The organism is Microbispora sp. H11081 (assembly GCF_012999535.1).
Lineage (GTDB): Bacteria > Actinomycetota > Actinomycetes > Streptosporangiales > Streptosporangiaceae > Microbispora.
In genome coordinates, this window is sequence record NZ_JABBWV010000022.1 from 1 (window position 1) to 56,280 (window position 56,280).

The 56,280-nt window shown below is 71.1% G+C and carries 55 protein-coding genes and 1 pseudogene (1 of these 56 only partly in view); 28 read left to right on the forward strand and 28 right to left on the reverse strand.

What is annotated here, in order from left to right; translation table 11 throughout:
* Window positions 1-163: ATP-binding cassette domain-containing protein (locus HHX31_RS32155; RefSeq protein ID WP_169953332.1), on the reverse strand; the 163-nt coding region annotated here is incomplete at its 3' end.
* A gap of 17 nt (window positions 164-180) precedes the next feature.
* Entirely contained in the window at window positions 181-1,383 is a 1,203-nt protein-coding gene (locus HHX31_RS32160; protein ID WP_169953334.1) for an ROK family protein, read from the reverse strand.
* A gap of 153 nt (window positions 1,384-1,536) precedes the next feature.
* Between HHX31_RS32160 and HHX31_RS32165 the strand changes: the two genes are divergently transcribed.
* Together HHX31_RS32165 and HHX31_RS32170 are read left to right on the forward strand one after the other, a co-directional pair.
* On the forward strand, window positions 1,537-2,280 hold the full coding sequence (locus HHX31_RS32165) for a beta-phosphoglucomutase family hydrolase (protein WP_169953335.1): 744 nt from the start codon (window positions 1,537-1,539) through the stop codon (window positions 2,278-2,280).
* Window positions 2,277-4,679, forward strand: a complete 2,403-nt coding sequence (locus HHX31_RS32170; RefSeq protein WP_169953337.1) for a glycoside hydrolase family 65 protein — start codon at window positions 2,277-2,279, stop codon at window positions 4,677-4,679. Before HHX31_RS32165 ends, HHX31_RS32170 begins: the two co-directional genes overlap by 4 nt.
* Window positions 4,680-4,801: 122 nt before the next feature.
* On the opposite strand, the pseudogene HHX31_RS34850 reads toward HHX31_RS32170, so the two are convergent.
* From HHX31_RS34850 to HHX31_RS32190, 4 genes and pseudogenes are all read right to left on the reverse strand, one after another.
* Window positions 4,802-5,014: pseudogene (locus HHX31_RS34850) on the reverse strand (short-chain dehydrogenase); the annotation flags it as partial.
* Between the two features lie 102 nt (window positions 5,015-5,116).
* Window positions 5,117-6,181 (reverse strand): MBL fold metallo-hydrolase, encoded by a 1,065-nt coding sequence (locus tag HHX31_RS32180; RefSeq protein ID WP_249347262.1) that lies wholly within the window; start codon window positions 6,179-6,181, stop codon window positions 5,117-5,119.
* A 62-nt stretch (window positions 6,182-6,243) separates the two neighbouring features.
* The gene (locus HHX31_RS32185) at window positions 6,244-7,500 is read right to left on the reverse strand and encodes an MFS transporter (protein WP_169953342.1); all 1,257 of its coding nucleotides are present in this window, start codon (window positions 7,498-7,500) and stop codon (window positions 6,244-6,246) included.
* A complete protein-coding gene (locus HHX31_RS32190) occupies window positions 7,493-8,077 on the reverse strand; it encodes a helix-turn-helix transcriptional regulator (protein WP_169953343.1) in 585 nt (194 codons plus the stop codon). Before HHX31_RS32190 ends, HHX31_RS32185 begins: the two co-directional genes overlap by 8 nt.
* A 195-nt stretch (window positions 8,078-8,272) precedes the next feature.
* Here HHX31_RS32190 and HHX31_RS32195 point away from each other — a divergent pair, with 195 nt between their 5' ends.
* Window positions 8,273-10,813, forward strand: a complete 2,541-nt coding sequence (locus HHX31_RS32195) for a glycoside hydrolase family 9 protein (protein ID WP_311932456.1) — start codon at window positions 8,273-8,275, stop codon at window positions 10,811-10,813.
* 112 nt (window positions 10,814-10,925) lie between these two features.
* Here the strand turns inward: HHX31_RS32195 and HHX31_RS32200 are convergent, their stop codons facing one another.
* The 3 genes from HHX31_RS32200 to HHX31_RS32210 are packed head-to-tail and all read right to left on the reverse strand — an operon-like array spanning window position 10,926 to window position 12,572.
* Window positions 10,926-11,222: a DUF2283 domain-containing protein gene (locus HHX31_RS32200; RefSeq protein ID WP_169953346.1), complete on the reverse strand. Its 297-nt coding sequence runs from the start codon at window positions 11,220-11,222 to the stop codon at window positions 10,926-10,928.
* A gap of 26 nt (window positions 11,223-11,248) precedes the next feature.
* Entirely contained in the window at window positions 11,249-12,232 is a 984-nt protein-coding gene (locus HHX31_RS33915) for a DUF4258 domain-containing protein (protein ID WP_211590626.1), read from the reverse strand.
* A 13-nt stretch (window positions 12,233-12,245) separates the two neighbouring features.
* Window positions 12,246-12,572: a hypothetical protein gene (locus tag HHX31_RS32210; RefSeq protein ID WP_169953348.1), complete on the reverse strand. Its 327-nt coding sequence runs from the start codon at window positions 12,570-12,572 to the stop codon at window positions 12,246-12,248.
* Between the two features lie 81 nt (window positions 12,573-12,653).
* Between HHX31_RS32210 and HHX31_RS32215 the strand changes: the two genes are divergently transcribed.
* Entirely contained in the window at window positions 12,654-13,043 is a 390-nt protein-coding gene (locus tag HHX31_RS32215) for a YbaB/EbfC family nucleoid-associated protein (protein ID WP_169953350.1), read from the forward strand.
* Window positions 13,044-13,108: 65 nt separating this feature from the next.
* Window positions 13,109-13,489 carry a YbaB/EbfC family nucleoid-associated protein gene (locus HHX31_RS32220; RefSeq protein WP_169953351.1) on the forward strand — a complete coding sequence of 127 codons (381 nt, stop codon included), beginning with the start codon at window positions 13,109-13,111 and terminating at the stop codon, window positions 13,487-13,489.
* A gap of 13 nt (window positions 13,490-13,502) precedes the next feature.
* Here HHX31_RS32220 and HHX31_RS32225 read toward each other — a convergent pair whose 3' ends face one another.
* Window positions 13,503-14,261 carry an SDR family oxidoreductase gene (locus tag HHX31_RS32225; protein WP_169953353.1) on the reverse strand — a complete coding sequence of 253 codons (759 nt, stop codon included), beginning with the start codon at window positions 14,259-14,261 and terminating at the stop codon, window positions 13,503-13,505.
* 67 nt (window positions 14,262-14,328) lie between these two features.
* Between HHX31_RS32225 and HHX31_RS32230 the strand changes: the two genes are divergently transcribed.
* The 7 genes from HHX31_RS32230 (at window position 14,329) to HHX31_RS32260 (ending at window position 21,595) form a co-directional block, all read left to right on the forward strand.
* Entirely contained in the window at window positions 14,329-14,904 is a 576-nt protein-coding gene (locus HHX31_RS32230; protein WP_169953354.1) for a TetR/AcrR family transcriptional regulator, read from the forward strand.
* Window positions 14,905-14,914: 10 nt separating this feature from the next.
* Window positions 14,915-15,556 carry a B3/4 domain-containing protein gene (locus HHX31_RS32235; protein ID WP_169953356.1) on the forward strand — a complete coding sequence of 214 codons (642 nt, stop codon included), beginning with the start codon at window positions 14,915-14,917 and terminating at the stop codon, window positions 15,554-15,556.
* A gap of 197 nt (window positions 15,557-15,753) precedes the next feature.
* Window positions 15,754-19,440: a multifunctional oxoglutarate decarboxylase/oxoglutarate dehydrogenase thiamine pyrophosphate-binding subunit/dihydrolipoyllysine-residue succinyltransferase subunit gene (locus HHX31_RS32240; protein ID WP_169953358.1), complete on the forward strand. Its 3,687-nt coding sequence runs from the start codon at window positions 15,754-15,756 to the stop codon at window positions 19,438-19,440.
* An 84-nt stretch (window positions 19,441-19,524) separates the two neighbouring features.
* Window positions 19,525-19,701: a DUF6104 family protein gene (locus tag HHX31_RS32245; RefSeq protein WP_169953360.1), complete on the forward strand. Its 177-nt coding sequence runs from the start codon at window positions 19,525-19,527 to the stop codon at window positions 19,699-19,701.
* A 216-nt stretch (window positions 19,702-19,917) separates the two neighbouring features.
* Window positions 19,918-20,739, forward strand: a complete 822-nt coding sequence (locus HHX31_RS32250; RefSeq protein ID WP_169953362.1) for a DUF4097 family beta strand repeat-containing protein — start codon at window positions 19,918-19,920, stop codon at window positions 20,737-20,739.
* Entirely contained in the window at window positions 20,736-20,876 is a 141-nt protein-coding gene (locus HHX31_RS32255) for a hypothetical protein (RefSeq protein ID WP_169953325.1), read from the forward strand. Before HHX31_RS32250 ends, HHX31_RS32255 begins: the two co-directional genes overlap by 4 nt.
* Window positions 20,873-21,595, forward strand: coding sequence for a PadR family transcriptional regulator (locus tag HHX31_RS32260; protein WP_169953364.1), 723 nt, complete (start codon window positions 20,873-20,875; stop codon window positions 21,593-21,595). The genes HHX31_RS32255 and HHX31_RS32260 overlap by 4 nt, the downstream gene beginning before the upstream one ends.
* 136 nt (window positions 21,596-21,731) lie before the next feature.
* Here the strand turns inward: HHX31_RS32260 and HHX31_RS32265 are convergent, their stop codons facing one another.
* A complete protein-coding gene (locus HHX31_RS32265) occupies window positions 21,732-22,694 on the reverse strand; it encodes a zinc-binding dehydrogenase (protein ID WP_169953366.1) in 963 nt (320 codons plus the stop codon).
* Window positions 22,695-23,044: 350 nt separating this feature from the next.
* Here HHX31_RS32265 and HHX31_RS32270 point away from each other — a divergent pair, with 350 nt between their 5' ends.
* Entirely contained in the window at window positions 23,045-24,229 is a 1,185-nt protein-coding gene (locus HHX31_RS32270) for a serine protease (protein WP_169953368.1), read from the forward strand.
* Between the two features lie 117 nt (window positions 24,230-24,346).
* Here HHX31_RS32270 and HHX31_RS32275 read toward each other — a convergent pair whose 3' ends face one another.
* A complete protein-coding gene (locus HHX31_RS32275; protein WP_169953370.1) occupies window positions 24,347-24,883 on the reverse strand; it encodes an SSI family serine proteinase inhibitor in 537 nt (178 codons plus the stop codon).
* A gap of 211 nt (window positions 24,884-25,094) precedes the next feature.
* Here HHX31_RS32275 and HHX31_RS32280 point away from each other — a divergent pair, with 211 nt between their 5' ends.
* The 4 genes from HHX31_RS32280 (at window position 25,095) to HHX31_RS32295 (ending at window position 29,311) form a co-directional block, all read left to right on the forward strand.
* On the forward strand, window positions 25,095-26,222 hold the full coding sequence (locus HHX31_RS32280; RefSeq protein ID WP_169953372.1) for a trypsin-like serine protease: 1,128 nt from the start codon (window positions 25,095-25,097) through the stop codon (window positions 26,220-26,222).
* 289 nt (window positions 26,223-26,511) lie between these two features.
* On the forward strand, window positions 26,512-27,693 hold the full coding sequence (locus tag HHX31_RS32285; protein WP_169953374.1) for a serine protease: 1,182 nt from the start codon (window positions 26,512-26,514) through the stop codon (window positions 27,691-27,693).
* A 70-nt stretch (window positions 27,694-27,763) separates the two neighbouring features.
* A complete protein-coding gene (locus tag HHX31_RS32290; protein WP_169953376.1) occupies window positions 27,764-28,048 on the forward strand; it encodes a hypothetical protein in 285 nt (94 codons plus the stop codon).
* Window positions 28,049-28,213: 165 nt separating this feature from the next.
* A complete protein-coding gene (locus HHX31_RS32295) occupies window positions 28,214-29,311 on the forward strand; it encodes a serine protease (protein ID WP_249347266.1) in 1,098 nt (365 codons plus the stop codon).
* Between the two features lie 25 nt (window positions 29,312-29,336).
* Here HHX31_RS32295 and HHX31_RS32300 read toward each other — a convergent pair whose 3' ends face one another.
* Window positions 29,337-30,728, reverse strand: a complete 1,392-nt coding sequence (locus tag HHX31_RS32300; protein WP_169953378.1) for a hypothetical protein — start codon at window positions 30,726-30,728, stop codon at window positions 29,337-29,339.
* A gap of 178 nt (window positions 30,729-30,906) precedes the next feature.
* Window positions 30,907-32,070, reverse strand: a complete 1,164-nt coding sequence (locus HHX31_RS32305) for an NADP-dependent malic enzyme (protein WP_211590627.1) — start codon at window positions 32,068-32,070, stop codon at window positions 30,907-30,909.
* A gap of 300 nt (window positions 32,071-32,370) precedes the next feature.
* Here HHX31_RS32305 and HHX31_RS32310 point away from each other — a divergent pair, with 300 nt between their 5' ends.
* Window positions 32,371-32,898 carry a CGNR zinc finger domain-containing protein gene (locus HHX31_RS32310; protein WP_169953381.1) on the forward strand — a complete coding sequence of 176 codons (528 nt, stop codon included), beginning with the start codon at window positions 32,371-32,373 and terminating at the stop codon, window positions 32,896-32,898.
* A gap of 43 nt (window positions 32,899-32,941) precedes the next feature.
* Here the strand turns inward: HHX31_RS32310 and HHX31_RS32315 are convergent, their stop codons facing one another.
* Window positions 32,942-33,256, reverse strand: coding sequence for a S24 family peptidase (locus tag HHX31_RS32315; protein ID WP_311932462.1), 315 nt, complete (start codon window positions 33,254-33,256; stop codon window positions 32,942-32,944).
* Window positions 33,257-33,340: 84 nt separating this feature from the next.
* On the opposite strand from HHX31_RS32315, the gene sodN reads away from it, so the two are divergent.
* The 3 genes from sodN (at window position 33,341) to HHX31_RS32330 (ending at window position 35,181) form a co-directional block, all read left to right on the forward strand.
* Window positions 33,341-33,742: a superoxide dismutase, Ni gene (sodN, locus tag HHX31_RS32320; protein WP_169953384.1), complete on the forward strand. Its 402-nt coding sequence runs from the start codon at window positions 33,341-33,343 to the stop codon at window positions 33,740-33,742.
* 213 nt (window positions 33,743-33,955) lie between these two features.
* Entirely contained in the window at window positions 33,956-34,381 is a 426-nt protein-coding gene (locus tag HHX31_RS32325; protein WP_169953386.1) for an ATP-binding protein, read from the forward strand.
* On the forward strand, window positions 34,381-35,181 hold the full coding sequence (locus HHX31_RS32330) for an RNA polymerase sigma factor SigF (protein ID WP_169953388.1): 801 nt from the start codon (window positions 34,381-34,383) through the stop codon (window positions 35,179-35,181). Before HHX31_RS32325 ends, HHX31_RS32330 begins: the two co-directional genes overlap by 1 nt.
* Window positions 35,182-35,341: 160 nt before the next feature.
* Here the strand turns inward: HHX31_RS32330 and HHX31_RS32335 are convergent, their stop codons facing one another.
* On the reverse strand, window positions 35,342-35,752 hold the full coding sequence (locus HHX31_RS32335) for a hypothetical protein (RefSeq protein WP_311932463.1): 411 nt from the start codon (window positions 35,750-35,752) through the stop codon (window positions 35,342-35,344).
* Between the two features lie 87 nt (window positions 35,753-35,839).
* Between HHX31_RS32335 and HHX31_RS32340 the strand changes: the two genes are divergently transcribed.
* Both HHX31_RS32340 and HHX31_RS32345 read left to right on the forward strand, forming a co-directional pair.
* Window positions 35,840-36,832: a diacylglycerol kinase family protein gene (locus HHX31_RS32340; protein WP_169953390.1), complete on the forward strand. Its 993-nt coding sequence runs from the start codon at window positions 35,840-35,842 to the stop codon at window positions 36,830-36,832.
* A 281-nt stretch (window positions 36,833-37,113) separates the two neighbouring features.
* Window positions 37,114-37,368: a WhiB family transcriptional regulator gene (locus HHX31_RS32345; protein WP_169953392.1), complete on the forward strand. Its 255-nt coding sequence runs from the start codon at window positions 37,114-37,116 to the stop codon at window positions 37,366-37,368.
* Window positions 37,369-37,604: 236 nt separating this feature from the next.
* On the opposite strand, the gene HHX31_RS32350 is transcribed toward HHX31_RS32345, so the two are convergent.
* Complete coding sequence (locus HHX31_RS32350; protein WP_169953394.1) at window positions 37,605-39,068, reverse strand: PAS domain-containing sensor histidine kinase; 1,464 nt, start codon at window positions 39,066-39,068, stop codon at window positions 37,605-37,607.
* 589 nt (window positions 39,069-39,657) lie between these two features.
* On the opposite strand from HHX31_RS32350, the gene HHX31_RS32355 reads away from it, so the two are divergent.
* Window positions 39,658-40,386: a GntR family transcriptional regulator gene (locus tag HHX31_RS32355; RefSeq protein WP_169953396.1), complete on the forward strand. Its 729-nt coding sequence runs from the start codon at window positions 39,658-39,660 to the stop codon at window positions 40,384-40,386.
* 394 nt (window positions 40,387-40,780) lie between these two features.
* Window positions 40,781-42,427 (forward strand): acetolactate synthase, encoded by a 1,647-nt coding sequence (locus HHX31_RS32360; protein WP_169953398.1) that lies wholly within the window; start codon window positions 40,781-40,783, stop codon window positions 42,425-42,427.
* Window positions 42,428-42,470: 43 nt separating this feature from the next.
* On the opposite strand, the gene HHX31_RS32365 is transcribed toward HHX31_RS32360, so the two are convergent.
* Entirely contained in the window at window positions 42,471-44,225 is a 1,755-nt protein-coding gene (locus tag HHX31_RS32365; RefSeq protein WP_169953400.1) for a serine/threonine-protein kinase, read from the reverse strand.
* A gap of 472 nt (window positions 44,226-44,697) precedes the next feature.
* Between HHX31_RS32365 and HHX31_RS32370 the strand changes: the two genes are divergently transcribed.
* Window positions 44,698-45,075 carry a thioesterase family protein gene (locus HHX31_RS32370; RefSeq protein ID WP_169953402.1) on the forward strand — a complete coding sequence of 126 codons (378 nt, stop codon included), beginning with the start codon at window positions 44,698-44,700 and terminating at the stop codon, window positions 45,073-45,075.
* Between the two features lie 11 nt (window positions 45,076-45,086).
* Here the strand turns inward: HHX31_RS32370 and HHX31_RS32375 are convergent, their stop codons facing one another.
* The 8 genes from HHX31_RS32375 to HHX31_RS32410 form a co-directional block, all read right to left on the reverse strand.
* The gene (locus HHX31_RS32375) at window positions 45,087-45,299 is read right to left on the reverse strand and encodes a biotin/lipoyl-binding carrier protein (protein ID WP_169953405.1); all 213 of its coding nucleotides are present in this window, start codon (window positions 45,297-45,299) and stop codon (window positions 45,087-45,089) included.
* A 29-nt stretch (window positions 45,300-45,328) separates the two neighbouring features.
* Window positions 45,329-46,663, reverse strand: a complete 1,335-nt coding sequence (locus HHX31_RS32380) for an acetyl/propionyl/methylcrotonyl-CoA carboxylase subunit alpha (RefSeq protein ID WP_169953407.1) — start codon at window positions 46,661-46,663, stop codon at window positions 45,329-45,331.
* Window positions 46,664-46,796: 133 nt separating this feature from the next.
* Complete coding sequence (locus tag HHX31_RS32385) at window positions 46,797-48,086, reverse strand: HD domain-containing phosphohydrolase (RefSeq protein ID WP_311932465.1); 1,290 nt, start codon at window positions 48,084-48,086, stop codon at window positions 46,797-46,799.
* The gene (locus HHX31_RS32390) at window positions 48,083-49,438 is read right to left on the reverse strand and encodes an HD-GYP domain-containing protein (RefSeq protein WP_169953409.1); all 1,356 of its coding nucleotides are present in this window, start codon (window positions 49,436-49,438) and stop codon (window positions 48,083-48,085) included. The genes HHX31_RS32385 and HHX31_RS32390 overlap by 4 nt, the downstream gene beginning before the upstream one ends.
* A 309-nt stretch (window positions 49,439-49,747) precedes the next feature.
* Window positions 49,748-50,680: a hypothetical protein gene (locus tag HHX31_RS32395; RefSeq protein ID WP_169953411.1), complete on the reverse strand. Its 933-nt coding sequence runs from the start codon at window positions 50,678-50,680 to the stop codon at window positions 49,748-49,750.
* 39 nt (window positions 50,681-50,719) lie between these two features.
* Window positions 50,720-51,637, reverse strand: a complete 918-nt coding sequence (locus tag HHX31_RS32400) for an NAD-dependent epimerase/dehydratase family protein (protein ID WP_169953414.1) — start codon at window positions 51,635-51,637, stop codon at window positions 50,720-50,722.
* Window positions 51,638-51,722: 85 nt separating this feature from the next.
* Entirely contained in the window at window positions 51,723-51,989 is a 267-nt protein-coding gene (gene rsrA / locus HHX31_RS32405; protein WP_169953416.1) for a mycothiol system anti-sigma-R factor, read from the reverse strand.
* Window positions 51,986-52,627 carry a sigma-70 family RNA polymerase sigma factor gene (locus HHX31_RS32410; RefSeq protein ID WP_169953418.1) on the reverse strand — a complete coding sequence of 214 codons (642 nt, stop codon included), beginning with the start codon at window positions 52,625-52,627 and terminating at the stop codon, window positions 51,986-51,988. Before HHX31_RS32410 ends, rsrA begins: the two co-directional genes overlap by 4 nt.
* Window positions 52,628-52,876: 249 nt before the next feature.
* On the opposite strand from HHX31_RS32410, the gene HHX31_RS32415 reads away from it, so the two are divergent.
* Window positions 52,877-53,617, forward strand: coding sequence for a methyltransferase domain-containing protein (locus HHX31_RS32415; RefSeq protein ID WP_169953420.1), 741 nt, complete (start codon window positions 52,877-52,879; stop codon window positions 53,615-53,617).
* A gap of 40 nt (window positions 53,618-53,657) precedes the next feature.
* Here the strand turns inward: HHX31_RS32415 and HHX31_RS32420 are convergent, their stop codons facing one another.
* Together HHX31_RS32420 and HHX31_RS32425 are read right to left on the reverse strand one after the other, a co-directional pair.
* A complete protein-coding gene (locus tag HHX31_RS32420; protein WP_169953422.1) occupies window positions 53,658-53,990 on the reverse strand; it encodes a TraR/DksA family transcriptional regulator in 333 nt (110 codons plus the stop codon).
* A gap of 215 nt (window positions 53,991-54,205) precedes the next feature.
* Window positions 54,206-54,955 carry an SOS response-associated peptidase gene (locus HHX31_RS32425; protein ID WP_169953424.1) on the reverse strand — a complete coding sequence of 250 codons (750 nt, stop codon included), beginning with the start codon at window positions 54,953-54,955 and terminating at the stop codon, window positions 54,206-54,208.
* A gap of 82 nt (window positions 54,956-55,037) precedes the next feature.
* On the opposite strand from HHX31_RS32425, the gene aroA reads away from it, so the two are divergent.
* A protein-coding gene (gene aroA / locus HHX31_RS32430) for a 3-phosphoshikimate 1-carboxyvinyltransferase (protein ID WP_169953426.1) crosses the window boundary here: on the forward strand, window positions 55,038-56,280 show its 5' portion. It continues 128 nt past the right edge of the window; the window shows 1,243 of its 1,371 coding nt (coding positions 1-1,243); it begins with the start codon at window positions 55,038-55,040; the stop codon falls past the right edge of the window.

A 56,280-nucleotide genomic window follows, 5' to 3' on the forward strand; every position in this document is an offset into this window, starting at 1 on the left:
CCGACAAGATCTTGATCAGCGTCGACTTCCCGGCACCGTTCTGGCCGAGCAGACAATGCACTTCCCCGGCCCTGACCTCAAGGTCCACACCATCCAGCGCACGCACGCCGGGGAACTGCTTGACGATCCCCCTCATCTGAAGCAAAGGGTGTTCGTCTGCCATGGGGTCTCCCAACGATGTCAGATGCCGGAATAGACGTGGTCGGAGTAGACGTGGTCGCTGATCAGGCGGGCGGCGCCGACGACACCCGCGGTGTCGCCCAGCTCCGACAGCACGATCGGCAGGTTTCCGGTGGCGAGCGGAAGCGACCTGCGGTAGACGACGCTTCTGATCTCCGCGAGCAGCACGTGGCCGAGCTTGGCCACGCCACCCGCGATGATCACGAGTCCGGGGTTGAAGAAGCTCACCAGGCTGGCCAGGACCTGTCCCACCCGGCGTCCGCCGTCGCGGATCAGCCCGATCGCGCCGGCGTCGCCCTGCGCCGCGGCGGCGGCGACGTCCTCCGCCGTCAGCGTGCCCGCGACCGCGAGCCGCTCCGCCAGGTACGGCGAGCCGCCCGAGCGCGCCACCGCGAGGGCCTCCCGCGCGAGCGCGGCGCCGCCGAAGTACGCCTCGAGGCACCCGGAGTTGCCGCAGGAGCAGGTCGGCCCGAGGTCGTCCACCCGGATGTGGCCGATGTCGCCGGCGCTGCCGGACACACCGCGGTAGATCTTGCCGTCCACCACGATGCCGCAGCCGATGCCGGTGCCGATCTTGACGAGCAGGAAGTCGTCGACCTGCCGCGCGAGGCCCGCGTGCAGCTCGCCGAGGGCCATGATGTTGACGTCGTTGTCGACCACCGTGGGGCAGCACAGTGCCTGCCCGACCGTCTCCCTGACCGGGTAGCGGTCCCAGCCCGGCATGATCGGCGGCACGACGGGGACGCCTTCCGCGAAGCTCACCGGCCCGGGGACGCCGATGCCGGCGCCGCTGAGATCGGTGAACAGCCCGTCGTCGCTCAGCTTGCCGAGCAGCTCGATGGCCCTGCCCAGCACGACGCCGGGGCCCTCTTTGATGTCACAGGGTTCGTTCAGGTGGCCGAGCACCTCGAGTTCACCGTTGGTGACCGCGATATCGATCGAGGTGGCGCCGATGTCGATCCCGGCGAACCGGATGTCACGCGCGATGCGCACCCGTCCCGAGCGCCTGCCGCCGCGTGAGGCGGCCAGCCCGTCGGGCTCGGCGAGCCCGAGCTCGACCAGCCGGTCCAGCTCGACGTTGAGCTTCGACCTGGACAGGTCGACCACGTCGCCGAGTTCCGCGCGGGAGCTCCCGCCGTCCCTCAGCAGACGCAGGAGCGCGGCCTGATGCGCGTTCTCCGGCCTGATGGTCGTCCTCTTCACCTACGCCTCCGCGTCCCGTGATTGGTCGGAAACGTACCCCTTTTCCGCTGGCCTGGGAAGACCTTTTATCGATCTGATGCAACCTTTCGCTGGATTCAGCAAAAGTCACCCTCTGTCTACTGGGTAGGAGTGCGGGAGACGGGGGGAGGACGCATGCTGGGATTGCCGGACGAGGTGCGCGGCTGCCTGTTCGACCTGGACGGGGTGCTCACGCGCACGGCGAGGGTCCACGCGGCGGCGTGGAAGGAGATGTTCGACGAGTTCCTGCGCGAGCGGGCGTCCGCCACCGGCACGCCGTTCGTGCCCTTCGACGAGACCGGAGACTACGAGCGGTACGTCGACGGCAGGAAACGCCTGGACGGCACCCGGGGGTTCCTGCTGTCCAGAGGCATCGACCTGCCCGAGGGCACGCCGGACGACCCGCCGGGCACACCCACGGTCAACGGCCTGGGCAACCGCAAGAACGCGCTGTTCCAGGCGGTCCTCGACCGGCAGGGCGTGGAGGTCTTCGAGGGATCGGTGCGCTACCTGCGGGCCGTACGCGACGCCGGGTTGCGCCGCGCGGTCGTCTCCAGCAGCGCCAACACCGCGCGGGTGCTCGCCGCGGCCGGGCTGGACGACATGTTCGAGGCGCGGGTCGACGGCGTGGTGGCCAGGGAGCGCGGCCTGGCCGGCAAGCCCGCCCCCGACATGTTCCTCGCCGCCGCCGCGGCTCTCGGGCTCGCCCCCGCCGAGGCCGCCGTTTTCGAGGACGCGCTGGCCGGGGTCGCCGCCGGGCGCGCGGGCGGCTTCGCCCTCGTGGTGGGCGTGGACCGCGGGCACCAGGCCGCCGCCCTGCGGGACAGCGGCGCCGACGTGGTGGTCAGGGACCTCTCCGACCTGCTGGACGAGACATGATCAGACATCCCGCCTTCGAGGTGGAGCCGTGGGCGGTGCGCGAATGCCACCTGCACGCCGACGTGCTCGCCCAGACCGAATCGGTCTTCGCCCTGTCCAACGGGCTCATCGGGCTGCGCGGCAACCTCGACGAGGGCGAGCCGTACGGGCTGCCCGGCACCTATCTCAACTCCTTCTACGAGCTGCGCCCGCTGCCGTACGCCGAGGCGGGCTACGGCTATCCCGAGTCAGGGCAGACGGTCGTCAACGTCACCAACGGCAAGCTCATCCGGCTGCTGGTGGACGACGAGCCGTTCGACGTCAGATACGGCACGCTGCATTCACACGAACGGGTCCTCGACCTGCGGGCGGGGACACTGACCCGGATGGTGCACTGGAGCTCCCCGACCGGAGCCACGGTGCGGGTCACCTCGACCCGGCTCGTGTCCTTCACCCACCGGGCCGTCGCCGCCGTCCGCTACGAGGTGGAAGCGGTGGACCAGCCGCTCAGCGTGGTCGTCCAGTCGGAACTGGTGGCCAACGAGACCGTGCCGCCGGTGGCCGACCCCCGCGCAGCCGCCGCGCTGGAGGCGCCGCTCGTCCTGGAGGAGAACGTCGCCGCGCGCGACTGCGCGTGCGTCATGGTCCATTCGACCAGGGCCAGCCGGCTGCGGGTCGCCGCCGGGATGCGCCACGAGATCGACGGCCCGGACGGCACCCACGTCGAGTGCGACGGCCAGGGCGACGTCAGCCGGGTGACGGTCGCCACCCGGCTGAAGCCCGGCGAGCGGCTGCGGCTGGACAAGTTCTTCGCCTACGGCTGGTCGGCCAAGCGGTCCAGGCCCGCGATGCACGACCAGGTCGTGGCGGCGCTGGCCGCGGCCAGGCTCACCGGATGGGAAGGCCTGCGCGACGAGCAGCGCGCCTTCCTCGACGACTACTGGGCGGGGGCGGACGTCGAGGTGGAGGGCGACTCCGAGGTGCAGCAGGCGGTGCGCTTCGGGCTGTTCCACCTGCTCCAGGCCGGTGCCCGGCTGGAGCGGCAGCCCATCCCGAGCAAGGGGCTGACCGGCTCGGGCTACGACGGGCACGCGTTCTGGGACACCGAGAGCTTCGTGCTGCCCGTGGCCATCTACACCTATCCCCGGGCCGCCGCCGACGCCCTGAGGTGGCGGCTGTCGATCCTCCCCCTCGCGCAGGCGCGGGCGGAACAGCTCGGGCTGCGCGGGGCCGCCTTCCCCTGGCGGACGATCAACGGGGAGGAGTGCTCGGGCTACTGGCCTGCGGGCACGGCGGCCTTCCACGTCAACGCCGACATCGCCGCCGCGGTCACGCGGTACGTCGACGCGACCGAGGACACCGGCTTCGAGCGGGAGGTCGGCCTGCCGCTGCTCGTCGCGACCGCCCGCCTGTGGAGCGCGCTCGGCCACCACGACGCCGAGGGCCGCTACCGCATCGACGGCGTGACGGGCCCCGACGAGTACAGCGCCGTCGCGGACAACAACGTCTACACCAACCTCATGGCGCAGCGGAACCTGCACGCCGCCGCCACCGTGGCCGTACGCCACTTCGACCAGGCGCAGGAGCTCGGCGTCACGCTGGAGGAGACGGCGACGTGGCGGGACGCCGCCGCGGCCATGCACCTGCCGTACGACGAGCGGCTGGGGGTCCACGAGCAGAGCGAGGGGTTCACCGGGCACGCGCGGTGGGACTTCGCGGCCACCCGTCCCGATCAGTATCCGCTGCTGCTCCACTTCCCCTACTTCGACCTGTACCGCAAGCAGGTCGTCAAGCAGGCCGACCTCGTGCTGGCCATGCACCTGTGCGGCGAGTCGTTCACGCCCGAGCAGAAGGCGCGCAACTTCGCCTACTACGAGGCGCTGACCGTCAGGGACTCCTCGCTGTCGGCCGCCACCCAGGCCCTGCTCGCCGCCGAGGTGGGGCAGCTCGACCTCGCCTACGCCTATCTCGGCGAGGCCGCGCTGGTGGACCTGCGCGACCTGAACCGCAACACCCGCGACGGCGTCCACATGGCCTCGCTCGCCGGGGCGTGGATCGCGCTGGTGGGGGGCTTCGGCGGCATGCGGGCCCGCGAGGGGCGCGTCCGTTTCGCCCCCCGCCTGCCCTCCGGCATCACCCGGCTCACGTTCCGCGTCCGCTATCGGGGCCGGCTGTTGCGGGTCGACATCGCCCAGGACGGCACGACGTACCGGCTGCTGCACGGCGACCCCATCACGGTGACGCACCACGGCGAGGAGCTCAGCCTCAGCGAGCGGCCGCAGACCCGGCGCAACCCGCCGCCGCCGTTCCCCGATCTGACGGTCAGGCAGCCGCCGGGCCGCGCGCCCGTGCCGCGGCGGCCCGGCGACCTGTCCACCGACGTCGCCTGCCCGCCGGAACACCCGGACGGCGAGCCCTGAGGTCAGAGCATGGCCTGCAGGGAGGCGCCGGCCTGCTCGCCGAGCCTGGTCGGCAGATGGGGCTCCTCGGCCATGACGGCCTCCCAGTTGTCGCGGATCGCCTCGACGGTGAGGTCGTCGGTCCACGACCCGCGCGCGTGCACGGCGAGCACGGCGTCGAAGTCCTCGACCGTCATCTTCCCGAACGACCGGTCGCGCAGGATGCCCGCGTTGTTGACGACGACCTTCGCCCCGCGCCGGCCGAGCAGCAGCGCGTGGGACCTGCCGAGCCCGTGCCCGGCTCCGGTGACGATCGTTACTCTCCCGTCGAACCTCAGCTCGGATCCCTCGGACATGGCGCCACCCTTTCCTCACGGGACCAGAAGAGAACATCGTTCTAGTTCTTTCCGCACGGTATCCCGTGCCGATCGGCCGGGAAAGCCCACGTGAGGGGACCGTCAGGCGGAGGGGCCGTACCAGAGGTCCGGCTTGCCGGGCACGCGGGTGACCATGTCCTGTCGCTCCAGCCACACGAGGTGGGCGAGCGTCTCGTTGTTGGCCGCCCGCCGCATGTGCGCGGGGATCTCCTCCCAGCCGCGCGACCACGTGAGCCGGGTGGCGATGTCCCAGCAGGTGGAGCCGTCGCCCTCGGTCACGACGCCGCGCACCTCCGCCAGTCGCTCCTCGTGGTGCGCGATCACGTAGTTCACCCGGTCCGAGAGTTCGAGGAAGCGGTACTCGTGGGCGGGCAGCACCTCCTCGACGTCGAGTCCGCCCACCGCCCGCAGCGCGTCGAGATAGTCGGCCAGCGGGTTGTCCGCCGACTGCGGGTGCACGGCGACCATCGGCGTGATCCTGGCGAGCACGTGGTCGCCGGAGAACAGCAGCCTGCGCTCCGGCTCCGCGAAGCACAGGTGGCCGGGCGAGTGGCCAGGGGTCCACACCGCCCGCAGGTCCCAGCCCGGCAGGTCGAGCCGGTCGCCGTCCTCGATGAGCCGGTCGGGCGTCGCCATCGTGACGAACTGCCGCAGCATGAGCGACGCCCCGGCCAGTTCCTCCGCCGTCATGTCCGGCACGCCGCACCGCACCAGCAGGTCGCGTTCCCGCTGGACGAGCGCGTCGATCGCCGAATCCTCGTACCGGTCGTGCACGATGCGGGCGTCGGCCGGGTGCAGCCCGATCCAGGCGCCGGAGACCTCGCGGATCCGGCCGGCCAGACCGTAGTGGTCCGGGTGGATGTGCGTCACCAGCACGGCCCGCACGTCGGTGATCTCGTACCCTGCCGTGGCGAGCCCCGCGACGAGCGCGCCGTACGCCTCCTCGGTGTTCCACCCGGCGTCGATGACGACCACCCCGTCGGGGATCTCCAGCGCGTAGACCAGCACGTAGCGCAGCGGGTTGATCGGGATCGGGACGGGGATCGACCACAGCCCCGGCCGCACCCGCTCCACCTCGGGCAGTCCCCCGCCCAGCCACGCCGCGCGCTGCGCCTCGTTCGCCGCGGTCACGCTCACCTTGTTCATCGACATCCCGTCCCTTTCGCAACCCTGCCCGCTTGATTCTGCCCCCCATACCGAATTTGGTTCTACCGGAGGTGCCTCACGGTGGGAGCGGCTGGGAGGCGTACGTACAGGAGGGCGGAGGCGAGGACGACCACGGCGGTGACGGCCCAGACAGGACCGACGCCGACGATCCCCGCCAGCGGCACCAGGCAGAGCGAGGAGAGCATGCCGCCGAACTGGAGTTGCAGGGAGTCCACCGACATCACGGTCGCCCGGCGGTCCGCGGCCACCCGCCGGTGGACCAGTTCCGTCCTGAGCAGGGAGGCGACCGCGAGCGCGGTGAACAGCACGACGTAGGCGGCCGCGGCGGCGGCGATCGCGGCCCAGCCGCGCAGCACCACCGAGGCGGCCAGCGCGGCGACCGCCGCCGAGACCACGGCGGTGGCGAGCACCGCCGCCCGTACGGAGCCGCGGGCCAGCCGGGCCGCCACCGGCGCGAGCGAACTGCCGAGCGCGTTGGCGGCGAACCCGGCGAAGGTCACGAAGGCGTAGGCGGCGCCGCCCGTCTCGGCCCGCCCGGTGACCTCCGCGAGCCGGCCGGGGGTCAGCATCTCGATCGTGTTGAGCATCACGCCGCCCGCCGCGGCCATCAGCAGCAGCCGGCCGAGACCGCGGTCGGTCAGCCCCATCCGCACTCCGCCCGCGATCGTGACCGGCACGTCGCGGACCGCCGCGGTCAGCCGGGCCGCCCGGCCAGGCCCCCGCGCCGTACGGCTCGGCTCCCGCATCAGCACGAGCACGGCCACGAGGAGGACGACCGAGGCCCCCGCCGCCGCCCAGACAGGCGCGGCCAGCGGATCCCGGCGTACGGCCAGCGGGAGCAGGCCCCCGGCGAGGGTGCCGAGCGCCAGGGCGGACGAGCCCGCGATGTTGCCCGCCGCCAGCCCGGGCTTGAGGTCGGCGTCCGGGCCGTGCCGCTCGTGCAGCGTGTCGACGTACCACGCCTGCGCCGGCCCGCTGGACAACGCGCGGGAGACGCCCTTGAGCACGGACGCGACCAGGAACGCCCAGGCGGAGTGCGCCAGCGCCATCACGACCAGCGCCGCCACGCCGACGACGGCCGAGGCGGCGAGCACCGCCCGCCTGCCGAGCACGTCGGCGAGCCCGCCGGTCGGCAACTCCAGGACGACGACGGTGACCGAGTAGGCCGCGGTGACGAGGCCGATCTCGGCGATGTCCAGCCCGCGCCCGGCCATCAGCAACACCATCGGCGCCAGCATCAGGCCGGTCGGCAGCCAGGTGAGGAACTCGATCGCGGCGTACCGCCCGTGCTCACGCATGTCCGGCGGCCGGGTCGTCGCGGCGCGGATGGGCCGCCAGCAGCACCGAGACCTGGCGCGCGTCAGGGTCGTCCCTGTCCCGCTCCCCGGCCTCGATGAACAGGGCCGAGACCCGCTCGTACAGGTCCGCCACCGTCGCGGGCGAGAGCCGCACCACGAGGTCGGACATGCCGGCGGCCTCCACCCACTCCTCGCTCCACAGGTCGCGCTCGCGCTCGAAGTTCTCCACGTCGGCGGCCAGCTTCTCCAGTTGCCGCCGCCGCAGGAACGCCGCGGCCTCCCTGCCCTCCGCGGTCGCGGCCATCTCCACGTCGCTCCAGGAGGTGAAGCGGTGGATCGCCCGCCACCGGCGCTCACGCCGGTCGCGCCGGTCGGGGTCCTGCTCCAGGAAGCCGTATCTGGCGAGTTGCCGCAGGTGATAGCTGGTGGAGCCGGAGCTCTCGCCGAGGCGCGCGGCCAGCTCCGTCGCGGTGGCGGAGCCGTTGGCGCGCAGTTCCCCGAGCAGCCGCACCCGCAGCGGGTGGGCGACCGCCTTCAGGGTGCGGGAATCGCGGACGTGGAAGACCTCCTGATCCATGCCTCGGACACTAACTCGCAAAGGTTCTTTTGCAAAGATTTCTCTGCGGAAATGAAATTTTCAGGCACGCGGCCCGGCAATGCCCGGTCAACGGCCTCACCCCGACCGGCTCGTTGACGTTCGGCGAAACCCAAAGGAAACATGCGATTCGCTCACCGCTTTGGGAGCGCTCCCACACCACCCCCGAGGACGACTGTGCTCAGACGAATCGGCATCCTCGCAGTGGCGGCACTGGCCACCGCATGCCTGACCGGCACGCCTCCCGCCACAGCGGAAGAGGGCCCTGAACAGATCCCCAACGGCACATTCGACAGCACCACGGACCCGTGGTGGCACACCGCGAACCTGAACTTCGAGCTGACCGACGGCCGGCTCTGCTCCGACATCCCCGGCGGGACGACCAACCCCTGGGACGCCATCATCGGCGTCAACGACATCCCGCTCGTGCAGGACGAGACCTACGCGTTCAGCTTCTTCGCCACCGCGTCGCCCGGGAAGGTCGCCAGGGCGTACGTCCAGCTCCCGACCGACCCCTACACGCAGTACGTGGCGGCCGCCCCCGAGCTGAGCGTCTCCGGCAACACCTACAGCTACACGTTCACCTCGCCCGTCGACCTGCCCAACGCGCAGGTGGTCTTCCAGCTCGGCGGCAGCGCGACGGCGTGGCGCTTCTGCGTGGACAACGTCTCGCTCAAGGGCGGGGCGCCGCCGGACATCTACACGCCCGACACCGGCCCCCGGGTCCGCGTGAACCAGGTGGCCTACCTGCCCAAGGGCCCCAAGAACGCCACCGTCGTCACCGACGCCACCGAGGCGCTCCCCTGGCAGCTCAAGAACTCCGCGGGCACCGTGGTCGCGAACGGCACCACCACCCCGCGCGGCGTCGACTCGAGCTCCGCGCAGAACGTCCACTCCATCGACTTCGGCTCGTACACGAAGGCAGGGACCGGCTACACGCTGACCGCCGACGGCGAGACCAGCCGGCCGTTCGACATCAAGCCCGACTCGTACGCCGACCTCAAGCTCGACGCGCTGAAGTTCTTCTACACCCAGCGCAGCGGCATCGCGATCGACGACGCCCTGCGTCCCGGGTACGGCCGGCCCGCCGGTCACGTGGACGTCGCCCCCAACCAGGGCGACAAGAACGTGCCCTGCCAGCCGGGCGTCTGCGACTACACCCTCGACGTGTCCGGCGGCTGGTACGACGCGGGCGACCACGGCAAGTACGTCGTCAACGGCGGCATCTCGGTCGCCCAGCTCATGAGCGAGTTCGAGCGCACCAAGAACGCCGCGACCGCCAAGCCGGTCGGGAGCCTGAACATCCCCGAGAGCGGCGACGACGTCCCCGACATCCTCGACGAGGCCCGCTGGGAGCAGGAGTTCCTGCTGAAGATGCAGCGGCCGGACGGCATGGCCCACCACAAGATCCATGACGAGAACTGGACCGGCCTCCCGCTGCTGCCGCACCTCGACCCGCAGAAGCGCGAGCTGCACCCGGTCTCCACGGCGGCCACGCTGAACCTCGCCGCGACGGCCGCCCAGGCGGCCCGGGTCTTCGCGCCGTACGACGCGGCCTTCTCGGCCAAGAACCTCGCGGCGGCGAAGAAGGCGTGGGCGGCGGCCAAGGCGCACCCGAACCTGCTCGCATCCCCCTCGGACGGCGTCGGCGGCGGCACCTACGACGACGCCAACGTCAGCGACGAGTTCTACTGGGCGGCGGCCGAGCTCTACATCACCACGGGCGAGCAGGAGTTCAAGGACTACGTCCTCGCCTCGCCGCTGCACACGGCCGACATCTGGAACACCGGCGCCATGGACTGGGGCAACGTCGCGGCGCTCGGCCGCCTCGACCTGGCGACCGTGCCCAACGCCCTGCCCGGCCGCGACGACGTGCGCGCCTCGGTGGTGGCCGGCGCGGACAAGTACCTCGGCATCCTGAAGGCCCACCCCTACGGCCTGCCGTACAACGCGGCGTCCTACGACTGGGGATCAAACAGCATCGTCGTCAACAACATGGTGGTCATGGCCACGGCCTACGACATCACCGGCGACGTGAAGTACCGCGACGGCGTGCTGCAGGGCATCGACTACATCTTCGGCCGCAACGCGCTCAACCAGTCGTATGTGACCGGCTACGGCGAGGTGGCGTCGAAGAACCAGCACAGCAGGTGGTACGCCCACTCGCTGGACACCTCGCTGCCCAACCCGCCGCGCGGCACGCTCTCGGGCGGTCCCAACTCCAGCATCCAGGACCCGGTGGCCCAGGCGAAGCTGACGGGCTGCGTGGCGCAGTTCTGCTACATCGACGACATCGGCTCGTGGGCGACCAACGAGCTGACGATCAACTGGAACGCCCCGATGTCGTGGATCGCGGCGTTCATCGCCGACCAGGGCGACGGCACCGTCAAGGCGCCGGCCTCCTGCGCGGTCACCTACACCACGCACGGCAGCTGGCCGCAGGGCTTCACCACCCAGGTCACCCTCAAGAACACCGGCACGAAGGCGATCGACGGCTGGTCGCTGAAGTGGTCTTTCCTGGGCGGGCAGAAGGTCGAGCACAGCTGGAGCGCGAAGTTCTCCCAGCAGGGTGCGACCGTCACCGCGGCGAACGAGACGTACAACAAGAAGATCCAGCCGGGCCAGTCGGTCACGTTCGGCTTCAACGGCCAGGGCGCGCCGCAGGCCAACCCGGCACCCGACCTGTTCACGCTGAACGGCGCCGCCTGCTCCGGCTGAGCGGACGCCTCCTCTGAAGACCCCGGCCGCCGCCTCTGCAGAGGCGGCGGCCGGTTCCATGTCGCCGGTTCGGCGTTCTCGCAGTGCCGGTGCGGCTCAGCGCAGGTGCGGCTCAGCGCAGGTGCGGCTCGTAGGGCGGCAGGCTGATGCCGCCGCCCTGCCCGCCCGCGTCGCCGTCATCGTCATCGCCGTCGTCGTCGGCCTGGGCGAGGACCTCGGGCCGCAGGATGCGCGACGCGCCGAGCACCTCGATGCCCAGGAGGCGCCCCTCCCGGTCCAGGTCGAGCACGATCTCCCCGCGCAGTTCGTCGTCCTCGACCTCGATCTGGGTGACCGCCTCTCCCTCGCCGATCTCGTCGACCAGGTAGATGTAGGCGACGTTGTTCTCACTGTCGTGATCGATGCGCACGCAGACCTCTCACCCTCGCCCGGCGGCTAGTTCCTTCGCTTCGTCTTGCGGATGACCGTGATGACGGTATCGGTCCTGTCGTTCACGACGACCTTCAACTTGTCCGTCTCGTAGACGGAGGTGCCGGGATCGTGGCCACGGCTCCGCCGGCCGTTCGCCTTGACGTCCTCGATCATGTCGTCGCTGAAGCCACGCTGGCTCTGGCGTTGCTCACTGTGGGCGGTCCGGCCGTCGGCGCCGGAACGGCTACCGCCACCTCCACCGCTACCGCCGCCACCACGGCGCCCGCCCCCGCCGCGGCGTCCGTTGCCGCCGCTCTGGGCGTTCTTGTTGCTGCGCCCCATGAGCATCAGGCCGTCGTGCGGAGACCGGCCGGTGGCCGCACGGGGGCCCACGGTCCCCCGCGCCGGGATCCGGTGGCCAGCGCCGGCGAACGCGGGGACCAGCCCTCCGCCACCCGGGCGGCGCAGCCCTTCGAGGATGTGGCGGAACTGCTCGGTGACCTTGCGGTCCAGCGCGGGCGCGAGCACCCGCCCCGCACCCTCCGCGCCCTCCCGCTGGATCTTCGCGATCGCGGCGCGTGAGCGGAACATCTCCGCCGCCGCCAGGGCCGCGCCGAGCGGACCGCCCGCCAGGTACGCCCGCGCCACCCGCACGGACGTGTAGACGGCGGTCGAGGCCACGGCGACCTTCACCCCGGTCGTCAGCCAGGCCGTGTTGTCGAGCACGGCCGGGGCCCACCGCGCGGCGGTGACCGCCCGGGCCAGATGCCCGCCCTCGCCGCCCGTCTCACTCCAGTAGCCGGCCAGCGCGGTCGCCGACCTGCCCCGGTAGGTCTCGCCCGTCCCCGCGATCGTCGCGTCGGCCGCCCCGCCGGACCGTTCCGTGCCCGCGAGCACGGTCCGCCAGGCGTCGGCGTCCTTGCGGATCTCGTCCTCGTCGACGTTCGGCCAGGGCACGCCGAGCAGGCTCAGCATCACGTCCACCTGCGGGGGAACCGTCAGCCCCATCGCCGGGCCCCCGTCACGCCCACTGCTCGCCGTACAGGTCCCGGGACAGCGACCGGCTCGCGTCCTCGGCCTCGGCGACGCGGGCGCTCGCCCTGCCCAGCCCGTCGCCGGTGTCGCCGATCGCCGCGGACAGGCCGGCCAGCGCCTCGACCCCCAGCAGCGTGCACTCGGCGTACGGACCGGCCAGCATGCCGAGCAGGCCGTCGTCCTGCCACGCGGCGCCACCGAGCCCGCGCTCCCTGAGCCGGCGCAGCGCCGAGGCGTAGTCGTCGCCGTGCACCCGCATCCGGAAGGCGTCCTGCCTCATCCGGTCGTGGACGATCTCCAGTCCCGACTCCATGCCGCAGACCCCAACTCCCCGCTTCCTATTCCGTATAGATCACAGTAAACGCTGATCTCCCTTTCGATAGCCTTCTTTCTCATGACGACCCCCTCCCCCGACGGCGACGCCGAACTGCTGGAGCGCGTGCTGGCGGAGGGCCGGGCGACGATGCGGCGGCTACGGGAGGCGCGGGCCCTGGTCCGCGACGTGACGGCGGAGGCGCAGAGCCCCGACCGGACGATCCGGGCGGTCGCCGACGGCCGGGGCGAGATCGTGGAGTTGCGCTTCGACCCGCGCGTCATGCGGCTCGACCGCGAGACCCTCGGCAGGCGCGTGACGGCCGTGCTGCGCGCGGCCCAGCGGGACGCCGAGGCCAGGACCCGGGAGATCACGGAGGCCGCCCTCGCCGACACCGCGGACGTCCCGCCTCCCCTGGACGAGAGGTTCGTCCGCGACCGCGTGGAGCGGATCGCCCGCGACCTGCTGTGACCCCTCACGACGACCCCTCACGACGACCCCTCACGACGACCCCTCACGACCCGACTGGAGGCGCCGTGTACGGCTCCCGCATCAACCCGGCCGACATCCGCGAGGAGGATCTGGCCGGGGCCGAGGAGCGGGCGGAGCGTCTGCGCGCCTGGGCCGAGGGCGCCCAGGCCGGCCTCGGCGAGATCACCGGCACCGGCGAGGCCGCCTCCGGTCAGGTGACGGCCACCGTGTCGGCGGAGGGCCTGGTGCTCGACGTGACGTTCGGGCCGCGCGCCTCGCGCCTGGACAGCCGGACGCTCGCGGAGGAGGTCCGTGCCGCCGTCTCCCGTGCGCGACTCGACGCCGCCCGCAGGACCGGAGAGATGATCCGCGAGGCCCTGCCCTGGTTCGACCCCGAGCAGGCCGCCGCCGACTTCGAGCGGCTGCTCGACACGTCCTGGGACTGACGGCGGGCGCGGATCACAGGTCGCTGCCGCCGGTGGCGTCGACGGTGACGCCGGTCACCCAGCCGGCGTCGTCCGAGGCGAGGAACGCGACCACCCCGGCCACGTCATCCGGCCTGCCCACCCGGCCCAGGGCCGCCCGCCCGGCCGCCGCCGCCCAGGCCGCCCCGTCGCCGCGCAGCCAGCCCGCGTTCATGTCCGTGTCGACGATCCCCGGCGCCACATTGTTGACCGTGATCGCGCGGGGCCCGAGATGCTTGGCCAGCGCGAGCGTGAAGGTCTCCAGCGCGCCCTTGGTCATGGCGTACGCGATCGCCTCGGGGAACGCGATCCTGGTCACGCCCGAGGTCACGGTCACGATCCGCCCGCCGTCGGGGATGCGCGGCAGCGCCCGCCGCGTGACGAGGAAGGCCGCCCGCGTGTTGACGGCGAACATCTCGTCGTAGTCCTCCGGGGTGATCTCCTCGATCGTCCCTCGCAGGGTGATCCCCGCGTTGTTGACCAGGATGTCGATCGGCGCCCCCGGTCCCAGCTCCCGGTCCACCCCGGCGAACAGCTCGTCCACGCCGCCCGGCGCGCCGAGCTCGGCCCGGACCGCGAAGGCCCGGCCGCCCCCGGCCTCTACCGCCGCGACCGTGTCCTTCGCCGCGGCCTCGTCTCTCGCGTATCCGACCGCCACCAGCGCCCCGTCGGCCGCCAGCCGTTCCGCGATCGCCCGCCCGATCCCTCTGCTCGCACCCGTCACGAGCGCCGTCCTGCCCCTCAGCGCGGCCATGCCAGCTCCTTTCTTTAGTGCCCGCTACAAAATAACACGATCTTAGCGATCGCTATAGAATCGGCGCATGGGAAGGACCAGGGCGTTCGACCGCGACGTCGCGCTGGAGCGGGCGCTTGAGGAGTTCTGGCGGCAGGGCTACGAGGCGACCTCGGTCGCGGGGCTGACGGCGGCGATGGGCATCAACCCGCCCAGCCTCTACGCCGCCTACGGTGACAAGCGCCGGCTGTTCGGCGAGGCCGTGCGGCGCTACCAGGAGACCCACGGCGCGTTCGCCGCCCGGGCCCTGGCCGGGGAGCCGACCGCGCGGGCCGCCGTCGGGCGCCTGCTGCGGGAGGCGGCGGAGGTCTACACCGACCCGGCGCATCCGCCCGGATGCATGATCATCTCAGCGGGGGTGAACACGACCGACCCCGGCGTGATCGGGGAACTGCGGGAACACCGCGAGGCCGGTAAGGCCGCGATCCGCCGCCGCGTCGAGCGGGACGTCGAGACCGGCCTCCTCCCGCCGGAGACCGACGCGGGCGCGCTGGCGACGTTCTTCGCCTCCGTCATCCAGGGCATGTCCACCCAGGCCAGGGATGGCGCGGCCCGCGAGGATCTGCACGCGGTGGCGACGCTCGCCATGCGCGCGTGGCCGTAGGCTGCCGGGCATGCTTGACGACATCCGGGTGGACGACGCGGTCACCGCGCTGCGTCCCGACTTCGCCGTCCTGGCGATCTGCGCGTACGGCCTGCGCAACGGGCCGTCGGACGACCGCTCGCGGGCCTGGCTGGCCGACGCCGCCGCGAACGCCGCGCCGCCGGACGACCCCAGGATCGAGGCGTGGCGGTCGGCCTACCGCGCGTTCGGCGCGAAACCGCAGCGCACCCGGCCGTCGGTCGACGCGCTGGTCCGCCGGATGCCGCTCCCCGAGATCAACCTGGTGGTGGACGCCTACAACGCCGTGTCCGTACGGCACTGCCTGCCGATCGGCGGCGAGGACCTGCGCCGATACCAGGGGGCCGCACGGCTGGTGCGGGCCGCGGGCGACGAGCCGTCGGAGGAGGCGCTGGGCGACCCGGAGATCGGCGAGGTGGTGTGGCGCGACGACGCCGGGGTCACCTGCCGGCGATGGAACTGGCGGCAGTGCGTCAGGACCAGGATCACCGAGGAGACGGTGGACGCGCTATTCCTCCTGGAGCGTCTCGAACCGCTCTCTCTGGACGCCTTGCGTTCGGCGGGCGACGACCTCATGGGTATGCTGCCTGATATAAACCCCAATATCCGGATCGAGTCGCGGTTCATCGGCTGACACAGCCGAGATGACCAGACGGTGAGACACACCTCACCACCCAGACGGGCTATCCGCGCGTGACCTCTTTTATCGATCCTGGAACAATGGGCCGAGACCTGCGACCGGCCGGGGCGCACCTCGGTGTGCGAGGAGAGTAGCCTTGGACAGGTTCACCAAACATCAACGCCGATCTGCGGAAGAGGGCGATTTCCGCCGTGTCGTCTGAGTCGTCGCGGACAAACCCGCTGGCAAGCTTCGGGCAAAATGAGTGGCTTGTCGACGAGTTGTACCAGAAGTATCTCGAAGATCCCGAGTCTGTTGACCAGGCCTGGTGGCACTTCTTCGCCGACTACAACGGGGCGGCCAAACCCGCTCCACCGAAGTCCGCAGGCGCGGGGAACGGCGCGACCGTCACGGCCGCGCCAGAGGCGCCCGCGCCGGTGACGCCGGCACCGCAGACGGCCCCACCGAAGCCCGCTCCGCAGCCCAAGCCCGAGGCCAAGGCGCCCGCGCCGAAGCAGCAGACCCCGGTGCCGGCGGGCGCGGTCGAGGAGAAGCTGCGCGGCGCCGCCGCGCGCACGGCCGCCAACATGGAGGCATCGCTGGTCGTCCCCACGGCCACCAGCGTCCGCGCGGTCCCCGCCAAGCTCCTCATCGACAACCGCATCGTCATCAACAACCACCTGTCCCGCGGCCGCGGCGGCAAGATCTCCTTTACCCACGTCATCGGCTACGCGATCGTCCGGGCGCTCAAGGCCATGCCCGAGATGAACCACTCGTACGCCGAGGTGGACGGCAAGCCGGTCCTCGTCAGGCCGGAGCACGTGGGGCTCGGCCTCGCGATCGACGTGCAGAAGAGCGACGGCAGCCGTCAGCTGCTTGTCCCCTCGATCAAGCACGCCGAGACGATGGACTTCCGCCAGTTCTGGGTGGCGTACGAGGAGATCGTGCGCAAGGCCCGCGCGGGCAAGCTGGGCGTGGAGGACTTCCAGGGCACCACGATCTCCCTGACCAACCCCGGCACGATCGGCACGGTCCACTCCGTGCCGCGGCTGATGCCCGGCCAGGGCACGATCATCGGCGTCGGCGCGATGGAGTACCCGGCGGAGTACCAGGGCGCGTCCGCGGACACCCTGTCCCGCCTGGCCATCAGCAAGGTGATGACCCTCACCTCCACCTACGACCACCGGATCATCCAGGGCGCCCAGTCGGGCGACTTCCTGCGCCGCATCCACCAGCTCCTGCTCGGCGCGGACGGCTTCTACGACGAGATCTTCCAGTCGCTGCGCATCCCGTACGAGCCGGTCCGCTGGGTCCAGGACATCTCGGCCACCCACGACGACGACGTGGCCAAGTCGGCCCGCGTGCTTGAGCTCATCCACGCGTACCGGGTCCGCGGCCACCTCATGGCCGACACCGACCCGCTGGAGTACCGCCAGCGCAAGCACCCCGACCTCGACATCCAGTCGCACGGGCTGACCCTCTGGGACCTGGAGCGCGAGTTCCCGACCGGCGGCTTCGGCGGCAAGCCGCTGATGAAGCTGCGCGACATCCTCGGCGTGCTGCGCGACTCGTACGTCCGCACGGTCGGCATCGAGTACATGCACATCCAGAACCCCGAGGAGCGGGCCTGGATCCAGACCCGGGTGGAGCAGCCGCACGAGAAGCCCAGCCGTGACGAGCAGCTGCACATCCTGCGCCGGCTCAACACCGCCGAGGCGTTCGAGACCTTCCTGCAGACCAAGTACGTCGGCCAGAAGCGGTTCTCGCTCGAAGGCGGCGAGTCGCTGATCCCGCTGCTCGACTCGGTGATCAGCGACGCGGCCGCGGAGGGCCTCGACGAGGTCGTCATCGGCATGGCGCACCGCGGCCGGCTCAACGTGCTCGCCAACATCGTGGGCAAGTCGTACGCCCAGATCTTCGGCGAGTTCGAGGGCAACATCGACCCCCGCAGCGCGCACGGCTCCGGCGACGTGAAGTACCACCTCGGCGCGAGCGGCGACTTCGTGGCCCCCTGCGGCAAGAAGATCAGCACGTCCGTGGTCGCGAACCCCTCGCACCTGGAGGCCGTCGACCCCGTCCTCGAAGGCGTGGTCCGCGCCAAGCAGGACCTGCTGGAGCGCGGCGAGGAGGGATTCACCGTCCTGCCCGTGCTCGTCCACGGTGACGCGGCGTTCGCCGGCCAGGGCGTGGTCGCCGAGACCCTGCACCTGTCCCAGCTGCGCGGCTACCGCACCGGCGGCACCGTGCACATCGTGGTGAACAACCAGGTCGGCTTCACCACCTCCCCCGCGTCCTCGCGCTCCAGCGTGTACGCCACCGACGTCGCGCGCATGATCCAGGCGCCGATCTTCCACGTGAACGGCGACGACCCCGAGGCCGTCGTCCGCGTGGGCCAGCTCGCCTACGAGTACCGCCAGACGTTCCGCAAGGACGTCGTGATCGACATGATCTGCTACCGGCGGCGCGGCCACAACGAGGGCGACAACCCGGCCTTCACCCAGCCGCTGATGTACGACCTCATCGACGCCAAGCGCTCGACCCGCAAGCTGTACACCGAGGCCCTCATCGGCCGCGGCGACATCACGGTCGAGGAGGCCGAGCAGGCCCTGCGCGACTACCAGGAGCAGCTGGAGCGGGCCTTCACCGAGACCCGCGAGGCCGCCAGGAAGCCGCTGGAGCCGGGCGCGGTCGTGGTCCCCCAGCGCGACGAGCAGATCCCGTGGTCGCACGAGGACACCAAGACGGCGATCTCCGAGGAGGTCGTCAAGCGGGTCATCGACACGCAGCTCAACCTGCCGGAGGGCTTCACCGTCCACCCGCGCCTCGCCCCGGTGATCCAGCGCCGCGGCACCATGATCTCCGAGGACGCGATCGACTGGGCGACCGGTGAGCTGCTCGCGTTCGGCTCGCTGCTCATCGACGACCACCCGGTCCGCCTGGTGGGTCAGGACTCCCGCCGCGGCACCTTCGGCCAGCGCCACGCCGTGCTGGTCGACCGTGTCACCGGCGAGGAGCACACTCCGCTCAAGACGTTCAACCACGGGACCACGAAGTTCTACGTGTACGACTCGCTGCTCAGCGAGTTCGCCGCGATGGGCTTCGAGTACGGCTACAGCGTGGTCCGGCCGGACGCCCTGGTCGCCTGGGAGGCGCAGTTCGGCGACTTCGCCAACGGCGCTCAGTCGATCATCGACGAGTTCATCTCGTCGGGCGAGCAGAAGTGGGGCCAGCGCTCCTCGGTCGTGCTGCTGCTGCCGCACGGCTACGAGGGTCAGGGCCCTGACCACTCCTCCGGCCGCATCGAGCGCTACCTGCAGCTGTGCGCGCAGGACAACATGACGGTGGCGCAGCCGAGCAGCCCGGCGAACTACTTCCACCTGCTGCGCTGGCAGGTGCTGTCGCAGCGGCGCAAGCCCCTGATCGTGTTCACGCCCAAGTCGCTGCTGCGGCTCAAGGCGGCGGCCTCGGCCACGTCGGAGTTCACCAGCGGCGCCTTCCGCCCGGTCATCGGCGACTCGACGGTGGACCCGTCCAACGTCCGGCGGATCGTGGTCTGCTCGGGCAGGATCTACTACGACCTGCTGGCGCGGCGGGAGAAGAGCGGCAGCAACGACGTGGCGCTGGTCCGGTTGGAGCGCATCTACCCGTTCCCGGAGAACCCGCTCAAGGCGGAGCTGAGCCGCTACCCCGACGGCGCGGACCTCGTCTGGGCGCAGGACGAGCCCGTCAACATGGGCCCGTGGCCGTACCTCAGCCTCAAGATGGTGGAGAAGCCCGACCTGCTCGGGGGACGCACCTTCCGCCGGGTCTCGCGTACGCCGAACTCCTCGCCGGCCGTCGGCTCCCACGCCAAGCACGACGAGGAACTGCACGGAATCCTGGACGAGATCTTCGGCTGATCCGAAGTCCCGTACGGCTGAAGAGGTCCCCCACGTCCGTGGGGGGCCTCTCTCCATGAGTCAGGTCGTTCACTGGAGCGAGGTATGTACTTCACCGACAAGGGAATCGAGGAGCTCGTCGAGCGCCGCGGCGAGGAGGAGGTCAGCGTCGGCTGGCTGGCGGAGCGGCTGCGCGAGTTCGTCGACCTCAACCCGGAGTTCGAGGTGCCCGTGGAGCGGCTGGCCACCTGGCTCGCCCGCCTGGACGACGACGACGACTGACCGCACGGGCTGACCGGGCCGCCTGGATGATCGGGCTGACCGGGTGTTTGGGCTGACCGGGCCGCGCTCCTGGTCGGCCCGGTCGGCTGGCCACGAGTCCCGACAAACGCGATATATCTTGACTTTCATGGAACGAGATATATCGTGTAAGGCGATAGTACGTCCGCGCGGTGGCCGCCGCGCGGACACAGGACTTCGCGTGGAAGGGCTCAAGCGATGCCCCAATACACGATCGACTCTCCCGGACGGCTCACGTTCGGAGAGGTCACCGCGCTCAACGTGCGAATCGTGGCGGGCCGGCTCGCCGTACTGGCCAGCGACGGCCCGCCGACCCTCGAAGTGACGGAGGTGGACGGCGCGCCGCTCGTGGTGACCCACGACGACGACGGCCGCCTGACGGTCGCGTACAAGGACCTGACGTGGGACGGGATCCTCGGGTTGTTACGCCCTGGCCCGCGCAGCACCACGCTGACGCTGACCGTGCCGAAGACGTGCCCCGTCCAGGCCGGGGTGGTCGCCGCCACCGCCGTCGTGACGGGCATGGAGGGGGTCACCCGCCTGAAGGCCGTGTCCGGGGACATCGTCCTCGACGGGGTCGGCGGCGAGGTGCGGGCCGAGACGGTCTCCGGCGCGCTGGAGAGCCGGGAACTGGCCGGCGACCTGTCCTTCACCAGCGTCTCAGGCGAGCTCACCATCGCCGGCGGCCGGCCGCGGCGCCTGCGCGCGAACACGGTGTCCGGGCGCGTCACCACAGACCTCGACCTGCTGCCCACCGGTCACGTCACCCTGCACAGCATGTCCGGCACGATCGTCGTACGGCTCCCCCAGGACGTGGACACCGACGTGTCCTTCCGATCGACCTCGGGCCGGATCGAGTCCGCGTTCCCTGAACTGCACGCCTCCGCGACGCCCGGAGGCCGGTCGCTCGGCGGCCGGCTGGGCGGCGGCATGGCATCCCTGTCGGCGACCACCGTGTCCGGCGACGTCACCCTGCTGTGCGGCCAGCCCGCCGCCGGGCGAGCGGAGGAGAGGTCATGAGCACCACCACACCACGCGCCTCCGGCACGACCACACCGCGCGCCTCCGGCACGACCACACCGCGAGCCTCCGGCACGACCACACCGCGCGCCTCCGGCACGACCGCGCTCGGCGCGGAAGGCGGGGAGGCGGCATGAGTCCGGTGTTCGGGCACGGCCGGTTGCGGTTGTACCTGCTGAAGCTGCTGGAGGAGAGCCCGCGGCACGGCTACGAGGTCATCCGGCTCCTGCAGGACCGTTTCCTCGGCGTCTACTCCCCCTCCCCCGGCACGATCTATCCCCGGCTGGCCCGGCTTGAGGAAGAGGGCCTGGTCACCCACGAGGTCGTGGACGGCAAGAAGGTCTTCACCCTCACCGACAAGGGGCGGGCCGAACTGCACGACAGGATGGACGAACTGGCCGACCTGGAGCGGGAGATCACCGCCTCGGTCCAGGACATCGCGCGCGAGGTCAAGGAGGACGTGCGGCAGACCGTACGCTCGCTGCGCGAGGAGCTCACCCAGATGGCCAGGGACATCGGCCACGACAACCGCGACCAGCGACGTGAGCAGAAGGAGGAGTGGCGGCGGCAGCGCGACCACGCCAAGGAGGAGTGGCGCCGCCACAAGCGCCAGTGGCGCGAGGAGAGCGAGCGCTGGCAGCACGAGTGGCGCCGCATCTGGGAGGAGTCCTGGGGGGCCGGCGGCGCCCGGGAGGGCGAGCACGACGCCGCGCTCAGCCGGATGCTGGCCGACTTCGTCGCCGACGTCCATCGGTCGTCCAACACCGGGGTGCCGCACGAACGCGCCCTGGCCGAGTGCCGGGCCGCCCTGGACGAGGCCGCCGAGCGCATCCGCCGGGCCCTGCGCACCCCCTGACTGCCCCCAGACCCCCGACGCCGCCGAAACCGGGCGCCCCCTACAACCGGGCGCCCAGTGACCGGCGGCAGCGTGACCGGCGGGAGGGCGGGCGGCGCCAGCGCCGCCCGCCCCGCCGCCCGCCCCGCGCGGGCCGTCAGAGCGTGAAGACCACCTTGCCGAAGACCTCGCCGCGGTCCATAGCGGCGAAGCCCTCCTCGGCCTCGGCCATCGGCAGCACCCGGTCGATCGTCGGCCGGACGCCCGTCTGCTCCAGGAACACCGCGAGCCGGGCGAGCTGCTCACGCGTCCCCATCGTGGACCCGATGATCGACTTCTGCAGGTAGTAGACCTGCGCGAGCTGCGTGGGAGCCACCATGCCGCTCGTCGCGCCGCAGGTGACGATCCGGCCACCCGGGCGCAGCGAGCTCAGCGAGTGCTTCCAGGTGGCCTCGCCGACCGTCTCCATGACGGCGTCCACCCGCTCGGGCAGCCGCGCTCCCGTCTCGAAGACCTGGTCGGCCCCCAGCGCGAGGGCCCGTTCCCGCTTGTCCTCCGAGCGGCTGGTCGCCCAGACGCGGAAGCCGCCGGCCCGGCCGAGCGCGATCAGCGCGGTCGCCACGCCTCCTCCGGCCCCCTGGACCAGGATGGTCGAGCCCGGCTCCAGCCCGGCCTTGTCGAAGATCATGCGGTAGGCCGTCAGCCAGGCCGTGGGCAGGCAGGCGGCCTCCTCGAAGGTGATCGCCGCCGGCTTGGGGACGAGGTTGCGGCGGGGCACCGCGACCTTCTCCGCGAACGTCCCGTCGTACTTCTCCGACAGCAGCGAACGGTCCGGGTCCAGGGTCTCGTCCCCGTCGACGGGGGTGCCGATCACGGAGTGGACGATGACCTCGTTGCCGTTCTCGTCCACCCCCGACGCGTCGCAGCCGAGCACGATGGGCAGCCGGTCCTGGCTGATCCCCACACCCTTGAGGGTCCACAGGTCGTGATGGTTGAGCGCGGCGGCGCGGACCGTGACGGTCGTCCATCCCTCGGGTACGGCGGGCTCGGGGTGCTCCCCAAGGGTCAGTCCCTTGAGCGGGTCGTGCGGATCGGTCTGAGTGACGGTTACGGCGAACATGCCAGAACATTACTCCGGGCATCCGACCGACCACGGCGCGACCCCCCGCGACAGGCCGCCTCCGGCGCTGCTGATGCTCGGCGATATCACTGGGAACAGAGCGACAGGAAAAGAATAAGACCGGTCGAGAATGGGCGTGAACCTCCGGCCACGGTTATGCGACGTCTTCACCGGCAGCGCCGCTACCTGCGCGGATGCCATTCATAACCACCCGCTATGAATAACAGATAGGGCAACGCACCCGATCTTCTGGTTATAGCCCACACGTCCGGAAAGGCCGGTTCACTAATCTCGGAGCGTTTTCCTGAGGAAATGGGACGCACCCTCACCGTCCCAGGAAAAGGAGCTTCATGATCCCCCGAGCACGGCGCCTGGCCGTACCCCTCACCGGCGCGCTCCTCGCGGCCGGCGTGGTCGGCGCCACCCCTGCGGCCTCCTCGGCCGCGAGTCGCCCGACCCCGATCAGCACGACCCCGATCAGCACGACCCCGGCCGGCCAGGGCGACGTGACCGCCAAGGCCGCGACCCGGGCACCCGCCGAGGCCGCCGCCTTCTGGTCGCCGCAACGGATGCGGGCGGCCAAGGACTACACGGAGGAACTCCGCACCTCCGTCGCGGGATTCGGCAGGACCGGCGACGCCGTCCCGGACGGCAAGGCCGGCACCATCCCGCCCACGGGCCCGCCCGCCGGCGCGGGCAAGGGCAAGGGCAAGAGCGCGGCCGGCGTGCCGAAGCAGGTCAACCTGCCTCCCACGGTCGGCCGCGTGTTCTTCACCCTGCCGGGCAGGAACCCGCTGGACCCGGGCAGCTGGAAATACTGCTCCGGCGCCTCCGTGCAGGGGCGTTACCGCAACGTCGTCGCGACGGCCGGGCACTGCGTCTACGACCCCGTGAGCAACCAGTTCTACGACAACTGGGTGTTCATCCCGTCGTACTGGGACGGCGACCAGTCGTGGGAGGGAAAGGCGCCGTACGGCATCTATCCGGCGACGTGGTTCCAGGCGCACGACGACTTCGTGGTCAGGGAGGACTACGACTACGACTACGCGTTCGTGAACGTGTCGTCGGGGTTCAAGCCGACGCGGAAGACGGAGGGCGGCGTCACCCGCCAGGTGCGCGCCCCGGCAGGACGCCTCGGCGACAACGTGGGCGGGCAGGGCTTCACCTGGAACCGCGGCACCAAGGTCACGATGTTCGCGTTCGGTTACCCCGCGGGCCCACACCCCGACGGCGACCGGCCCTTCACGGGCCGGACGATGAAGTGGTGCTACGGCCGGTCGGCTCCGACCCCGGCGGTGCCCAAGCACGACATCCAGCAGCACATCGGCATCGCGTGCGGCATGACCTCGGGCGCGAGCGGAGGGCCATGGCTGATGGGTTACAAGAGCGCCACCCGCATGGGTTACCTGAACGGCATCAGCAGCGTGGCGTGGGACAGCGACGGCAACAACCGGTACGACCGGATCTCCTCGCCGTACTTCGACGGCGAGACCTACGAGGTCTACAAGGCCGCCGCCGACCGGTGGACCCCGTGACAGCGGGCTGACCGCACCGCCGGCAGGTCCGGCGAAGGGCCCGGCGGACGTGCCGCCGGGCCCTCCGCTTCCTCGTCCTTTACCTTCCCCGTACGCCGCGTGAGGTTGACTGCCGTCTCAGAAGTCGAACAGCTCACCGGCGGCCGACCGCATCTCACAGTCGTTGCCGAAGGTACGCCGGAACTGGGAGTATTCCCCATCCCAGATGCCACTGGCGGTGACCGTGACAGGTGCGTAGATCATCGTGCAGGGCTCGGCCTGCTGCACCCGCAGTGCGCTCGGGTCGAGGCCCGACCTGTTCAGCCAGGCGCACGCCTTCTCCGGGGAGGGATGTGAGCCGCCCACCGGAGCGCAGTTCAGGAAGGCCGACCGCTTCGGAGGCGCCGACTGCTCGCCGTCCGCGACGGTCAGGATCACCGCCCGCACCCGGGAGGCCGGCCTCGCGGCCCGCAGGGCGATCTCGGGTGGCGGCGGAGCCGGCAGGGTGTTCCCCCGCGTCGTCGCCGCACCGTCCTTCGCCGGTGTCACCGGTCCGAGCGCCCCGGAGCCGGCGGTCCTTCCGCCGTCGCCGGCCGCGCCGGGATGGGCCCATGTCAGGGCAGAGGGGCCGGCGGCCAACGCCATACCGGCCAGCAGAACTAGCAGCGGTTTCATACGATCCTCCCGTTTCCCCTGCCACCCAGCGTTCTCAGGGGAGCCGCCGCGGGCAAGCGCCCACTCCGGGACCGCGAAGAAATCTGACGTACCACAGACCACATCGGTTCCGCTGGATTCATAACGAGCTGGGCAAGAAGGGATGCCAGAACCGTGTGGATCTGGAAAAATCACCCCTTACTATCCATATCTCCGCTCTGAGGGGTCCACGGTGACCAGGAAGCTGACACTCGCCGCCGGTGGCGTCGTCGCCGCCGCGAGTGCGGTCGCCGTGCTCTGGAGCCCGCAAGCCGCCGTTCCCGACTCCGTCGCGTCGGATGCCACCACGACGACGGTCTCGGCCGCGGCGGTCATCGGCAAGAACGGGGTCAGCGCCTTCCCCCTCGCCCCGAGCCAGGCCGACGAGCAGCGGGTGGCGGCGTACTGGAGCCCGGCGAGGCTCAAGCAGGCGAGCAGCTACGTGCCGAGCACGAAGCCGTCGCCCTCCACCAAAAGCTCGCCCTCCCTGGTGGAGGTGGGCCCGGGAGACACGAAGCCGGGGGCGGGCGCGCCACGCGCCGCGGCGCCTCCTCCCGCGGCGTCCCCCCCGATGGTGGGCAAGGTCTTCTTCAAGGTCGGCCAGAAGGAGTACTGGTGCTCGGCCTCCGCCGTGCACTCCGCCCGCCGCAACCTCGTCGCCACCGCAGGGCACTGCGCGTACGCGCTGGCCCAGGACGACACCGTGGACAACTGGGTCTTCATCCCCGGCTACCACGACGGGGTCGCCCCCTCCGGCATCTTCGTCGGCCACACCCTCTACATGCACGAGGACTTCGCCGGTCAGGGCGACTTCGACCGCGACTACGCCTTCGTGACCGTGCACCGGGGCTTCACCTGGCAGCCGTACGTCGAAGGCGGTCGGCTCAAGTACCGGTCGGTGGACGTGGGCCGCCTGGAGGACAGGGTGGGCGCCTTCCGCTTCTCCTCCAGCAAGCCGACAGGACGCCCGATCTCCGTCTTCGGCTACCCGGCCGGAGCCAACCCCGACGGCAGCCGCCCGTACACCGGCCAGACGGTGAAGTCCTGCGTCGGCACCACGGAGAAGAAGTTCGTCAGCGCGCCGACCTGGCAACTCGACCACGGGGTGCGGCTGCCGGGCTGCCCGTTCACCGCCGGCGCGAGCGGCGGCCCGTGGGTGATCGGTTACGACGCGGCCAAGCGGACCGGTTATCTGGCCGGCATCACCAGCCTGACCTGGAACATCAGCGGTGGCGGACGCCTCGACGCCGTCTCCACGCCGTACTTCAACCAGATGACCTCTCGGGTCTACAGCCAGGCGAGCAAGCAGGGCACGGGCTGAGCCCTCTCACACCTCCCCGCCCGCCAGTGTGATTCACGTCACACTGGGCGACTTGATCCCACTGCGCACCGTGTGCGGTTTGACACGGAGGGCCGCCGAGTGGACCTGCGCCGATGCCCCGTCGCGATCTCCGATCTGACAGGCGCTGTAAAGAGGCGCGGAAAAGCCGCGGGCACCATGAGGCCGAAAGTCCCTAAGAATCACATAAAAGCGAGAGGTACTGTCTTTACTGGCCCTTTACCCAATCGGTGTGACGCATGTTGCGTACCCTGACAGCACCTGGAGTTCTATGAAGACCCGAGTCAACCGCCTGATCGTCCCCATCGGGGGTGTGGCCGCGGCCGGCCTCATCGGGGCCACCATCGCGGTCCCGGCGCAGGCGGCCCGTGACACGGCCTCCGACCCCCTGGCCGCGAGCGGTGTCGCCGCGAAGAACGTCCTCGCCTACTGGCTCAACCAGAAGGCCTCCAACCTCGTCCGCGCCACCCCGTACGGGTACGAGAGCCAGGTCAGCGCCAAGCACGTCTCGACCGGCGGGCCGTCCGCGGACAGCAAGCCCGGCACCATCTCGCCCACCGGCGGCGGCAAGTCGAGCGGCTCCCTGAAGAACGTGAACCTGCCGCGCACCACCGGCAAGGTCTTCTTCCGCGGCGGGGACGGCAGGCCGCACTGGTGCAGCGCGACCGCCGTCCACTCGAAGTACGGCAACCTGGTCGCGACCGCCGGGCACTGCGTCTACGACACCCGGACGAACCGGGCGACGCTGGACCGCTGGGTCTTCATCCCCGGCTACTACCAGGGCAAGGCGCCGTGGGGCATCTACGTCGGCAAGACGGCCTACACGCACTACGACTTCGACGTCTACGAGGACGGCGACCGCGACTACGCCTTCGTGACCGTCTACAACGGCATCAAGGCGGGACGCGGCGGCGACCTGCGTAGCGTCGCCGAGTGGAACTGGAAGCGGGTCGACAGGAAGACCTACCTCAAGTACGACCGCTTCATCCGCAAGAGCCGGGGCGGCAAGTACTACGTCGTCAAGTTCACCGACGCCGGCCGGCTGGAGAGCAACGTCGGCGCCCAGGGCCTGGCCTACAACCAGAAGGTCGGCAGCTCGGTCTACGTGTTCGGCTACCCGAGCGGGTCGCACCCGGACGGCAACCGCGCCTTCACCGGCCAGACCCTCAAGTGGTCGTACGGCAAGACCTTCGCCGCCAAGGCGCCCTCGGTCAAGGGCGAGGAGCTCGTGGGCGTCAAGTCGTCCTTCACCGGCGAGGGCTCCTCCGGCTCGTCGTGGCTGCTGCGGTACAGCAGCGCCAAGCGGCTCGGCTACCTGAACGGCGTAACCAGCGGAGTCTCCGACACCGACGGCAACAAGCGGATCGACACCAGCGTCTCCCCGTACTTCGACGGCGAGACCTACGGCGTCTACAAGGCCGCCGCCGGCAGCTGGTCCGGCTCCATCGCCTGAGTCGTACGGACTCCGGGCGCCGGCCGGGACGTGGCATGCTGAGCGGACGGCGATCACGAGGAGATCAGCGATGACCCACCCTTCCGGTACACGGCCCGCCCTCCGGCGAACCCCCCTCGACGCGGAGGAGAGGGCGCGCAGCGAGGCCACCTTCTCGCGGCTCGTCGCGGAACACCTCGTCGCGAGCGGCCGCTTCAGGATCACCGCCGACAGTCCGGAGATGGTGGACCTGTGGCAGGCCGTCGCCCGCAGGGTGGGTGAGACGCTGGGGCGGCCGGTGGCCAGCTACGCCAACGGCCGGGACATCGTCATCACATTCGCCCAGCAGGATCAGAGCCTCACCGCACAGCCCTGAGCACCCCCCGGAAGTGCCCCGCCGCGTCGCGGCGGGGCACTTCGTCGTAGAAGGAGCGCAACGAGCATCCGCGTTGTTTTCCCGACTTGATCCCCATCGCTGTATGTTCCTTCGCAGCCCTTTCACATGTGGGGCGCGGGAGACGTTCCACAGCAAGGAGATCCGTTGAAGCGCATCCTCCCCCCGCTGTGGGGTGCGGCGGCGACGGCCGCGTTGCTCGTCACCGGGACGGCGGTGCCCGCTCACGGCTACCAGATCACCGTGACGACGCCCCTCGCGTCCGGCGCGCAGGTGTCTTCCGTGCTCGCCTACTGGCTGGCGGACGGCGGCCGCCCCCTCGCCGCCGCGACCCCCGCGTCCGCCCCCAGCGGCATCCGGGCCACCCCCGTCACGGCCGACGGCGCCCGTCCTGACGGCGCGCGCGGCGTGGTGCCCGCCACGGCCGGGGTCAAGCGGGCCGGCGGCCCGTCGAAGAACGTCAACCTGCCGAGGACGACGGGCAAGGTCTTCTTCGTCGGCTCGGACGGCCGCCCCCACTGGTGCGCGGGCACGTCCGTGCAGTCCTACCACCGCGGTCTCGTCGCGACGGCCGGCCACTGCCTGTACGCCACACGGTCGGCGAGGGGCGCCGCCGCCACGCCGTACCAGAACTGGATCTTCATTCCCGGCTTCACCGGGAGCGGCACGCCGTGGGGCGTCTACGCGGGCGAGCAGGCCTTCGCCCACAGCGACTACACCAGGTACGGCGACCTGGACCGCGACTACGCGTTCGTCCGCGTCCACGCCGGCGTGCTGCCCAAGCGCGTCGCGCTGCGGAACTCCGCGCAGTACGCCGCGTTCTCCGACGGCCCCAAATACCGGACCTCGGCCGGCTACACCGGCGTCAGGCTGCTCCCCGTGGGACGCCTCGGCGACAAGGTCGGCGGCCAGGGCCTCGCCTACAACCTCCAGGTCGACCGGCCGCTCGACATCTTCGGCTACTCCCTGCGGGCCTCCGCGCGGCCCGAGAGCGGGCTCACCCGGGCGTACCGCAGGCCCTTCCTGGTCCAGGACCTGTCCAGGAGCGCCAACGAGCTGGTCGCCGTACGCTCGGCCTTCGCCGCCGCCTCGGGGTCGCCGTGGCTGGCCGCCTACCGCGGCGTGCGGGGCCTCGGCTACCTGAACGGCCTCACCATCGGGCTCTCCGGCACGGGCACCGGCCTGTCGCCGTACTTCGACGGGGAGCTGTTCCACGTCTACGACGCGGCCCGGCGGGCCGGCTGAGTAGCCGGCCCCGGCACTCGGGTCCTCAGACGCCGACCGGCTCCCTGGCCGGGGTCCGCCCGCTCGCCGCGCGGCCCCTGCCGCGCTCCAGCAGCTCCGCCACCCGCGGCTCGGCGGCGTACGGCGCGAACCGCCGGCACATGTCCGCCACGTACGTCCTGGTCCGCGCCGACTGGATGTTGTCGGCGAGATCGAGGGCCGACGACGCCGCCTGGCACGCCTCCTCCAGCTCGCCCGTGTGGACGAGGGCCGTGGCGAGCAGCGAGAGGTTGAACATCTTGCCGCGCACGTAGCGGCCGTCCATCACCAGCGAGCGCCTGGCCTGCCGCACGGCCCGCTCCCCGTCGCCGAGGTCGCGCAGGCAGTGGGCCGACTTCGCGGACAGGTACGCCTCGTCGAAGTAGCCGATCCAGCCGGGCTCGCTCTGCGGCTTGCGCCGGTCGAAGGCGATCTCCGCCTCGTGCAGCGCCCCCGCGCACGCCGTGCGCTCCCCCAGCAGGGCCAGGGCATGCGCCTCCAGCACCCGGGCCTCCGCCAGCAGGGATCCGACCCCCGAGCGCTTGGCCGCCTCCACCGCCGCCCTGGCCAGCTCCAGGCCATGCCGGGGATGCCCGATGTAGACGGCCTGGTGGCTCATCCCGGCCAGGATCTCGCCGCACAGGGCGTGGTCGCCCGCGCCGCGCGCCAGGCCTAGCGCCTGGATCAGGTAGCGCTGGGCCAGCCCGTGCTGCTCCAGGTCGTAGGCCATCCAGCCCGCCAGCCGGGTCAGCTCGGCCGCCGCGGCCGCCAGCGAGCGCCCGGTCGCCTCGCCGTACGCGCCCTCTCGCAGCAGCGGCGTCACGGCGGTGTGCAGGTAGCGCACGACCGGGCCGCGGATGCTGCCGCCGCCGAACCGGTTGTCCAGCTCGCCGAACGACCGGGTGACCTCGTGGATGGCGGCCACGTCCGAGGGGCCGACGCGGCGCGTCCCGCTCGCCGAGAGCCGCTCCCCGTCGGGCGCCGCCAGCCAGCGGACTATGCCCGCGGAACCGGCGCCCAGGGCGAAAGTTGAGTCGAGCAGGAACCTCCGCCGCTCGACGTCGGCCCGCCACAGTGCTGTCACGCTTGCCACGCCCTCCTCCCACGAATGGGGGAACTCCCGTCCCAGATTGAGGGGGACCGTTCCACACGGCATGCCGATGTCCTCCCTGGACACCTGCCGTCCCAGCCGAAGCGAGAAGATCTCCGCCAGCAGGCCGGGAACAGGCTCCCGCGGGCGGCGACCACCGATCCAGCGCAGCACGGAACCGTGGTCGTACCGCATCCCCCGCAGCCCTCGGGTGAAGCCGAGATCGTTGAGCCGGCGGGCCAGCCCCTTGCGGGACAGTCCGGCTTCGTTGAGGTGCTGCTGGAGCAGGCAGTTGGGATCAGGTCGCATCGCTCTCCAACCGGGACAGGCAATAGCCGGATTGGTTACGGAGAGCTTTCTTTATAGCACTTACCGTGAGGAGCTAAAGGGATTCCCAAATGTTTGGGGCTCCTGGACAGGGGAGAAAGCGAAGGGCCGCGCCCCGCGATCACGCGGGTGCGCGGCCCTTCACTGGAGCCGGAGCGGGCTACTTGCGGGCGACGCCGTCCTCCCGGGCCTGCCGGGCGACGGCCGCGATCACGGCGGGTGCGACCCTGGCGTCGAACGGCGAGGGAATGACGTAGGTCTCCGTGACGTCGTCGCCCACCACGGCCGCCAGCGCGTCCGCCGCCGCCACCTTCATGTTCTCGGTGATCGTCGTCGCGCGGACGTCGAGCGCGCCGCGGAAGACCCCGGGGAAGGCCAGCACGTTGTTGATCTGGTTGGGGTAGTCGGACCGCCCGGTGGCGACCACGCGGGCGTACCTGCCCGCCACCTCCGGGTCCACCTCGGGGGTGGGATTGGACAGCGCGAACACCATCGAGTCCGGCGCCATCGCCGCGATGGCGCCTTCGGGAACGGTCGACCCGGAGAGGCCGACGAACACGTCGGCGCCGGCGAGCGCCTGCTCGGTCGACCCGGAGAGGCCGAGCTTGTTGGTGTCACGGGCCAGCGCCCGCTTGACCGGGTTCAGGTCCTCGCGACCGGCGTGGATCACGCCCTTCGAGTCCGAGACCGCGATGTCGCCGATCCCCGCGTTCAGCAGGATCCGCGACACGGCGACGCCGGAGGCCCCGGCGCCGGCCACCACCGCGCGCAGGTCGCCGAGGGACCGTCCGGTGAGACGGGCCGCGTTGCGCAGCGCGGCGAGGACGACGATCGCGGTGCCGTGCTGGTCGTCGTGGAAGACGGGGATGTCGAGCAGCTCGCGCAGCCGCTCCTCCACCTCGAAGCAGCGGGGAGCGCTGATGTCCTCGAGGTTGATGCCGCCGAACGACGGCGCGAGCCTGACCACGGTCTCGACGATCGCGTCCACGTCGGTGCAGTCGATGCAGAGGGGCACCGCGTCGACGCCGGCGAACTGCTTGAACAGCAGGGCCTTGCCCTCCATGACCGGCATGGCGGCGGCCGGCCCGATGTCGCCGAGCCCCAGGACCGCGGTGCCGTCGGAGACCACGGCCACGACGTTGGAGACCCAGGTGTAGTCGTTGACCAGGTCGGGGTTCTCGGCGATGGCGGTGCAGACGCGCGCGACGCCGGGCGTGTAGGCGAGCGACAGGTCGTCGGCGTCGCGAACCGGGACGGTGGAGCGGACCTCCAGCTTGCCGCCGCGGTGCAGGGCGAAAGCGGGGTCCAGGTCGAAAGAGTCCAAGGAAGAAGAAGATGATGTGACGGTCACAGCGACCCCAGTGTCGAAAGGACGAGTTCCTTCGGTAGACGCCGTCAAGAGCACGAGAGCCCCGGCTTCGGTAGCCGCCGGAGGCCGTCGTCGTTGACGGTCGTCTCTTGAGGGGAGTACGGGGGTCACCCGTTCCCCGATTGTGCCACACGATGTGACACAGGCTCGGGCCCGATCGGGTCACATATCGTTGCACATTCAGGTGTTCCCCCAGGCCACCGGGCGTGTAATACTCGGCTTTGCCAGTGATCTCTTACGTACTTGGACGTCCCAGTGGACTTGACGTCTTACGCCGAGCTGGCCGTACAGCTGGTCAACATGGGCGACGAACTCAAGAACCCCTTCTCCCTGCGAGCCCTGCTCGAGGAGACGGGCCGTACGGAGGCGGCCGCGCGCCTCACCCGCCGGGACATCGACGCGCTGTGCGAACTGCGCGACGAGCTCACGGAGGTCTTCGCGTCCGCCGCGGAGGGCGACGAGGAGGACGTGGTCGAGCGGCTCAACGGGCTGCTGGTCCGCCATCCCGTCCATCCGCAGATCTCCGGGCACGACGGCCAGCCGTGGCACCTGCACCTGACCGAGGGCGGCCGGGTCGCCGACGGCCTCGCGGTCGGGTCGGTGATGGGCCTGGCCAGCGTCGTGACCCGGCTCGGCGTGGACCGGCTCGGCATGTGCCAGGCGGCGCCGTGCCGCAACGCCTATCTCGACACCTCGACCAACCGCTCGCGCCGCTACTGCTCCGAGCGGTGCGCCAGCCGGGCGAACGTGGCCGCCTACCGGGCGCGCAAGCGGGGCGCGTGAGCCGGACGGGCCCCTGTGCCGGGGACGCCGGCGGCGTGCGGGCTCAGACGGCGGGCTCGGGGAAGCGCAGTGTGGGCCTCGGCCAGTAGCGCAGCACGACCCTGCCCACGACGTCATCCTCGGGCACCGCGCCGAAGTCCCAGCTGTCCCGGCGCCCCGGGGCCGACTGGTTGTCGCTCTCCAGCCACCAGCCGTCGCCGGTGAGCCGGAAGGCCCGCTTGACGATCAGCCCGTGCGGCCGCCTTGCGACCACCACGTCACCCGGACGGACGGGGCCGCCGCGCCGTACCAGCAGCCAGTCTCCTGGCCGCAGCGCGGGCAGCATCGAGTCGCCGGACACGCGCACAGCGGTGAGCACATCCCCCTCCGCACAGTGATTTCGAGACGAGTAAGGTCGGACCTGGAACAGTGCTGTCACCAGCATTCCTAAGGAAGGATTCCGATGCTCGCACGACTGCTGCGACCCCGGCACGAGGCCTCCGCCCACTGCGACCTGCCGTGCGGGGTCTACGACCCGGCGCAGGCCCGCATCGAGGCCGAGTCGGTGAAGGCGATCATTAACAAGTACGCCGACAACGACGACCCGGTCTTCAGGACGCGCGCGCTGATCATCAAGGAACAGCGGGCCGAGCTGGTCAAGCATCACCTCTGGGTGCTGTGGACCGACTACTTCAAGCCCCCGCACCTCGAGCAGTACCCCCAGCTTCACCAGCTCTTCTGGGACGCCACGAAGCTGGCCGGCGCCGCCGGGGCCAAGGGCACGGTCGACCCGTCCCTGGCCGACGACCTCCTCGCGAAGATCGACGAGATCGCCAAGATCTTCTGGGAGACCAAGGCCGCCTGAGCCTGGGAAACTCGGGCCCCGCACGGCCTTGGAAACCGCGCGGGGCCAGATCATCCCAAGGCCCTTACAAACTCCTCATTCGGTTGCACGGAATTTACGTGCAGGTACCTCCAAGGATCGCCACAATCAGCGCGTCCGCCCGGGGCAGCACCGCGCGAGTGGCGGTAGGTTGCAGTCAGCGGCACTCAGCCGGCTGAAGAGGCGAGGAGGAACGTGACCGAGGAAACCGAGACGCCTGCGGTGGATCTGACCGGGATTCGCGATGCTGTGAGTGTCCGGCTGCCCGCCGTGAGCGCCTATCTGTCCGTGCTGCGCACGGCCACCGCCGGGCTCGCCGCACGGCTCGACTTCACCCTCGACCAGATCGAGGACCTGCGCATCGCCGTCGACGAGGCGTGCGCCATGTTGCTGAGGCACGCTGTGCCCGGAACCGATCTTCTCGCGGAGTTCGAGCTCACGGGCCAGGAGATGACCGTCCGTGTCGAGGTCAACACGCTCGGAGTCACCTCGCCCAACCGGGAGGACTTCGCCTGGATGGTGCTGACCGCGCTGGCCGACGACGTGGACGCGATCTCCGATCACGCCGACCACCTGGCGATCGTGCTGCGTAAGCGCCGGAGCACGGCGAGGCCGTCGTGATGACGGAAAGGACGAGTGCGATGACCTCCGGCGACTCGGCGGTGCCGGACCGCGTACGCGCCCGCACACTCTTCGCCGAGCTGTCGGAGCTCCCGCCGGACGACCCGAAGCGCCAGCGCATCCGCGACGAGCTGGTCGAGCTCCACCTGCCTCTGGTGGAGTACCTGGCCCGCCGCTTCCGCAACCGGGGCGAATGGCTCGACGACCTCACACAGGTCGCCACCATCGGCCTGATCAAGTCGATCGACCGGTTCGACCTCGCCCGCGGAGTGGAGTTCTCCACGTACGCCACTCCGACCATCGTCGGTGAGATCAAGCGGCACTTCCGCGACAAGGGCTGGGCGGTCCGCGTGCCGCGCAGGCTCCAGGAGCTGAAGCTGTCGCTCACCAAGGCCATAAGCGAGCTGTCGCAGCGGGAGAGCAGGGCTCCCACGGTCGCCGAGCTCGCCGTACACCTCGGCATGACCGAGGAGGAGGTCCTGGAGGGCCTGGAGTCGGCCAACGCCTACTCCACCGTGTCGCTCGACGCGCCCGACTCCGGCGACGACGACGCGCCCGCCGTGTCCGACTCGCTCGGCATCGTGGACGAGTCGCTGGAGGGCGTGGAGTACCGCGAGTCGCTCAAGCCGCTGCTCGAACGCCTGCCTCCGCGCGAGAAGCGGATCCTGCTGCTGCGGTTCTTCGGCAACATGACGCAGTCGCAGATCGCCACCGAGCTGGGGATCTCGCAGATGCACGTGTCCCGGCTGCTCGCCCGTACGCTAGCCCAGCTCCGCGAAGGCCTCACCGCCGAGGACTGACCGGGAACGCTCCCGAGCCAGGACGATCGGGCGATCGCCCGGCAGGACGACCGCGACGCCGCGCTCCCCCCGGCGGCGCCCGGTCACAGAACGCGGGCTCAGAAACGCATGGGCTCAGATACGCTTCGGCTTCGGAGCACGGGCTGAGAGACGCACGGGCTCAGGATGCGCCGGGGGCGCCGTCCTCGCCCATGAGGGCGTGGGTGGAGGCCGGTGTGAGCAGCATGACCAGGGCGACCACCGCCGCGGCGACGAGCGGCACTCCGTAGGCGTACTGCGCGGACTGGATGAGGCTGATCGCCACCGGGAGCGCGAATATCTGCGTCACCACGGCCGGGCCCCGGCTCCAGCGCAGCACCAGCCACAGGCCCCAGGCCACCCAGAGCAGCGCGACTCCGCCGACCACGCCGAACCCGGCCACCGCGATGCTGGTGATCAAGTCGGTGGGCTCGCCGATCACGGTCTCGACGGCGACGTAACCGCCCAGGGCGAGAGCGAGCAGGCCCTCTGCGGCCAGGACGGCGGCGGCCACGGTGAGTGTGCCGGGGCGTCCCGCGGAACTGCTGATCACAACGCCCAACCCTACCCGCAGCGGCGCGCGCCCCACTGCGCAGGCGTCACCCGGCGCCGGGGGTAAACCGTTCGTTAACCTTCAGGCATGCGGGCACTCCTCCTCGTCAATCCCAAGGCGACCTCGACGCACCGGCGCACCCGGGACGTGCTGATCCGGGCGCTCGGCGCCGCCGTCGACCTGTCGGTCGAGGAGACCGCCTACCGCGGCCACGCGACCGCGCTCGCGGCCACCGCGCACGCCAAGGGCTTCGACGCGGTGGCCGTCCTCGGCGGCGACGGGACCATCAACGAGACCGTCAACGGCCTGCTGGACGCCCGTCCCGTGGGCGGCTCGGGCGACCGGCCGGCCCTCATCGTGATCCCCGGCGGCAGCGCCAACGTCTTCGCCCGGGCCCTCGGGCTGCCCAACAACCCGGTCGAGGCGACCGGGGCCGTCCTGGAGGCGCTGCGGGAAGGACGCCGCCGCACCATAGGTCTGGGACAGGCGATCTGGCATGACGAGGTTTCAGGCCCGGATCCGGGGGCAGGTGCGCCACCTGACCAGCGAAGGTCTAGATATTTCACATTTTGTGCTGGGCTGGGGTACGACGCCGAGGTCGTCCGAGCCGTGGAGGGTCTGCGGAGCGCGGGACATCGCGCCCTGCCCGCCCTCTATGTGAACACGACGGTTCGCCACTTCTTCGTGACGGACCGCCGACGGCCGGCGCTCCGGCTGGACCGTCCCGGCAGGCCACCAGAGAGCGGGATCTTCCTGGCGATCGTGTCCAACACGTCGCCGTGGACGTACGCCGGAACACGTCCGATCAACCCGACGCCGTGGGCCGGCTTCGAAACCGGGCTCGACATGCTGGGGCTCCGCAAGATGAGCCTGACGGCCATGCTCGGACTCGTCCGGCAGATCATCGGTGAGCACCGGGGGTTACCGCGCGGTAAACACCTCGTACAGATCCACGACGAGGCCGAGTTCACCCTCCGTGCGTCCCGTCCGGTCGCCTTCCAGCTCGACGGAGACTACCTGGGAGAACACGAGTGGGTGATCTTCCGCTCAATCCCGGACGCGTTACAAGTTTTCGCCTGAAGTGTTACATGTAGTCATAGTGTGACGCATCCGACAGCCATGACGGGCAAAACCTTGTCCCAAACCTCTTGTGTGGTGTTGGTACGGCTGAAAAGCTGAACACGACGTCGGAACGTAGGACCTTTACGGAAGCCACAGCCTCCGTGAAGAGCCCCGGCGATCCCGTGAACACACTCGGCCCCTCACCCAGGATCCGAGTCGTCGTTCGCAGTAGCTAGTGAAAGAAATCACAAAGTTGACGAGGAGCCACGGTGGCTCCACTTTACGAAGGAGTGGAACGCATGGACTGGCGCCACCGCGCTGCCTGCCGTGACGTGGACCCCGAACTGTTCTTCCCGATCGGGAACACTGGTCCGGCGCTCATGCAGATCGAAGAGGCCAAGCAGGTATGCGGGCGATGCACGGTCGCCGACTCCTGCCTCAAGTGGGCCCTCGAGTCGGGCCAGGACGCCGGAGTCTGGGGCGGGCTCAGCGAAGACGAGCGCCGCGCCCTCAAGCGCCGTACGGCGCGCGCCCGCGCCCGCGCCGCCGTCTGACTCCCCCGTACGCGAACGCCCTCGGTGAATGCCGGCGATGGCATTCACCGAACCGGGGGACGCCCAGGCCCGGCCGGGACGGCCGCGCAGCCTCCCGCCCATACGGCCTTCCGTCCACCGAGACATCGTGTCCACTATGGCATCCCCCACATCGGTCCCGCGCGGCGGGTCCCCTGTGACGCGTTCCGCGTCCCCCGTGGATAGGACGCCGACGGGATAGGACGCCGACGCGGAGATCAGCCGGACTGCACGGGGATGCTGAGGCTGACCTCGGTGCCCCCGCCCTCTCTCCTGTCCACGCCCAACCGGCCCGACAGCTCGCCGACGACCAACGTACGGACGATCTGGAGGCCCAGGCTCCCTGTGGCGTCGAGGTCGAAGCCCACGGGCAGCCCCTTGCCGTCGTCGGCCACCACGCACTCCAGCCGGTCGGCGTCCCTGGTGACCACGATCTGGACGTTCCCCGAGGAGTGGGCGAACCCGTGCTCGACCGCGTTCTGCAGCAACTCGGTCAGCACCATGGCGATGGGGGTCGCGATCCCCGCGGGCAGCACGCCGAAGCCGCCGATCCGTTTGATCGCCACCTGCGCCAGCGCCACCTCCGCCGTCATCGCTATCACCCGGTCGGCGATGTCGTCGAACTCGACCATCTCCTCGGGCATCTGGGCGAGGATCTCGTGGACGATCGCGATCGAGCCGACCCGGCGTACGGCCTCGTTCAGCGCCTCCTGGCCCTCCGGGTTGTTCAGCCGCCGCGCCTGGAGCCGCAGCAGCGCGGCCACGGTCTGCAGGTTGTTTTTGACCCGGTGGTGAATTTCGCGGATCGTCGCGTCCTTCGTGAGCAACTCCCGCTCACGCCTGCGCAACTCGGTCACGTCGCGGATCAGCACCAGCGCGCCGATGCGCCCACCCCCGACGATCAGGGGAATCGCCCGCAACTGCACGACCGTGCCGCCGTTCTCCACCTCGGTCTCCCGGGGGGCCCGCCCGCTCGCGACGATCATCAGGTCCTCGTTGATCGGCTCGTCCGAGTAGCACAGGTCGGCGGTCGTCTTCCCCAGGTCCGCCCCCACGAGGTCGGCGTGCAGGCCCAGCCTGCGGTAGGCCGACAGCGCGTTGGGTGAGGCGTAGGTCACCCGCCCCGCCTTGTCCAGGCGGAGCAGGCCGTCGCCCACCCTGGGCGACCTGACCAGGATCGGCTCCTCCTCCGCGAAGGGGAACCTGCCGTCCGCCACCATCTGCGCCAGGTCGGACGCGCTCTGCAGGTAGGTGAGCTCCAGCCGCGACGGGGTGCGCGCCGACGACAGGTTGGTCGAGCGCTGGATGACCCCGATGATCGGGCCGTCCTTGCCGCGCCGGACCGGGATCGTCTCCTCGCGCACCGGCACCCCGCTGGACCAGTCGGGGTCGCCCTCCCGGCAGATGCGGTGCTCGCTCCAGGCCACGTCGATCAGTGGCCGCTCCCCTGTCGTGACGGACATGCCCACCACGTCGTCGTGGTACACGGTCGGGCCGGTCGTCGGCCGCATCTGGGCCACCGCCACCCACCTCGTGCCGCTCTGGTCGGGCACCCACAGGATGAGGTCGGCGAAGGACAGGTCGGCGAGCAGTTGCCAGTCCGAGACCAGTGAATGGATCCAGTCGACGCCTGCGGGATCGAGCGCGGTGTGGCGCGAGACGAGGTCGCTGAGAGTCGGCACGAGTGCATGATGCGCCGCCGTCCGGGCCGAAAGCGAATCGACCTTCGCCACCTGGCAAGATGCACCTCATGAGAGGGGAGATGTACAGAGCGCGCACGGCCGCCGCCGACCGCGCGGGGACTGTGAGAACAGTCACGTTGCCGGGCTCTGCCGGCGGCGCCGTTCCCGGCGTTTCCGCGGTGGCCGGCGCGGCGACGCGCCCAGCCCTGGCCTGCGTCGGCGCCCGCCGCGCCCCGGTGGCCCCTCATGCCCCGGAAATCCCATCTGATCTGCCTGGACGTGCCCTGCGAGGGGCCGACCCCGCTCCCGTACCCGGCCGGGAGGCGACCGGTCAGGCGGCCCGCGTCGTACGGGTCGCGGCCGGCCCGGACCCGCTCGCACCCGGAGCGGGAACCCCGTGTGCGGACCGGCGGGTCCGCATGGGATGCTTCCGCCCACCATCGGTGCCTAGGAACCGGTCCTTTCCGCGGTTGACCGCGGGGGCCGATCTGCGGTCCGATGATCTCCCGGTGGCCCGGGGTGCGCTCACCGCTGTGGCCGAGTTGACGACGTTGCCTGCGGGCGATCTGGCCGAGTTGAGGGTGGACAGGTGAGGGAGCACAGCGAGGACTCTCCCCGGGTTCCGAAGTACTACGACGTGAAGCGCAGTCTTCTGGAGCTCACCAAGAGCCTGCCCGCGGGCAGCGCGCTCCCGCCCGAGCGCGCCCTGGCCGTGCGGTTCGAGACCTCGAGGACCACGGTCAGGCAGGCGCTGTCGGAGCTCGTGGTCGAGGGGCGGCTGCTGCGCATCCAGGGCAAGGGCACGTTCGTCGCCCAGCCCAAGGTCGCCCAGGTGCTCCAGCTCACCTCGTACACGGGTGACCTGCGTACGGTCGGCCTCGAACCGGACACCAAGATATTGGACATCAGCTACATCACGGCCGACGAGCCGCTCGGGCGGCGGCTCGCCATCAACCCCGGTGGCAGGGTCCTGCGGATCCACCGTCTGCGCCTGGCGAACGGCGAGCCGATGTCGATCGACACCACGCACCTGTCCGCCCGGCGGTTCCCGCGCCTGCGGCGCGAGCTCGAGGTGCACTCGTCGCTGTACGAGACCCTGCACAACGCCTACAACGTGCGGCTGACCGACGCCGAGGAGGTCATCGAGACCGTGCTCGCGACGCCGTACGACGCGCAGGTGCTGGGAGTGGACGTCGGCCTGCCCATGCTGCTGCTGACCCGGCACGCCTTCGACGCCGACGGCAACCCCGTCGAGTATGCCCAGTCGCTCTACCGAGGCGACCGCTACAAGTTCGTCACCCGCCTCCGCCGCCCCTAACCCCCCACCCCCACCACCCCGCGTGATCTTGTAGTTTGTCGCAGGGCCCGTGCTTGACCTGCGGTCATACCCTTGGTGATCATGCACTAAAAGCGCCTCCACGCGCCCGACCTGGGCGTACGCAGACCGTGATCTTGCAATTACATGATCACGGAGGACGAAACCCCAGGCCGGCGCGCCATCCGGCGAATCACTGCAAGATCATGGACGGTATCCGCGCAGGCCACCGGCAGTACGTGCGACAAACTACAAGATCACGCGGGGAGGGAGGGGGGATGGCGGAGTAGGGGGCGCGGCAGCGGGCATCAGCGGAGGTGACCGGTGTTCTGCTGAGACTGGAGAGCAATGGTCATCCGTCTGTTCCCGTATGTGACCGACTGGTAGGTTTCACGGTATGGAGTCCCCCAAACACGCAGGCGACATCGCGGTCGCCGTCTCCCAGGCCTACGGCGTGGACACCATGTTCACGTTGTCCGGCGGACACGTCTTCCCCCTGTACGACGGGGCAGTCCACCAGAACATGCGCATCATGGACGTGCGCCACGAGCAGAGCGCCGTGTTCGCGGCCGAGGCGACCGCCCGGCTGACCCGCAAGCCCGGCCTCGCCGTGCTCACCGCCGGCCCCGGTGTCACCAACGGCGTCTCGGGGGTCGCCACCGCCCACTTCAACGGCTCGCCGCTCGTCGTGCTCGGCGGGCGCGCCCCGCGTTCGCGCTGGGGCTCCGGGGCGCTGCAGGAGATGGACCATCCGCCGCTGTTCGCGCCCATCACCAAGCTCGCCTTCACCGGGTCGGGCGCGGACTCCGTCGGGCAGGACGTCGAGATGGCCTTCAGGACGGCTCTGGCCACGCATCGCGGCCCGGTCTTCCTGGACTTCTACATGGACGACCTGTTCTCCCCGTCGCCCGAGTACGTCGCCGAGACGCTGACCCCGTCGCCGCTGGAGCCCGACCCCGAAGCCCTCGCCGGCATCGCGCGCCTGCTCGCCGAGGCCGAGCGCCCGGTGCTGGTGCTCGGCTCCGACGTGTGGATGGAGCGCGCCGAGGAGGCCGCGCGAGACTTCGCCGAGGAGTGGCGGCTGCCCGTCGTGCCGAACGGGCAGGGCCGGGGCATCCTGCCCGCCGGGCACGACCTGCTGGTCACCCGCGCCCGTGGCGTGGCCTTCGGCCAGGCCGACCTCGTCATCGTGGTCGGCACCCCGCTCGACTTCCGGCTCGCGTACGGATGGTTCGGCGGCAAGGAGGGCGCGCCTCTCGCCAGGGTCGTCCACATCGCCGACGCGCCCTCGCAGCTCGCCACGCACACCGGCCTGTCCGGCTCGGCCGCGGGTGACCTGTCGGTCATCTTCTGGGGCCTGTCGGCGGCCTGCGGGTCCGCCGGCGTGAACCCCAAGGCGTACGAGCCGTGGGTGAGCAGGCTCGGCGAGACCGCGGCGGCGGCGATCGCCGAGGACGCGGCCCTGCTGGAGTCGGACGCCGACCCGATCCACCCGATGCGCGTCTACGGCGAGCTGAACAAGGTGCTCGCCGACGACGCGGTGGTCATCGGCGACGGCGGCGACTTCGTCTCCTACGCGGGCAAGTACGTCGAGCCGCGGCGGCCGGGCAACTGGCTCGACCCCGGCCCGTACGGCTGCCTCGGCACCGGACTCGGCTACTCCATCGCGGCCCGGCTGGCGAGGCCGTCGTCGCAGGTCGTGCTGCTGCTCGGCGACGGCGCGGCGGGCTTTTCGCTGATGGACGTCGACACGCTGGTGCGCCACCGTCTGCCGGTCGTCATGATCTGCGGCAACAACGGCATGTGGGGGCTGGAGAAGCACCCCATGCGGATGCTGTACGGCTACGACGTGGCGGCCGATCTCCAGCCGCAGTGCCGCTACGACGAGGTGGTGACCGCGCTCGGCGGCGGCGGGGAGCTGGTCACGTCACCGGCGGAGATCGGCCCGGCGCTGCGCCGCGCGTTCGACTCCGGTGTGCCCTACCTGGTGAACATCGCCACCGACCCGGCCGTCGCCTATCCCCGCAACACGACGGGCGTGTGACCCACGGGAGCCCCGCGCGCGACCGCCGCGGGGCTCCGTCGCCTCAGGACGCCACGGGAGTGCGGGTCGCCGCCGGGCTCGGCGAAGGACTGGGCGTGGGGGACGGGCAGGTCTTCTTCACGGTGAACGTGACCGCCGTGCCCTCCTTCACCGGCGTGTTCGGCGCCGGTTTCTGGCTGACGACCAGCCCCTTGCACTCCCCCGTGCCCTCGTAGGCGGCCTTCGGGACGAGGCCCAGCATGTTGAGCCGCGCGTTCGCGGAGCTCTCGGGCAGGCCCTTCAGCTGCGGCACCTTGACCAGCCCCTCGGTCGGGCTCGGCGAGGGCGTCGGGGACGCGGGGCGGCTCGGCGACGCGCTGGGCGTCGGGCTCGGCGAGGGGCTCGGCCGCCTCTTGGTCGGGCTTGGCCGCGACACCGGCACATCGTGCGTGGGCCTCGCGGTCGGCCGTGAGGAGGTCCGCGCCGGCGACGGGCTCGGCGGCGCGATCACGGTCAGGGACGGCGCCGGCACCACGGGGTCCGTCTGCCCCGCAGACGCCATGTTGATGCCGAGAACGGCCAGGCCTCCGACGACGGCGAAGCCCGCCACCCCGGCCGCGACGGGCATCCCCTTGCCCTTTTTGGACCGCTGCGCCGCCCGCCGGGCCGCACGGGAGCCCTGCTGCGGTGAGGCGGCAGTCGTGGGCGGCACGGCGGGAGCGTCGTTCCAGGACTCGCGGGTGACCCGGTAGGTGTGCCCGGTGGACGGGACGGGCTCCGGCGCGACCGGGTGGGGATGGGCCTGGGTGGGCACCCCTCCGGGCGGCGGCGTGGCCGCCATGCCCGTGCCGGCGGGGGTCGCGGTCAGACCCTGCGGGCCGTACACCGCGCCCGGCCCCTGCGGGCCGTAGCCGGCTCCGGCCGTGCCCTGCGGCCCGTACACCGGTCCGGGCGGGCCGTAGGCGGGTGCGGCGTCGGGGACCGACCCCGGGGGCAGCACCGACTGCCGGGCGGCGTGGCTCATCGCGGCGGCGGACGGCCAGCGCAGCGCCGGGTCCTTGGACATGGCCCGCTCGACGACGGCCCGTACGGCGGGCGGCACGTGCGGGGGCAGCGGCGGCGGTTCCTCCCGGATGTGCTTGAGCGCGATCGCCACCGGAGATTCGCCGTCAAAAGGGCGCTGCCCGGCCAGGCACTCGTACGCCACCACGCCCAGCGCGTAGATGTCGACGGCGGGGGTGACCGGAGCGCCCTCGGCCTGCTCGGGCGCGCAGTACGCCGCGGTGCCGAGCACCATTCCCGCGTCGGTGAGACGGGTGCCCTGGTCGGCTCGGGCGATGCCGAAGTCGGTGAGCACCAGCGTGCCGTCGGACCGCACCAGCAGGTTGCCCGGTTTGACGTCCCGGTGCACGATGCCCCGCTCGTGCACGGCCTGGAGGGCGGACGCGGCCTGCGCGATGAGCTCCATCGCGGACTCGGCGGCGATGCGGCCGAGGCGGGCCAGGAGACGGTCGAGGGGCTCGCCGTCCACGAAGCGCATGACGAGGTACGCGGTGGAGCCGTCGCCGGGGACGTCGGTGACCCCGTAGTCGTAGACGTCGACGACGCCGGGATGGTTGACGGTCGCCATCGCGCGCGCCTCGCCCTGGAAGCGCACGGCGAATCCGGGGTCGTCGAGACGACCGGGGAGAAGCACCTTGACGGCGACGGTGCGCGCGAGAACGGTGTCCTCGCCGCGCCATACCTCGCCCATGCCCCCGGCGCCGAGCCGGGCGTCCAACCGGTAGCGCCCAGCCAGGGTCGTGCCTTGGGCCACCATTTGCGCCCCGTACCCCCTAAGTCACTCAACCCCCGAAGGTGTCCAACAAAGCAGGTTGGTGTCGCGAGTAGATAACAGCAGGATCACGGAACCCTGTACGCGTACGGGATCCAGGCTCGGGGGGCCGGAAGTCGAGCCTACCTGTTGTCAGCCCGTACCACCGCTCGCCGAGCACCGTCCGGCGGGGTGCCGGACGTCACTTGAACGATTATGCGGCGGCGCGGGCCGTGAGGCGGTGGATCCGGTCATTCCGCGGCCGGAATGCCGTGGGAGCACCGGCCGGACGACCGCGGCGATCGCGGTGGAAACCCACAGCGGAGACCCACAGCGCACCACCTTGACCGCTTCCCCTCTCCGTCACCCGGGAAGCATCGCGGCGTTCCCGTCGCCGGTTAGAACGCTCAGGCGCCGCGTTCGGTTGCCTCACGTTCTCCACCGGCCCGGGAAATCACCACCCAATAGGCTGGCCCGCATGAGTCTTGCTCCAGGTCTGCGCGCCGAGGTCCTCATCATGGTGGAGCGTGAGGACACGGCGATCCGGGTCGGCAGCGGCGACGTGCCGGTGCTGGGCACGCCGCGGCTGCTGTCGTTCGCCGAAGGGGCCACGGTCAAGGCCGTGCAGCAGCACCTGGAGCCGGGACAGACGACGGTGGGAACCAGGGTGCTGCTCGAGCACCGGCTGCCCAGCCCGGTCGGGATGCACGTCGAGATCGCCGCCGAGCTCACGGAGGTGGACGGCAGGCGGCTCGTCTTCTCCGTCAGGGCCGTCGACAAGACCGGCGCCCTGGTCGCCACGGGCACGATCGAGCGGGTCGTCGTCGACCGGGAACGGTTCCTGTCCCGCCTCTGACCCCCGCGGTCCTACTCGATGACGGCGATGAGGTCCCCCTCCTGGACGACGTCGCCCTCCTTCACCTGAAGCTTGGTGATGGTCCCGGCGTCCTCGGCGAGGACGGGGATCTCCATCTTCATCGACTCCAGGATCACCAGCGTGTCGCCCTCGTCGACGACCTCGCCCTCACTCACGACGATCTTCCAGACGTTCGCCACCATCTCGGCGCGCACCTCGGCCACCGGGACTCCCCTCAACACGATTCAGCAGATCAGGCTTTTCTCATCCGGGAGACCAGCCCGGTGTCGTAGTCCCCGCTCACGAACTCGGGATGGTCCAGCAACTCGGCGCAGAACGGCAGGTTGTGCTTCGGACCCTCGATCCGGAACCCGTCGACGGCCTCCCTGCCCCGCTCCAGCGCCTCCTCGCGGGTGGCGCCGGCGACACAGAGCTTAGCCATCAGCGGGTCGTAGAACGGCGTGACGGTGTTGCCCGCCGCGTATCCCGAATCGATGCGCACCCCCTCGCCCACCGGCTCCTCCCAGACACCGATCTTGCCAGGTCCCGGCAGGAACCTGCGGGGGTCCTCGGCGTAGACGCGGAACTCGATCGCGTGGCCGCCGACGCGCGGCTCGACGGAGTAGACCTCTGCGGCCGCGATGCGGATCTGGTGTTCGACCAGGTCGAGGCCGGTGACCAGTTCCGTGACGGGGTGCTCCACCTGGAGGCGGGTGTTCATCTCCAGGAAGACGAAGTCCTGAGCGGCGGCGTCGACGAGGCACTCCACCGTGCCCGCGCCGCGGTAGGACACGGCCTCCCCCGCCCGTACGGCCGCCGCGAGCATCCGCTCGCGCAACTCCGGGGTCACGCCCGGGGACGGGCTCTCCTCCACGACCTTCTGGTGGCGCCGCTGCACCGAGCAGTCCCGTTCGCCCAGGGCGACCACGGTGCCGTCGGCGAGCCCCAGGATCTGCACCTCGACGTGCCTGGCCCGTTCGATGTAGCGCTCGAGCAGGATGGCGGGCTCGCCGCCGAAGCGGGCGGCCGCCCGGGTGGCCTGGTCGAACGCCTTGGCCAGCGACGCGTCGTCGCGCGCCACGCCCATGCCGATGCCGCCGCCCCCGCCCGCGGCCTTCACCATCACGGGATATCCGATCTCCCGGGCGGCCCGCTCGGCCTGGTCGAGGCCGGACACCGGCTCCCTCGTCCCGGCCGCGACCGGCACGCCCGCCGCCTCCATCAGGTTGCGGGCGTTGATCTTGTCGCCCATCTGCTCGATGGCCTTCGGGTCCGGGCCGATCCAGACGAGACCGGCGTCCATCACCGCGCGGGCGAAGGCCGCGTTCTCGGCGAGGAACCCGTATCCGGGATGGACCGCCCGCGCTCCCGTCGTACGGGCGGCCTGGAGGACCTTGTCGATGTCGAGGTAGCTCTGGGCCGGGTTCGCGGGCCCGAGGAGCACCGCGTCGTCGGCCTCACGCACGAACGGCAGATCGGCGTCCGCCTCGGAGTGGACCGCGACCGCGCGCAGCCCCATGCCCCGCACCGTACGGATGACGCGCCGGGCTATTTCGCCTCGGTTGGCGACGAGAACTGAGTCGAACACGGAGCCAACTCTAAGGTGGCGCGCCGCTCCGGCCCTCCGCCCGTTCCGACTGAACGCGGGGGCCGAATCTGTAGGGTCGCCACAACGTCAGCGGCCCCGGCGCGGCGGTGGAAGCGTTTCGATGCTATGTCTGCTACAAGCGCGTAACGAGCACGAGTCGGTCCACGACGCGCGCCAGCGCCTCCACCACCGCGGGGTCGTAGGCCGAGCCGCCGTCGAGCCGCAGCCGCTCCAGGGCCGCCGCCGCCCTGTCCCTGTCGGTCGAGCCGCCCACGAGGTCGTCGTACGCGTTGGCGGCCCTGATGATGCGGCTGGCCATGGGCGGGGCCTCCGCGAGCGTGTCGCACTGCCGCCTGACGATCTCCGCGACGCCGTGGAGGACGCCGGTCTTCCTGATCACCTCGGCGCCCAGCTCGGCGATCCGCCGCGCCTGGGCGGGGTCGGCCAGCACGGTCGCGCCGCCGGGGATCGGGTCGCGCAGCGAGAGCTGGCCGATGTCGTGCATGAGCGCGGCGTACTCCAGCTCCAGCAGTTGCGGCTCGGCCATGCCGAGCTCCCGCCCGATGGCGACCGACAACTGGCTGACACGGCGCGAGTGGCCCGGCTCGACGTACCCGCCGACCTCGGTGACCCGGCTCAGCGCGCGCACGGTCTGCAGGTAGGTCGCCCGGATGCCGGCGTACTTGCGGAACGCCACCTGCGTGACGAGCAGCGGCGCGGCGAACGCGGGCAGCGCGGTCATGTCCATGCTGTGCGAGGCGAGCGCGAGCAGGATGCCCGACGCCCCGACGGCGGCGCCGAGCGGCGCGGCCATCCTGATCTCGTCCCGTACGGCGACGCCGAACGCGGTCTTGACCTGGTCGGCCCGGTGCATGGCCGCGATCACCACGTCGGCCGCGAGCATGACCGTGACGAGCACCGCCATCACGCCGAGCGCCGGCCACCAGTTGCCGCTCCGGTCGTCCGTGCCCCGCGCGAGCTCCCCCAGCGGGCCGGTGAGCGGCCGGTAGGCGAAGGCGAGCAGCGACCCGGCGAGCAGCCGCCGGGCCATCGCGTCGAGCCGCGGCGGCCGGCCGACCGCCAGATGCGGCAGCCCTCCGGCGATCATCCCGACCGACATCACCGCCACGACCTGCAGGGCCGAATGCTCCGCCGGGCGTCCGCCCACGTCGAGCAGGAGCGCGTACCCGAGCGAGGCGGCGGTGGAGATGGGCGCGACCTCGCGGTTGCCCGGCATCGTGAGCCGGGCCAGCTCCCCGGCGGCGATGAGCGCGCCGAACCCGATGGCGACCCGCGGGTCGGTCAACCCCTGGGCCGTGGTGTGGGCGATCCCCGCCACGGTCAGCATCCCGGCGGCGCAGATGAGCAGGAGCTGGCCAGAGTCGAGCCCCACGGGCCTGGCCGTCAGCCGACGCTCCCTCACCGCTCCGACACCACCTGGATGGGCGTGGTCGGGTCGTCGTGGTCCTTGACCGTGGTCTCCACGGCGGGGTCGTCGGGCGGGACCCGCACCGACTGGGCGAGGTGCCAGCCGTGCCGGTCGAGCGCCTTGACGAACGCGCAGACCATGTCGGGGTCGAACTGCGTGCCCGCGTTCTTGCGCAGCTCGGCCACCGCGAACTCGATCGGCTTCGCCTTGCGGTAGGAGCGGTCGGAGGTCATCGAGTCGAACGCGTCGGCCACCGCGATGATCCGGGCGAACTCGGGGATCTCCGGCCCGGCCAGGCCCATCGGGTAGCCCTTCCCGTCGTGTCGTTCGTGATGGTGCATGATCCCTGCGAACGCCTCGTCGAGGAAGTCGATGCCGCGCACGATCTCCAGCCCGCGCATCGGATGGAGCTGGATCGCGGCGTACTCCTCCTCGGTCAGGCGGCCGTCCTTCTGCAGCACCTTTGTGGGCACGCCGAGTTTGCCCACGTCGTGGAGCATCCCGGCGTACCGGATCGCGCGCAGCCGCTCGGTGCCCATCCCGATCTCCTCGGCGATCATGGAAGACGCGGCGGAGACCCGGGTGCAGTGCCCCCGGGTGTAGTAGTCCTTCGTCTCCACCGCCTGGCACAGCGCCGCGATGGTCGCGTCGTACGCGCGCTGCTCGGCGTGGTAGTGCCCCAGGGCCCACCGGGCCACGAACAGCGGCAACAGCACCAGAACGGCAGAAATCGACTGCACCGTCGACCACAGGGCCGCGATCAGCAGGCCGAAGGTGGCGAAGCCGACGTAGGAGCCGAGGAACTGCAGCATCGCGCGGAGCGAGACCTGGTCCTTGTGCACCTCGGACGCGAGGCGCAGGATGACCGCCGTCAGCGCGAAGTTGACGGCCACGTAGACCACCGTGGCCGCTGCGTACGGCACGAGGATGGCCGGGAAGTCGGCCGGCTCCGGCAGCCCGGCCCGGCCTCCGGCGCTTACGTACGCCCACCCCGCGGCGTATCCGCACAGGGCGTACTGCGCGCCGTTGAACAGCCGTTTCACCATCGCCAGACCGGGGCGCACGCTCACCACCGCGGCCATGCCGACCAGGGCCGCGCCCTCGGGGCCGACGAGCACCACCGCGGCCAGCGCGGCGGAGAAGCTCACGGACACCGCGACGTGCGGCACGTTGAGCAGCGTCGGCACCGACTCGCAGAGCAGGAAGAGCAGCGCCAGGACGAGGAGCGCCGACCAGTCCTCCGGCGCGAGCCCGCGTTGCGCGAGGAGGCCGCGCGCGATCACGAGGCCGGCGGTTCCGACGAGTGCGACGAAGTAGACCCTGGCGGGCCACGGCAGTTCCCGCATTGCGCCACCTTGAATGCGGATCGGACCCGTGGGCCGGTCCTGCCGGACCGGCCCACGGGCAGTGACTACGTCCAGGAGATCCCCGGGGTGCCGGCCGCGAGACCGGCCAAAGCGACCACCGGAGTGAGCAGCGCCAGCGCCACTATCAGCCTGACGACGGTCTTCCCAAGCATTGCGCCGCCTCCACGTCGATGTCGCACTCAGGCTACAGAAGGGCCGACGGCCCCACTGGGATGTCGCGCCCATCGCAGCCAAACCGTAACCAAGCCATCACACCGCGTGCAATTGCACCGGTTTGTCAGCGCCCTTTTACGGCGCTTCTTCTCCCGGCGTGAGCCGGGCCAGCAGCCGGCGGACGCCGTCGTTCACCTCGGCCTGGAGCATCCCGTTGCCGACGCCGGGCGTGCAGCCGTAGTCCACCCGCACGCCCGCGTGCGGCCCCTCGGCGTACCCGAAGACCAGACGGTAGGCACGGAAGTCCGCCTCCGGGCCTCCTCCCTGGCACCCGTACCCGCTCGGCACAGCGTCCAGGTCGTCGAGCGCCGCGGCGAGTTCTCGAGCCGCCGCCGCGCCGTGCTCGCGCCTGGGCGGCCACTTCTCGCCCCCGTCCAGGCACACCAGGACCCACTCCGGATCTCCGGGGACCATGGCGTCCTGCTGCCCCCGCCGGTCGCCGCCGCCCCGGCAGGGATCGTCCGGCCTCGGGACGCGCCACGTCCCCTCCCGGTAGGCGGCGGTCAGGGCCTTTCCGACGTACGAGCGGGTCCGGACCGTGCCGTTCGTCGTCGTGACGCAGGAGTTCACCTCCTCGGCGCTGCCCACCCACAGCGCCGAGCCGTCGGCGTACGCGAAGCGCACCAGATAGTTCGTCACGGGCCCGCCCATGTCCGTGCAGGCCATCGAGGGCTCACCGGCGGTCGCCGGCAGGTACGCGAGGTCGCGGGCCATCGCCGCCGCCTGGTCCGTCAGCGTCCGCGACCCGCCCAGCGCCTCGCCGCCCGGATCCGTGTTGACGCCAGGGTAAGCGCAGATCAGCGCCCGCACCGGCGCGCCGGGGACCAGCGACTCGTCCGCGCCGTCCATGTCCACGGCGGCCGGCACCCAGCCGCCGACGCCCTCGCCTTCCCAGCGCTGCGGGCACGCGTCCGGCACCCTTCCCGGCCCGGGCGCGCACGCGGCCAGTACGGCTGTCGCGCACACGGCGACGACGATGACGAGGGTGGTCCGGCGCAGACGCGTCACACCGCTGTGACGCCCGGCACGGCCATCCGGTTCAACCGGTCAGACCAGCGCCTGGCGGGCCCACTCGACGGTGGCCTTGAGACCGGTGGGCAGGTCGTGCCTGGGCCGCCAGCCGAGGGCCTCGAACGCGGGAGCGGGGTCGACGGCCATCGCCGGGAGGTCGCCCAGGCGAGGGGGCTCGAAGCGCGGCTCGTCGGGGGCTCCCGCCGCCGCGGCGACCAGCGTGTGCAGTTCGCGGTCGGTGGTCTGCACGCCGGTGCCGAGGTTGACCCGGCGGCCGTCGCCGTGCGGCCCGCAGGCGCGGGCGAAGCCGTCCACCACGTCCTCGACGAAGACGTAGTCGCGGGTCTGGGAGCCGTCGCCGTACACGGCCGTGGGCCTGCCCGCCAGCAGGGCGTCGGTGAAGATGGCGACCACCCCGGCCTCGCCCTCGGGCGACTGGCGCGGCCCGTAGACGTTCGCCAGCACGAGCGTGGTGTATTCGAGCCCGTACAACGCGCGGTAGGTGGCGAGGTACAGCTCACCGCCGAGCTTGGAGGCGGCGTACGGAGAACGGGGATCGGTGGGGGCGTCGCCCGGTACGGGGATCGCGGCCGGCCTGCCGTAGACGGCGACGGAGGACGCGTAGACGACCTTGCGCGCCCCGGCGCGGCGGGCGGCCTCGAGCACGTTGACGGTGCCCTCGACGTTGGTCCTGGCGTCGGTGACCGGGTCGGCGACGCTCCTGCGTACGCTGATCTGCGCGGCGAGGTGGCAGACGACCTCCGGCCGCCAGCGTTCCGCGAGCTCCGCGAGCGCGGGGTCGCGGACGTCCAGGACGTGGAGCGGGGCGTCGGGGTTGCGCACGTGGCCGGACGACAGGTCGTCCACCACCGCGACCTCGTGGCCGTCCGCCAACAGCCGATCGACGAGGGTGGAGCCGATGAACCCCGCCCCGCCCGTGACCAGTGCCCGCATGTCCCCGTCCTTCCCGGTCCTTGGTGGAAGATCCTAACGAGGATTGCCCCGGTGCGGCCTTTTCAGGCCTTCCGTGGCTCGGGGACTACTCCGCCATCTGGGTGCGCACCTGCTCGATGCGTTCGAGCACCTTGGCGCGCAGGTCGTGCGGGACGGGGTCGCACCCGCAGTGTTTGGCCACGAGCCGCTTGACCGCCTCCTCCAGGCCGTACTCCTCCAGGCAGGGGCTGCACTCGTCGAGGTGCTGCCTGATCTCGGCGATGCGGTGCTTGTCCAGCTCACCGTCCAGGTAGGTGTACACCCGGTCGAGCACCTCGCTACACGGGGTGTCGTGGTGGTTCCCGCAGCTCATCGCTCCTCCTCCCCAAGCGTCCCTTCGCGACCCGCGCCGAGGGAGTCCGGCCGCACCAGGCCGCGCTCGCGCGCGTAGTCCTCGAGCTGGTTGCGCAGCTGCCGGCGGCCCCGGTGGAGGCGCGACATCACGGTCCCGATGGGAGTGCCCATGATGTCGGCGATCTCCTTGTAGGGGAAGCCCTCCACATCCGCCAGGTAGACGGCGATGCGGAAGTCCTCGGGGAGCGCCGCGAGAGCGTCCTTGACGTCGCTGTCGGGGAGATGTTCGAGCGCCTCGATCTCGGCCGACTTCAGCCCGCTCGACGTGTGCGACTCCGCCCGCGCGAGCTGCCAGTCCTCGATCTCCTCGGTGCCCGCCTGCTTGGGCTCCCGCTGCTTCTTCCGGTAGCTGTTGATGAAGGTGTTGGTGAGGATGCGGTAGAGCCAGGCCTTGAGGTTCGTCCCCTCCTGGAACTGGTGGAAGGAGCCGAAGGCCTTGGCGAACGTCTCCTGGAGGAGATCCTCCGCATCCGCTGTGTTCCGGGTCATCCGGAGCGCGGCGGAGTAGAGCTGATCGAGAAACGGCATGACGTCGCGCTCGAACCGCTCGCTGCGCTGCTCCAGAGTCTCCTCGGCTGTCTTGGAGACCGGACCCACCCCCTTCAGGACACCGTACCCAGCCGAGGATACCGGCCCGGGTACGTCCGCCCCGTCGAGGCCTTCTGGCAGCACCAACGTCTTCATGCCCAACTGCAACAGGGCGGGCGTAGAGTCTGTTCCCGGTGCAGATTGAGGTGACGAACGACCCGGTGCGGGGAAAAAAGTAAGCACCGGCTTGGTAGCCCGGAAACCGAGTTTCGCTGTCTCACACCCATGTGCGGGACAGCCAGAGTCCAGGAGCCGCTCGTGCTGCCCATACCGGCCAACGAACTCAACGGCTCGGGCACGCTCGGGCCGTACTGGACCTTCTATCACGCGGTCGTCGCCGAGCAGTTGCGCAAGTGGCTGCCCGCCCGGCCGTCCCTCCTGCTGGACCTGTCCGGTGGACGTGGGCGGTGGCCGGTGCAGGCGGCGCGCGCCGGTCACCGGGTGATCGAGGTCATGGACTTCCGCCGGCCTGCGGAACCGTGGTTGCGCGACGCGTCCGACCGCATACAGAAGGTGCGCGCCGACAATCTGGGCTTCCTGCCCGACGGCTGCGTGGACGGCGTGATCGCCGAGGAGCGCGTGCTGTCGGTCGAGATCATGGCGGAGTCCGTCATCGAGGACGTGGCCCGGGTGCTGCGGCCCGGCGGGCGCGCGCTGCTGTGCGTCGACTCGCTGGTCCTCGGGATGGCGATCCTGGCCGAGCAGAACTACTGGGCGCACCTGTGCCAGACGGGCGAGGTCATGCTCATCCCCTGGCCCGACGGCAGCATCACGCGCTGCTTCACCAGCCAGCAGATACGCGAGCTGATCACCGGCGCCGGCCTTGAGGTGGAGTGGGTGCGCCCGCGCACGGTGCTGTCCCCCTCCACGGTCGACCACGTGCTGAGCTCGGAGAGCAAGTCGCTGTCGTGGCTGGTCCGCACGGAACTGGAGACCGACACCGCCGACGACGACACGGTCGGCATCCACCTGGTGGCCAGCGCGCGCAAGCCCTTGTGAACGCCCGCAGAAAGCGGAAACCCGACGTGGCTCGCCGGGCTCAGCGGCGGCGCTCGACGCGCGACTGGCACTGCACGCAGCGGGCCGCCTCGGGGCGCGCCTCCAGCCTGCCCTCGGGAACGAGCGTGCCGCAGTCGACGCAGTGGCCGTAACCGCCGTCGTCCAGCCGCCGCAACGCGGCCAGCACGGCCGTACGCTGCCGGGACGCCGCGTCGAGCATGGCGCGGGTCCTGTCGGTGTCGGTGAGATGGGCTCCCGCGTCGGCGAGTGACCTGTCGTTCCCCGCGACCGGATCCCCACGCAGCACGCTGATCGAGCGGTCGAGTTCGGCGAGCATGCCTTCCAGGCGCATGCGCGCGGTCGCGACGTCCACGGATCCGCACCTCCGGGAGTGGGGGATTCGCCCGTCCCAGAGCCCCCGGTCTCCTGGACGGTCAGCGGCCGGGCGTCGTGGCCGCGGTCGCTTTCCCGAACGAATGCCCACTTCGCACGCCGATTACACCCCCGGCCACGGAAGCCGGGCCGGGCGCACGGCGTGCGGGCGCGGCGCCCCTGTCCCGGCTGGTCCCGCCCGGAAGTCCCGCCCGGTCAGACGAGCCGCGGCACGTCGTCGCCTTCGAGCGGCTCGATCAGCTCGGGGCCGTTGTGCCGGACGCTGTTCACCGCGTCGGACACGGCGTACGCGTCCAGCCGGTCCGGTGAGGCGGGGACGAGCAGGCCGGTGGGGTCGGTCACGCGCGGGTCGAGCCACTCCGCCCAGCGCTCGCGCTCGACCATCATCGGCATCCGGTCGTGGATGCGGCCCAGCTTGTCCGCCGCCGTCGTGGTGATCACCGTGCAGGTGCACAGCCACTTCAGCGGGTCGTCGTCCGCTCGGGAGGGGTCCTTCCAGAACTCGTACAGGCCGGCCATCGCGAGCACGCCGCCGTCGGCGGGGTGGATGAAGAACGGCTGCTTCCTCTTGCCTTCGAGCGGCATCCACTCGTAGTAGCCGTCCGCCGGGATCAGGCAGCGCCGGGACTTCAGCGCCCTGCGGTACGACGGCTTCTCCGCCACCGTCTCCACCCTGGCGTTGATCATGCGAGAGCCCACCGACGGGTCCTTGGCCCAGCTCGGCACTAGCCCCCACCTGACCACCCTGAGCTGCCTGACGGGCTCGTCGCCCAGGCTCTCACCGGCGTCGTCCTTCGGCACGCGGCACATCACCGCGTAGACGTTCTTCGTGGGCGCGACGTTGTAGTCGGGCCGTAGTTCCTGGTCGGGCACACCGTCCACCTCGACCTGGAACTCCTCCAGCAACTCCTGCTTCTTGCGCGCCGACGCGTACCTCCCGCACATGCCACCAAGACTGCCACTCCCGGGGCCCGTACGCGCTCCGCGCGAAGGTCCGGGTGGGCGGGCGCGCACTAAGCTTGCGCACATGGCCTCTCCGCAGTCCGCGTCCGGCGGCGCCGAGCCGCACGCCGACCACCAGACCGCCGCCGCGCCGCTCTGGCCCGCCCCTGTGGCCGCCGAGCCGGTCCATGCGACGGTCCGCCTGCCCGGCTCCAAGTCCGTGACCAACCGCGCGCTGTTGCTCGCCGCGCTGTCCGACGCCCCCAGCACCGTACGGCTCGCGCTGCGCAGCCGCGACGCCGACCTGATGACGGCGGCGCTGCGCGCGCTCGGCGCCGAGATGACGCCGTCCAACGAGAGCGCCGACAGCGTGGACTGGTCGGTGACCCCGCATGCCGTACGCGGCGGGGTGTCGATCGACGTCGGGCTCGCCGGGACCGTGATGCGGTTCGTGCCCCCGGTCGCCGCGCTGGCCGACGGGCCGGTCTTCTTCGACGGCGACGCGCACGCGCGCAAGCGGCCGATGGGCCCGATCCTCGGCGCGCTGCGGGCGCTCGGCGCGTCGGTGGACAACGACGCGCTGCCGTTCACCATCCGCGGTCCGATCCCGGGCGGCGAGGTCACCCTCGACGCCTCGGTCTCCTCGCAGATGGTCTCCGGCCTGCTGCTGGCCGCCGCGCGCTTCGAGAAGGGCCTGACCGTACGGCACAGCGGCCCGCCCGTCCCCTCGATGCCGCACATCGAGATGACCGTGCTGATGCTGCGTCAGGCGGGGGTCGACGTGGACGACTCCGAGCGCGACGTGTGGCGGGTGCAGCCCGGCCCGATCCTGGCCAGGGATGTCACGGTCGAGCCCGACCTGTCCAACGCCGCGCCGTTCCTCGCGGCGGCCATGGTCACCGGGGGTTCCGTGGTCGTGCCCGACTGGCCGGAGGAGACGACGCAGGGCGGCGACGCCCTTCGCGGGCTGCTCGCCGAGATGGGCGCACGGGTCGAGCGGGTGCCCGAGGGCCTGCGGGTGACCGGCGAGGGCGAGGTGCGCGGCATCGACGCCGACCTGCACGACGTCAGCGAGCTCACCCCGACGATCGCCGCGCTGGCCGCGCTGGCCGGCGGGCCGTCCCGCATCCGGGGCGTGGCGCACATCCGGGGGCACGAGACCGACCGGATCACCGCGCTCGCCACGGAGATCAACCGGCTGGGCGGCGACGCCCGGGAGACCGACGACGGCTTGGAGATCCACCCCCGTCCGCTGACCGGCGGCGTCTTCCACTCGTACGCCGATCACCGCATGGCCACGGCGGGCGCGGTCATCGGCCTGGTCGTGC

Excerpts from the sequence above, each read along its gene's own strand:
- HHX31_RS32165 (WP_169953335.1), top strand. The coding sequence starts at position 1,537 with ATGCTGGGATTGCCGGACGAGGTGCGCGGCTGCCTGTTCGACCTGGAC.
- HHX31_RS32300 (WP_169953378.1), bottom strand. The coding sequence starts at position 30,728 with ATGCGACCTGATCCCAACTGCCTGCTCCAGCAGCACCTCAACGAAGCC.
- HHX31_RS32370 (WP_169953402.1), top strand. The coding sequence starts at position 44,698 with ATGAGTCTTGCTCCAGGTCTGCGCGCCGAGGTCCTCATCATGGTGGAG.
- HHX31_RS32260 (WP_169953364.1), top strand. The coding sequence starts at position 20,873 with ATGAGTCCGGTGTTCGGGCACGGCCGGTTGCGGTTGTACCTGCTGAAG.
- HHX31_RS32185 (WP_169953342.1), bottom strand. The coding sequence starts at position 7,500 with ATGCGTGAGCACGGGCGGTACGCCGCGATCGAGTTCCTCACCTGGCTG.
- HHX31_RS32290 (WP_169953376.1), top strand. The coding sequence starts at position 27,764 with ATGACCCACCCTTCCGGTACACGGCCCGCCCTCCGGCGAACCCCCCTC.
- HHX31_RS32180 (WP_249347262.1), bottom strand. The coding sequence starts at position 6,181 with ATGAACAAGGTGAGCGTGACCGCGGCGAACGAGGCGCAGCGCGCGGCG.
- rsrA (WP_169953416.1), bottom strand. The coding sequence starts at position 51,989 with ATGAGCTGCGGGAACCACCACGACACCCCGTGTAGCGAGGTGCTCGAC.
- HHX31_RS32245 (WP_169953360.1), top strand. The coding sequence starts at position 19,525 with ATGTACTTCACCGACAAGGGAATCGAGGAGCTCGTCGAGCGCCGCGGC.
- HHX31_RS32390 (WP_169953409.1), bottom strand. The coding sequence starts at position 49,438 with ATGCGGGAACTGCCGTGGCCCGCCAGGGTCTACTTCGTCGCACTCGTC.
- HHX31_RS32425 (WP_169953424.1), bottom strand. The coding sequence starts at position 54,955 with ATGTGCGGGAGGTACGCGTCGGCGCGCAAGAAGCAGGAGTTGCTGGAG.
- HHX31_RS32210 (WP_169953348.1), bottom strand. The coding sequence starts at position 12,572 with ATGGAGTCGGGACTGGAGATCGTCCACGACCGGATGAGGCAGGACGCC.
- HHX31_RS32250 (WP_169953362.1), top strand. The coding sequence starts at position 19,918 with ATGCCCCAATACACGATCGACTCTCCCGGACGGCTCACGTTCGGAGAG.
- HHX31_RS32190 (WP_169953343.1), bottom strand. The coding sequence starts at position 8,077 with ATGGATCAGGAGGTCTTCCACGTCCGCGATTCCCGCACCCTGAAGGCG.
- HHX31_RS33915 (WP_211590626.1), bottom strand. The coding sequence starts at position 12,232 with ATGGGGCTGACGGTTCCCCCGCAGGTGGACGTGATGCTGAGCCTGCTC.
- HHX31_RS32285 (WP_169953374.1), top strand. The coding sequence starts at position 26,512 with ATGAAGACCCGAGTCAACCGCCTGATCGTCCCCATCGGGGGTGTGGCC.
- HHX31_RS32360 (WP_169953398.1), top strand. The coding sequence starts at position 40,781 with ATGGAGTCCCCCAAACACGCAGGCGACATCGCGGTCGCCGTCTCCCAG.
- HHX31_RS32255 (WP_169953325.1), top strand. The coding sequence starts at position 20,736 with ATGAGCACCACCACACCACGCGCCTCCGGCACGACCACACCGCGCGCC.
- HHX31_RS32230 (WP_169953354.1), top strand. The coding sequence starts at position 14,329 with ATGGGAAGGACCAGGGCGTTCGACCGCGACGTCGCGCTGGAGCGGGCG.
- HHX31_RS32235 (WP_169953356.1), top strand. The coding sequence starts at position 14,915 with ATGCTTGACGACATCCGGGTGGACGACGCGGTCACCGCGCTGCGTCCC.
- HHX31_RS32275 (WP_169953370.1), bottom strand. The coding sequence starts at position 24,883 with ATGAAACCGCTGCTAGTTCTGCTGGCCGGTATGGCGTTGGCCGCCGGC.
- HHX31_RS32400 (WP_169953414.1), bottom strand. The coding sequence starts at position 51,637 with ATGCGGGCACTGGTCACGGGCGGGGCGGGGTTCATCGGCTCCACCCTC.
- HHX31_RS32170 (WP_169953337.1), top strand. The coding sequence starts at position 2,277 with ATGATCAGACATCCCGCCTTCGAGGTGGAGCCGTGGGCGGTGCGCGAA.
- HHX31_RS32340 (WP_169953390.1), top strand. The coding sequence starts at position 35,840 with ATGCGGGCACTCCTCCTCGTCAATCCCAAGGCGACCTCGACGCACCGG.
- HHX31_RS32225 (WP_169953353.1), bottom strand. The coding sequence starts at position 14,261 with ATGGCCGCGCTGAGGGGCAGGACGGCGCTCGTGACGGGTGCGAGCAGA.
- HHX31_RS32345 (WP_169953392.1), top strand. The coding sequence starts at position 37,114 with ATGGACTGGCGCCACCGCGCTGCCTGCCGTGACGTGGACCCCGAACTG.
- sodN (WP_169953384.1), top strand. The coding sequence starts at position 33,341 with ATGCTCGCACGACTGCTGCGACCCCGGCACGAGGCCTCCGCCCACTGC.
- HHX31_RS32215 (WP_169953350.1), top strand. The coding sequence starts at position 12,654 with ATGACGACCCCCTCCCCCGACGGCGACGCCGAACTGCTGGAGCGCGTG.
- HHX31_RS32270 (WP_169953368.1), top strand. The coding sequence starts at position 23,045 with ATGATCCCCCGAGCACGGCGCCTGGCCGTACCCCTCACCGGCGCGCTC.
- HHX31_RS32265 (WP_169953366.1), bottom strand. The coding sequence starts at position 22,694 with ATGTTCGCCGTAACCGTCACTCAGACCGATCCGCACGACCCGCTCAAG.
- HHX31_RS32330 (WP_169953388.1), top strand. The coding sequence starts at position 34,381 with ATGACGGAAAGGACGAGTGCGATGACCTCCGGCGACTCGGCGGTGCCG.
- HHX31_RS32365 (WP_169953400.1), bottom strand. The coding sequence starts at position 44,225 with ATGGTGGCCCAAGGCACGACCCTGGCTGGGCGCTACCGGTTGGACGCC.